Origin of the sequence: Amycolatopsis sp. (assembly GCF_035276945.1) — a bacterium.
GTDB lineage: Bacteria > Actinomycetota > Actinomycetes > Mycobacteriales > Pseudonocardiaceae > Amycolatopsis_E.
In genome coordinates this window covers 114,547-171,117 of the sequence record NZ_DATELF010000185.1, presented here as the reverse complement: position 1 = coordinate 171,117, position 56,571 = coordinate 114,547, and the positions used below count along the sequence as shown (strand labels likewise).

Here is a 56,571-nt window from a genome sequence, read left to right as displayed (position 1 = left end):
CCGCGTCCTTGAGGTTACTCGTCATCGGGTACCTTCACTCGGTCGGTTTCAGCGGCGGGACGGAGCTGGACGGTCCAGCGGCTTGGCCCGCTTTTCCACGAAATCTCGCAGACGCTTCTCGGACTCCGCCGACAGGGCGTTCCGTCCCACCAGCGTCTCGACGTAGAGGGCGTCGTCGTAGGACATGTCGTTCACGCGGGCGAGCCCTTGGGTGATCGCCCAATTGGACTCGGGCGTGTTGCCGGCGACCGTCTTCGCGATCCGGCGTGCCGTCTCGAGCGCTGTGCCCGTGTCGACCCGGTACTGAACCAGGTTCTGGGCGAGCGCCTCGTCGGCGTCGAGGACCCGGCCGGTGAGCATCATGTCGGTCATCCGCGCGTTGCCCAGCAGGCGCTGAATGCGGACCGAGCCGCCGGCACCGACGAAGATCCCACGCTGCGCCTCGGGCAGCGCGAAGTACGCGGTGTCGTCGGCCACCCGGATGTGCGCCGCAGCAGCCACCTCCAGCCCGGCGCCGACGACCGCGCCGGTCAGCGCGGCGATCACCGGGATGCGACCGCGGGCGATCTTGTCGAAGGCGACATGCGGGGCGTGCGGGCCCACCCGTGTCCGCTCGATGTCCCCCTCCAGGAGGCGGCGGGCCGTTTCCGCGAGGTCCAGCCCGGCCGAGAAGTCGGCACCGGCACCGAAGATCACCGCCGCCTTCGCGTCGTCACCTCCCTTCTCCACGAGCCGGCCGAGCTCGGCGAACATCCGGTCATGCAAAGCGTTGCGCTTCTCTGGGCGGTTGATCCCGATCAACGCGACGTCGCCGTCGAGTTCGTACGTGAACTGGTTCTCCACCACCGGGGACTCATCTCCTTAACACCAAGGGCTCCGCCCGCACAGACCGCGGGTACACATGTACTCCGGTTCAGTGCCAGCGAACCACAGGAGAGAAAGAGCATCCATGCCGTAATGTCGCCAGAAACGATGAAATCGTCCACCCGGACCGGGAGGGCAGGTGCCACCGCAGGAATCCGTGCACGACCGGGCGGCCGAGAACGTCGACGTCCTCGCGTCACTGCTGGACGTGTATCGCCTGACGACCGTCGTCGCGGGGCGGATCGACCTCGCCCCGCCATGGCGAGTGGACTGTGAGCCGACCACTTTGCTCGTGGTCCTCGTCCAGGCCACCGGCGAAACCTATCTGGTCCCCGCACTGGGCGCCGAACCCATCGTGACGCGGCCAGGGGATGTCGTCATCCGCCCGCACGGGGCCGGCGGGTACCTGCACGACGGCTCCGACCCGCCGAACACGGCCTGGACGCTCACCCTCCCGCCCACCGGCACGGCGACGCCACAACCGCTGCGACTGACCCAAGGCCACCCCGGCAGTTCCTTCGTGTGCTGTCTGATGCAGATGAGCGACGCGCCGCGCGTGCCGCTGTGGGACAGCCTGCCGACGGTGATCCATGTCGCCGGGGACGGCGCGGGCAGGACCGGACCGCTGCGGCACGTCGCCGACACGATGATCGAGGAGAGCGCCTCGCCCGGCCCCGCGAGCACCCGGCTGATGAGCCGCCTCGCGGAGATCCTGCTGATCCTCGCCCTTCGCTTGGAGACCCGCGACAGCAGCGGGCGGCCCGGCTTGCGAGCCCTGGCCGACCCGCTGATCGCCCCCGCCATCACGCTGATCCATGCCGACCCAGGGCATTCCTGGTCGGTCGGCTCGCTCGCATCGGCCTGCGGCCTGTCGCGCTCGGCCTTCGCCGCCCGGTTCGCCGAGGCGGTCGGCGAGGCCCCGCACTCCTACCTGGTCCGATGGCGGATGGCGACCGCCGCGAAACTGCTCGCCACGACGGACATGACGGTCGCCCGGGTGGCGGCGGCCGTCGGGTACATCAGCGAGGCCGCCTTCCGGCGCGCCTTCGCCGGCCATCTCGGCACCACCCCGCGCGAGTACCACAAGCGCCACCGGTGATGGGCTCGCCGGCACTTTCGGGGTCGTACGGCTGTTCGCCACCGAGCCGGTCAGCCACACCATCGCGGAGGATTCATCCGGCGGCGAGACCGGTACCGTGCCCCTTGTCGCCGACGAGCATGGTGAGCGCCGCCTCCTGGGTCTCGCGCCTGTGGTGCGCGAGGATCCGCAGGCACAGGGCACGGTCCTGCGCGGCGAGTGCGTCGATGAGCTGATCGTGTTCTTCGGTCGCGATCGCGGTGTCCGTGGTGGCCACATGCAGCAGGCGGTAGGGCTCGCCCATGGTCCAGAACTTCTCCGCCTCGGCGAGATACACCGCCATCGGTGACAGCCGGAAGATCGCCCGGTGCAGTTCCCGGTTGAGCCGGTTGACCGCCGCGATGTCCCGCTGGTCCGCGGCCTTGGCGATCTCACGGTTGATGGCCCGCAGTCGCGCCACCTCATCGCTGGAGGGCCAGCGGACGGTGCGGATCAGTTCCGTCTCGAGGAACTCGAGCAGGTTGTGGATCTGCTCGAGCTCTTCGGTACTCAGCCTCGTGACGAAGTAGCCCTGGTGTGGCCGATGCGTCAACAGACCTTCCGTGGTGAGCACCCGGAGCGCTTCCCGCAACGGCACCCGGCTGATCCCCAGCACCCGCGCCATTTCCTCCTGGCGGATCTGCTGTCCGGGCAGGAGGTCGCGATTGATGATCATGTCCCGCAACCGGTTGATCACGCCGGCGACGCTTCGGGTCTGGGCGATGGGCGCTGACGCGGCCGGAATCTTCCCCGGCATGAGCAGCCCCCGTTCACTATGCGCTACCGCTCGCACTATATCAACGCAGGTTTCGCAGCCGGCTGACGAGCACTCATGGCCGTTCTCGCCGTCCTCGTTTCCCTCGGTCTTCGACATCGGTCACGGCAGTCCGTAGATGGCCAAGGTGGTTTCGCCCCCACGCAGGCGCCGGATGTATTCCGTCTCGGTTCGTTCCCGCTCGGCGGACCGGCTCCGGATGTCGTCGGCGCTCGCCGTGGGAACGCACACGACCCCGTCGGCGTCGGCGACGATGAGATCGCCGAGACCGACGGTGACGTCGCCCAGCCGCACGGGTTCGCCGAGTTCGCCGTCGCCGCCCGGGTCCTTGGCGGTCCCGCGGACGCACAGGCGCTCGGCGAAGACGGGCCAGCCGAGTTCGATGAGCCGCCGGGAGTCACGGACGCCGCCGTCGATCACGAGACCCGCGAGACCGCGGGCGATCGCGGCCTCGGCCAGGACCTCACCCCAGTAGCCGTATTCGAAGCCGCCGCCGGTGTCGACGACCAGCACCTCACCGCGTTCGGCCGCGTACACCGCGCGGTGCAGCCAGAGATTGTCCCCCGGTGGCACTCGGACGGGAAACGCCGGTGCCTCCAGGCGCATGTCCGGTGACAGGGGTTTGATCGCCGAGGGCAGGGCACCGATGCGACCGGCCGCCTCGTGCACGGTGGCCGAACTCAGCCGGATACCGGTCTCACCGGCCGCCGTCATGACGTCCTCCCCGTGAGGTGCTGCAGGTCGTGATAACCAACGGCACGGCGGGCTTCGCGCAGCGGCGTCCCGGCCTCGACAGCCCGGCGGATGGTGTCCTCAGCGCGCTCGATCTCCTCCGCCGCCGCCAGCACCTCCCCGGCGCGGGAGACGGGGATCGCCACCAGCCCGTCGCCGTCGCCGAGCAGCAGGTCACCCGGCTCGACCCGGACACCGCCGATCGACACCGCCACCTGGGTGGCCTCGACGCGGACCCGGTCCTTTCCGGTGCGCATCCAGTTGCCCCGGGAGAAGATCGGGTAGCCGAGCGTGAGGCTGCGGTCGACGTCACGGCAGACCCCGTCGATGACCGTCCCCGCGACGCCGCGGCCATGGGCAGTCGTCGTGAGCAGGTCGCCCCACACGGTGGCATCGAGACGGCCCTGGTTGTCCAGCACGACGACATCGCCAGGGCCGAGGTCGTCGATGTAGTCACCGACCGTGCCACGGTCCTGCCCGACCGGCCCGTAGCGCACCGTCCAGGCGCGCCCGGCCAGCCGGAACGCCCGGTCGAGGGGTGCGATGCCGAGTGCCTGCCCCGGGATGCCGAGGCGATCCAGCGCGTCGGAGACCGCGGAGGTCGACAACGCGGCCAGCCGGGTCCCCGGTGTCTGCTCAGCGGTCACCATCGGTCAGCTCCTCGTAGCTCTTGCCCATCACCGCGGAGACCGGGGTCCCCGCCTCGATCGCGGCGGCCATGGCCGACTCCGTGGCCGCGATGTGCTCCGCGGTGGCCAGCACGTCCTCCGCACGTCCCGCGGGAACGACGACCACGCCGCCGGCGTCACCGAGGACGAGGTCGCCGGGGGCGACGGGTATTCCGCCGACCTCGACCGGCTCGCCCCAGGCCAGTTCGACCGCCCGTCCCCGGGCCGTGACAGGAGTGCCGGCGCTGGCGAACAGCGGCAGCCCGGCCTCGCTCGCCTCGGTCAGGTCCCGGGCCGCCCCATCGACCACCACGCCCTCGACTCCACGGGCCGCCGCGGCGCGCGACAGCAGACCGCCCCAGCCCGCGCAGTCGGTCCGGCCCTGGTGGGCGACCACGATGACCTCGTCCGGTCCGGAGGCGTCGACGGCGGCGGTACCCAGATGCCGCCGGGGCGACGCGGTGGGACGAGCGGGCGGCGGGCCCAGCAGGACGGTGACGGCGCGGCCCGCCAGCGGCCGCCGGGCGGCCAGCGGCCGGAGCCCGCCGACAACGCCGGTGAGGCCGTGCCGGTCCATGGCGTCGGACACCGCGCAGGTGTCCAGCGCCCGCAGCCGTTTCACCAGGTCGTTCATCAGCGGCCGGCCACGTTCTTCAGCGCCGGGAACACCAGGCGCGCGTTGTCCTCGAACACCGCCCTGCGCTCGGTGTCCGACAGGAATCCGAAGCCCGCGATGACGGGCTTGAGGTCGTCGAAGTCGCGGCCGGTGTCCGGGTTGGGGGCGCTGCCGCTACCCGGTTTCTCGGTCCCGAACAGCACGCGGTCCGCGCCGACCGTGCGCAGCAGCAACTCCAGCGACGGCGGGTGGTGCAGCACCGAGTCGAACCAGAACCGCCGCAACGAGGTCTCGAACCGCTCCGATTCCGCGCCGCCGCCCAGCGCGGGGTGCAGGACCTCGGCCTGCCAGCGCCCGATCTGGTAGGGCACGGAGCCGCCACCGTGGGAGATCAGCACCCGCAGGGACGGGAAGTCGGTGAACACCGGGCCGCGCAACATGGCCAGGATCGCGATGGATTCCTCGGTGACGAAATGCTCGCTGTAGGTTTCGCGCCCGCTGTAGCAGCCTGCGGAGTGGACGTGCATGGGGAGGTCGCGTTCGACCAGCTTCTCGTACAGCGGGTACCAGTACCGGTCGCCGAGTGGCGGGGTACCACCACGGCCCTCGTGCAGATCCGGATTGACCAGAACGCCGACGAAACCGAGGTCCACGATGCGGTCCAGTTCGGCGAAGGCCACATCGACCGGCTGGTCGGGCACCAGCGGCAGCGCGCCGACTCCGGCGAACCGGTCCGGGTGCAGGGCGACGGTCCGGGCGATGGTGTCGTTGTTCGCGCGGATCCACGGCTCCACCAGCCGGGCGGGGCTCATCGAGCTACCGAGGTGGAACGGGCGTGGCGACAGGAGCTGCAGGTCGGTTCCGACCGAATCCATGATGGCCACGTTGCCCGCGGCGGCCTGAGCCAGCGCGTCGTCCGGGATCTTGGGCTTGCCCACGTGATAGCCGCCGTCGGCGATCAGGCTCGCCCGGTACGCGTACAGCCCGTCGGGGGCGACGAGGTGGGCATGTGCGTCGATGATCATGAGTGGTCAGCCTTCTCCGAGCAGGGCGAGGATCTCGAGTTGGATCTGCAGCGGCTCGGCCAGGTCGATCCGCAGCGTGTGCCGGGCGGGCCTGGCGGCCGCGTCGGGAAACATCTCGGTCCAGTACTTGTCGATCACCGGGCGGATCGCCTTGTCGCGCACGAAGACCGTGCACTTGACCACGTCCTCGGGCCGGCCGCCCGCCACCTCGAGGACTTTGCGGGCGTTCGCGAACACCAGCTCCACCTGCTCCTCGCTACTCTCCGGCACAGTTCCCGTCGCGGGGTCGAGCGGGGAGATCCCGCTGGAGGCCAGCAGGTTGCCCACCACGCACGCCTGCGGGATCGGCAGGCCGCCGTGATGCAGGCCGGGCACCTCGATCGAACGTCGGGTCACGATGTCCTCCTCTTCCTAACGCCAGCTCAGAAAGCCCATGCCGCACCCGGTTCCGGCGGCCGATCGCACGATGGGCACGTACTCGGACCAGTCCACCGGCCTGCCCTCCATCGCACCGGCGACGGTGATCCAGTTCCGAATCTCCGAGGAACCGCTGTTGAGCAGGGCTTCCGGGATGTCGCAGAGCGCCTCGCTGTCCTTGCTCGCGATCGCGTCGAGCACCTGCCGGTCCAGTTCCTCGTTCACCACGAAGTGGCTCAGGCCGCCGGAGGCGAGCACGGCGACGCGCGCCTCGACCGGCGACGCCGCGGCCGCCGCACGCAGCGCACGCCCGAGTTGGAAGCAGCGCCGGGGACTCGGCTGGTTGGGCGGGTAGTAGGTGTTGAGCATGAACGGAATGACCGGGACGGGTTCCGGTTGCAGGAACTGGTGAATCGGAAAGCCATAGGCGTGCCCGAATCCGGTTCCCGGCGGCGCGTCGGCCATCCAGCCGACGTCGATGCCCTCGCGCATCAGGCCCCGGACCAGGTCCTCGGCCAGCGCCGCGTGTCCGGCGAAGGTGAACTCGGCGTCCATCAGGTAGCTGTGGGCCGCTTCCTTCAGAAATTCCGAGTCGTGATCGTCGAGCAGTCCGGTCGTCATCGACGCGGCCGCGGAGATGGCCATGGCCGGCTGGTTGGTCTCGGTGAACAGCTCCCGCTGGTCGTCCCCGACGATCAGGACGACGTCCGGGGCGACGCGCCGGAAGTCCTCGCGCAACCGGGCCAGCGCCGCCTCGCAACGCCGCCAGTTCTCCTCCCAGGCGCCGGGTGTGCGGGCCTGCGCGAACCGGTCCCCCGCCGCGGCCGCGAGGTCGTCGAAGCTGCGGATCACCCCCGAGTGGTCGTAGAGTTCGGGGTTGGCGCGATCTTGGCCGGCGCGCTCGGCCCACAGGTTCGGTGGCGCGGCCAGCAGCGGACTATGTGAGGTGGCCGCACCGAAAACGATCTCTGCCATGGAAATTCCTCCGGATAGGTGTCATTCGACGACGGTGAACAAGCGTGGATCACGCGCCGCGGTCACCCGCAGTGCCTCGCCGGCGTCGGTGATCCCGGTCAGGTCGCCACGGAACCCCGGCGGGGCCTGCACGGGATGCAGCAGGCGACGCAGGACGGCGGCCAGTTCGGCGGACGGATCGGCGGGAGCGGTCGCGACACGCCACGCGACGTGGCGGTCGGGGCGCACGAGCAGAGCCCCGTCGGGGCCGGTGCCGCGCACGGACGTCCACTCCCCCGACGGATCGACCAGGGTGTCACCGACCTCGACCACGGTGAGCCGGACCCCGGTGACGGCCTCGGCCGCGCGCCGCCACACTGCCGAATGCGCCGCGTCGACGAAGAGCGTCATGCCAACCGGCGCAACGAGGTCCGATGTGGACACTCGTTCGCCGGCTCGGTCCAGCCAGACGTGCGGAACGTGATGTCCCGGCCGCGCCGTCGGATGGAACTCGATGGCCGAGTCGTGTCCCGGTGGTGGCGGCGTGCCGTCGGGGATGACGGCACCGGCCTCGTAGGCGAACCCGGCCTCGATGTTGAGCTGGCTGTAGTCCTCGGCGTTGTGCGCCACCGCGACCGCCGAGGCGGCCTGGCGCCGCGCACCCTCGGGGGTGTCTCCCGCCCAGACCGCGATCTGCGCCCAGCCGTCCTCTTCCGACTGTCCCTTCGCGAGGCCCAGTGCGGTGGCCACCGGTGCGTGCCGCCCCGCGTTGCGCAGCGAGTGCTCCACGTTCCGGGCCGCGATCGGCATCCGTTCGCTTTCGTAGCTGTCCAGAAGCGTCTCGGCGGCCTCACCGTCCAGGACCGCCGCGATCTTCCACGCCAGGTTCGTCACGTCCCCGATCGCCGTGTTCAAACCCAGGCCACCGGTGGGGGGATGCCGGTGCGCGGCGTCACCGACGAAGAACACGGGGCCGACCCGGAAGCGGTCGGCGACCACACCCTCGAACTGCCAGTGGCTGATCGCACGCACGTCCATGTCGAGGTCGGGCAGGCCGAGGATCTCGCGCGCCTGCCGGACGACGGCGTCGCTGTCGTCGGCGGCCGGGTCACCGATGCGGTAGGCCAGGCCCAGTGACCACTCCGGCGACCGCGCACCCCATTGGCCGGGGCCGAGTGCCAGCAGCGCCCCGGCGAAGGTGCCCTGCCCGGCGGGTGAGACGAAGTAGGTCAGCAACGCCTCGGGGTCGGCATGCTCGGAGAGGTCGGCCGCGAAGTACACGCTGACGATGTCCAGCAGGGCCCGCGGGCCGGAGACCCCGACCCCGAGCAGCCCCGCGCACGTCCGGCCGCCGTCGGCGGCGATCACGAACCGGGCGTGGACCCGGTACGAGCGGCCGCTCTCGCGGTCGAAGATCGTCGCCGTCGCGCCGGTGTTCTTCCCACCCCCCTGCCCTTCGGGCCCGGCACCCGGCTCATCGAACTCCAGGTCGACGAGCTCATGCCGCGCCCGGACCCGCCCCGGCCAGGCCCGCGCGGCGTGCTCGGCGAGGATCGTGTCGAGCCGCAACTGGGGCAGGTTCGCGAACCTGCGCGGGCTCGCGGCCGCGTAGCGTGCCGCGTCCGCTCCGCCTCCCCACGCGTCGACCTCGCCGATCTTCCGCCCGTGCAAGGGGGTCGGCCCGGCGAGCGAGGTGTACCAGGCGCACTTGTGCCACCGGTCCTCGGGCGGCGACTCCCGGTAGACCTGCTCTGCCACTCCCACGTCGTGGAAGGTCTCCATCGTGCGGACGTTGAGCAGGTGCGCCCGGGGGAAGTGGGCCGTGAACGCGCGCCGCTCCACCTGCAGGCCCTCGATCCCGCGCCGGGCCAGTTCCAGTACGGCCGTGAGCCCGGCCGGGCCTCCACCGACGATCAGGACCGGGACGTCGAGATCGGCGCTGTCCTGCGCCGCGGGTCGGTTCATTGTGCTTCCTCCGGTGACAGAGCTGTCTGCAGCGGGATTGGTAGCCAATATGCCCCTCCAAGCGGATTCGCGCAAGGGCCCCTTGTCGCTCCTTGCCGAGAAAAAACGCAACTGGCCACCGATAGACCTGGCAGCGGAACTGGAACAACCCTTGACAACAGGCAGATTGGTTACCAATCATGTCTTCCAGGCCCTGTGACCTTAGTTACCAAAATCTCGGGCGGCCCGGCCCCCTTGACCGTGGTCCGTCCCTCAGGAGAGGGGTTTGCTATGGCTGAGATGGCTGAGATGGCTGAGATAGCAATGTCGCCATCCGAGCGGAACTCCCGCCGCCGCGTCGCGCTGTCGAGTTGTCTCGGCACGACCATCGAGTACTACGACTTCCTGCTCTACGGCACGGTCGCCGCCCTGGTCTTCAACAAGGTCTTCTTCACCAACCTCAGCCCCCTGGTCGGCACGATCGTCGCGCTCGCCACCCTGGCCGCCGGCTACGTGGCGCGACTGGCGGGCGCGATCGTGTTCGGCCACTTCGGGGATCGTCTCGGGCGCAAGTCCGTCATGCTCACCACGATGATCGTCATGGGGCTCTCCAGCGGTCTCATCGGCGTGCTTCCGGGCTACGCACAGATCGGTGCGGCCGCCCCACTCCTGTTGCTGCTTCTCCGCCTGCTGCAGGGACTCGCTGTCGGGGGCGAGTTCGGCGGGGCGGTGCTCATGACCGCCGAGCACGCCGGCCCCAGGCGCCGCGGCCTGTCCACCAGCGCGGCGACCCTCGGTGCGCCCATCGGTGCGCTGCTGGCTACCGTTACCGTCACGGGGGTCACCCTGCTGCCCGCCGACCAGCTCATCTCATGGGGATGGCGCGTGCCCTTCCTGGCGAGCTTCGCGCTCCTGGCAGTCGGGGTGTATTTCCGGACCCGGGTCCTGGAAAGCCCCGTCTTCCTCGCCGACCGCGGGGCGCAGGCCGGCCCGCGCCCCGCGCCGGTGCTGGAGCTTTTCCGCCGTAACCCTGGCCGGATGCTCCAGGCCGTGGTCGTCCAGATCGGCCCGTACTGCGGTCAGGGCGTCTTCGGCATCTTCGTGATCTCCTACACGACGAGCATCGGATACCCGCGTTCGGCCGCGCTGCTGGCCACGAGCGCCGGCCTGGTCGGGGCGATCGTCATGACCCCCCTCTACGCCCTGATCTCCGACCGCATCGGGCGGAAGCCGGTCCTGATCTTCGCGGGGGCAAGCCTGGCCGTCACCGCCTACCCCCTCTTTCTCGCGATCAACTCCCGGTCGACCGCTCTGCTCGTCGTCGCCGTGGTCGGCTACCTGACCTTCATCCTGACCGCCGCGACATCCGTGGGGCCGGTGCTGCTGAGCGAACTGTTCCCGACCGGAATCCGATACACCTCCGTGTCCGCGAGCTATCAGCTCGCCCAGACCGTCGGCTCCGGATTCGGCCCCCTGATCGGCGCTTCGCTGCTGGCCGCCGCCGGCGGCGGCACACACTCCTGGGCGATCGCGGCGTTCCTCGTCGTCGTGGGCCTCATCAGCGCGGCCACGTCGTGGTTGCTGCCGGAGACCCGCGCGGAGTCCCTGACGACGGCGACCCGCCAGGCCGGATCCGTCGCGGTCGTCAAAGCTCCTACGGAACGCGGTGTCTGACCGTAGGGTACGAACTGCCGGCAGACACCCGTGTTTCAGAGCGCGTGCCGCACACCCGGGAAAGCCCTGCCCCGGTCCGCCACCACCCCCACAAGGGAAATCACACGTGGCAGAAAGGATTTTCAGATGACCAGCGAGGCCGTCGCCCGTGCCCGCCAGCACTCGGTGGGTGATCTGTTGCGCCGCACCGCACTACGGCACCCGGACAAGCTCGCCGTCATCGCCGGGGAGCGGCGCGTCACCTACGCGGAGTTCGACGCGAGCGTGAACCGCTGTGCGAATGCGCTGGCCGACCGCGGCCTGGGCAAGGGTGACCGGCTGGCGTTGCTGTCACACAACTGCTGGGCCTACGCGGTACTGACCTTCGCCACGGCCCGGCTGGGCGTCGTACTGGTGCCGATCAACTTCATGCTCGGCGCGGATGAGATCGCCTACATCCTCAGCCACTCCGGCGCGAGGGGTCTGGTCACCGAAGACACCCTCGCCCCGGCCGCCGAAAAAGCCATCGCCTCCGCCGGGCTGTCCGGCGGGGTGCGCGGCTGGATCGGCGCGTCGCCCACCGGTGACTGGGAGGACGTCGACACCTGGATCGACAGCGGGGACCCGTCGGCGCCGGACGTGCCGATCGCCGACGACGACCCGCTGCGACTGATGTACACCTCCGGCACCGAATCCCGGCCGAAAGGGGTGATGCTCTCCAGCCGCTCGCTCATCAGCCAGTACGTCTCGTGCGTGATCGATGGCGGGATGAGCGTCGACGACGTCGAGGTCCACGCCCTGCCGATGTACCACTGCGCCCAGCTGGACTGCTTCTTCTCGGTCGACGTCTACCTGGGCGCCACGAGCATCATCTCCTCCGGCCCGGACCCCGCCGCGCTGCTGGCGACGATCGAGCGCGAGAAGGTCACGAAACTGTTCTGCCCGCCGACAGTGTGGATTTCGCTGCTGCGGCACCCTGACTTCGACCGCACGGACCTGTCGAGCCTGCGCAAGGGCTACTACGGAGCCTCGCCGATGCCGGTGGAAGTGCTCCGGGAGCTGCAACAGCGCCTGCCCGGTGTGCGCTTGTGGAACTTCTACGGCCAGACCGAGATGGCGCCGGTCGCCACGATCCTGCACCCCGACGAGCAACTGGCGCACGCCGGCTCCGCGGGACGCCAGGCGATCAACGTCGAGACGCGGGTCGTCGATGACGACGACAACGAGCTGCCCCCGGGCGAGGTGGGCGAGATCGTGCACCGCAGCCCGCACGCGACCCTGGGCTACTACGAAGACGAGGACAGGACCGCCGCCGCGTTTCGGAACGGGTGGTTCCACTCCGGCGACCTCGGCGTGTTCGACGACGACGGTTACCTCGCCGTCGTCGACCGCAAGAAGGACATGATCAAAACCGGCGGCGAGAACGTCGCGTCCCGGGAAGTCGAGGAAGCGCTGTTCCAGCTCGACGGTGTCGCCGAGGCCGCCGTGTTCGGCATCAGCCACCCCCGGTGGATCGAGGCCGTCACGGCGGTCATCGTGCCCAAACCGGGTGCCGCGCTCACCGTCGAGCAGGTGCACGCCCACGCACGCGACGTGCTCGCCGGCTACAAGCGGCCCAAGTACGTGGTTTTCGCCGACCACCTGCCGAAGAACCCCAGCGGGAAGATCCTCAAGAAGGAACTCCGCCGCGTCCACGCGAACCTCGCCGAGGAGTCCTCGTGACCACCGGTGCCCGGACGGTCAGCGGCGTGCCGGAACTGGACGTGGATCCCTACGACCACGACGTTCTGCGCGAGCCACACGAGTTCCACGAGCAGCTCCGCCAGGCGGGACCATTGGTGTGGCTGCCCCGGTACGAGGTATACGCCTGCGGCCGGTACGACCAGGTACACGCGGGCCTGCGGCAGTGGCAGGAGCTGATCTCCAGTGCCGGAGTCGGGCTCCCGGACCTGCGCGACGGCAAGTACTGGCGCACACCGAGTTTGCTGATCGAGACCGATCCGCCCGCCCACACGCCGCGCCGCAAGGTGGTCAACAAAGTCCTCTCGGCGCGAGCTTTGCGGAACCTGCGGGAGGACTTCACCGCGGCCGCGGACCGGATGATCGACGGACTCCTCGAGCGCGGGACCTTCGACGCGGTGGCCGAGCTGGCCGAGGCGTTCCCGCTGACCGTGTTCCCGGCCGCGGTCGGACTTGGTGAGCAGGTCCGGCCGCACCTGCTCACCTATGGCGACCTCGTCTTCAATGGCGACGGACCCGAGAACGACCTGTTCACGACCGCGATGGCGAAAGCGCCCGAGGCCATCGCGGAACAGACCCGGCGGGAGAGGCTGCGGCCTGGTGGGCTCGGTGCGCGGATCTGGGAGGCCGTCGATCGCGGCGAACCGCCCGAAGACGACGCGCCCCTGCTCGTCCGCTCGTTGCTCACGGCGGGTGTCGACACCACCGTCGCGTCGATCGCGGCGGCGATTTACTGCCTGGCCACGAATCCCGATCAGTGGCGACTGCTCAGAAAGGATCCGGCGCGAGCACGCGTCGCGTTCGAGGAGGCGATCCGGTTCGAGTCACCGGTCCAGACCTTCTACCGCACCGCGGTCCGCGGCGCCGACATCGCCGGTGTGCGCGTGCCGGCTGAGGCAAAAGTGTTGCTGCACCTGGCCTCGGCGAACCGGGATCATCGCCGGTTCGAGCGGCCGCACCGCTACGACCTCACCCGCCGGGTCCTTGGCCATGTCGGTTTCGGTATGGGCATTCACCACTGTGTGGGGCAGCACCTCGCGCGGATGGAGGGCGAGGTGCTGCTGTCGGCACTGGCCGCCAAGGTCGCGACACTCGAACTCGCCGGCACGCCGACCCGGCGGCTGAACAACACGCTCCGGTCGTGGGGACGGCTCCCGGTAAGCCTCACGCCGGCCTGAAATGCCGCGCCTCACGTTGTCGGCCGGCCGCGATCCAGCAGCCGGCCGGCGACGTCCAGCAGGGCGTTGAGTACGCAGCCGAAAAGCCCGATGACGAGCAACAGGCCCCACACGGATGCGGCGTCGTAGCTCTGCTGACGTTCGGAGATCAGCTGGCCGACGCCGTGGCCCGAGCCGAGAATGTCCGCGAGGAGGGTCACCACGAGGGACACCGAAACCGCGATCCGCGTTCCGGTGAAGATCGCCGGAACCAGCGAAGGCAGGGTCACCTTCCGGATCCGCTCGGCGCGGGTGAGCCCGACGCTGCGCGCCATGTCCTGCCGCACGGGCGGGAGGCCGCGCATTCCCGCTGCCGTGCTCAGGAGGATCGGCCAGACGATGGCGATCACCACGATGGCGACACCCGCCACCATCGACGTGCCGAGGATGACGGCGACAACCGGGACGAGAGCCGGCGGGGGTACGGCCCGGATGAACTCCAGCGTCGGGGTCAGTGCCCGGCGGCCGGGCACCGAGCCTCCCACGACAATGCCCAGGACGATGCCGAGCAGCAGGGCGAGGAGCAGGGACGAGGCGAACGTCGCGATCGTGACCCCGATAGCGGGCAACAGCACGGCCTGCTCGTGCATCGAGCGGAGCGCGGCGAGCCACTTGCTCGGTGGGGGGAAGGACAGCGACGTGTTGCTCGCGGTCACCTGCCAAACCCCGAGCAGTACCAGCAGAGGCAGCAACCCCACGACACCGGGTAGTGGTCTGCGCCTTCGTACCCCGAGACGGGATCCCGTGCCGGGGCGAGCCGTGTCGAGCGCCATCACAGACCACCTCGTGAGGTCTTCTGGCCACCGGGAACGAACCGGTCGACCACGGCGACCAGGAGAGCGTTCGCCAGCAGGCTCACCACACCGATGACGATCACGTAGGCCCACATCTGCGCCGGCTGCAACGCCGACTGCGCCTGGACCAGGCTCCAGCCGAGACCCTGCGGGTTGACGAGCATCTCCGCGACGATCGCGATAACGAGCGCCGTGGTCAGTGCCAGCCGGGCGCCTACGAGCACCGAGGGCACGGTGGCCGGGATGACGATCTTGGCGACCTCTTCGCCCCGGCCCAGGCGCAGTGTGCGGGCGACCTCGCGCAACTGCCGGTGGATGGCACGGACCCCACCGGAGACGCTGACCACGATCGGCCACGCGGCCGAGTACGTCGCGACGATGATCTCGGTCTGCGGGGACGGCCCCCAGATCAGCAGCGCGACCGGCATCAGTGCGACGACCGGGACGGTGCGCAGCACGTCCAGCGAAGCGAGGCCGAAGGTTCTGACCGGCGTCAGCAGGCCGACCGCCAAGCCGAGCACCATGCCGATCACCATCGCCGCCACGAAGGCGACCAGCGCGACGAGCAGCGTGTGGGCGAGGTTCTCCGCCAAACCGTCGAGCTCACCGAACGCGAGCACGACGGCCCAGGGAGACGGCAGGTAGGTCAGCCGGATGACCTGCGTCGACACGAGCAGCTGCCACACCAGCACCAGCGCGACGGCGACCGAGATGCCGAGCGGGTTGAGGACCCGGAACTTCGCGCGCATCACGGTGCCCCGCCCGCGCCCAGTGCGACGCCGAGCCGGCGCCGGATCTCCAGATATTCCGGCAGTTCACGGGTGGTCAGCTGACCGCGCGGCCGGGGCAGGGCACACACGACCTCGTCGACGATCGTGCCGGGCGTACCGGAAATGACGAACACCCGGTCGCTGAGGTAAGCGGCTTCTTCGATGTCGTGCGTGATGAACACGATCGTCGCTTGCGTCCTGCTGTGCACCCGCAGCACCTCGTCCTGCAGGTTCGCCCTGGTGAGCGCGTCGAGCGCGCCGAAAGGCTCGTCCATCAGCAGCACGCGCGGCCGCATGGCCAGAGCGCGAGCGATCTGGACGCGTTGCTGCATGCCTCCGGACAGCCGCCATGGATGCTCGCGCGCGTAGTCGGACAGCCCCACGAGGGCGAGGGCCTCAGCAATCCGTTCCCGGCGCTCCGCCGCGGGTACCGTGCGCTCGAGCGGAAGGCCGACGTTGCGCTCCACGGTCCGCCAGGGCAGCAGGGCGTTGGCGTAGTCCTGGAAAACCGTGACCGCCCGCCCGTCGGGGCCGTCGATCGGCCGTCCTTGCAGTTGGGCGGTTCCACTCGAGATCCCGACGAGTCCGCCCAGCACACGCAGGAGGGTGGTCTTACCGGTCCCGGATTTGCCGACGATGCCGACGATCTCGCCTGGGGTGACATCGAAGGTGATGTCGGTGAGGATCCGTCGGTCACCGTCGGTGGCCGGCAGCACCACGGACGCACCGGCCAGCCGGTAGGTGGGTCCGGAGCCGGTCGCGGGCGAGTCGATCGTGCCCTGCCGGCCGGCGGCCGAATCGCTCACGACGCACTCCCCGGCCAGATCAACGTGCTCGGATCGGGAATGGACCCGCTCACCTGCCCACTCACCTGCGCCACCTTGATGTAGGGTTCGATCTTGGACGGGTCGAGCGCGCTGTTGAACGCCGGCAACGGCGCCGCCTCGACGACCGCTTGTGGGAGCTTGAGCCAGCTCTCCAGCGTGGTCCGGGCATCGGCGGGGTTGTCCTGGATGTATCGGATGGCCTGGTTCATCGCGGCCCGGAAACCACTGACGGTTTTCGGATTGGCCTGGGCATATTGCTTGCTCGATGAGTAGAAGGCATTCAGCGAACCTTCACCCATCGTCTCGAAAGGCAGGTCCATGACGATCCGGTATCCCTTGGGCAAGGACGAGCTCCAGAACGGCGCGGTCGACAGAGCCGCGTCTATGTTGCCCGCGCTCAACTGATCCTCCATCGTCGCGAACGGAGTAGAAACGAACGTCACGTCGTTCTTCGCGATGCCGGCCTGCTGTAGCGCGTACACCATGATCCCGTACGTCGTGCCGGCCAGGGAGACCACACCGATCCGCTTGCCCTTCAGGTCGGCGATCGTCCTGATCGAGTCCTGTTTGGTCAGCAGAACGTTGTTGGGCGACTTCGCCGAGTTGACCTGCATACCGGTGACGGCGGTGATGTCGATGCCCTTGCTGGCGGCCGACAGGAAATCTATCGGCGTGCTGAGTATGAAGTCGTACTGCTTGCCGAGCCCGGGCGCGAAGCTGGCCGTGCTGGTGTTCGGCAGGATCTGTGCGTTCACGCCGTTGCTCTGGAAGAAACCCTTTGCCCTGGCGATCTCGATGGGCAGTGATCCGAAGCCCGGAACCACGGAGATGCGGACCGGCTGGTCACCGCTTTGGGCCTGGCCACCGCCTCCGGTTCCGCATGCCGCCAGAGCGAAGCCGAGGCAGGCTGCCACGAGCGCGAGGCCGAGCGACCACATCGTCGATCGAGGTCTATTCATCGAAAAGCTCCAGACTTCGGGTGGCCGTACCAGCCGGCCGCCGCGCAAGGTCAACTGCTGTCTTCAACGGCTGAAACCAGCTAAGGCTAAGGCCCGGGGCCGGACCGGCACGCTGTCACCCGCACCGGATTCTTCGTCGCGGAATCCCGCCAGTCACTCACACGAAACAGCTGCCGCCGTTGACCATCAACGTCTGCCCGGCGACGACGGAACAGTCCGCCGATGTCGTGAACAAGACGGCGTCGCCGATGTCCGGCGGAACCGTCGCCTGCTGGATCGCCCTGCCGCCGGCCGTCGCTTCAACGGCCCCATCACCGGCCAGGCGGGCGGGCGCGATCGCCGCGAGGTCGCCGGCCGTTGGCGCGGACGGCCACTCGCGGTGCGGCGTTGCCCGCGGCTCACTCCAGTTTGAACAGCCGGCGCGCGTTGTCTCGTCCGATCTTGACCTGTTCGGCCGGGGTCAGGCCCAACTGGTCGAACCACACCGCGGCGTGATCCATGTTCTCGAACGGCCAGTCGGTCGAAAACAGCATTTTTTCGACGCCGACCTCGGCGATCGCGTTTCGCAGGGCAGGCGTGTGAAAATTTCCGGAGGTGGTGAGATAGAAGTTCGACCGGAAGTACTCGCGAATGGACCTGCGCCCGTTGTGCCGCGGGGGCTGCCCGGTCCAGCTGTTCCGGTTGTCGACGCGCCACATGTTGAACGTCAGGCCCTCACCCAGGTGCCCGAGTATTATGGCGAGGTTCGGGTGCTCGTCGAAGAGCCCGGACCCCATGAGGCGAAGCGCATGTACGGCCGTCTCCTGAGCGAACGCCCAGGTCGGTCCCAGCAGCCACTCGTGCCCGGCATAGATCCGCGCATCCGCCGGCAAGGGATTGCGAGGATGCAGGTAGACGGGAACGTCAAGCCTCGCCACCTCCGCCCAGAAGCCACGGTATCGCGGAGCGTCGTAATACTGTGGCCCCTCGTGGTCCTCGGCTTCGCTGAAACCGTTCACCAGTGCGCCGACCATGCCCAGCTCGGTGACGGCACGACGTAGCTCGGCAGCCGCGCTGTCCGGGTCCTGCAGGGGCAAGGCCGCGAACGCGCGGAGGCGGCTCCCACTTCGAGCGACCTGCGCGGCGAGCTCATCGTTCGCCCGGCGCGCCAATTCCTCGGCCTGACGCCGCTGAGGCACCGCTTGGACAGCAGGAGCATTGAGCGACACGATCGAGAGTTCGATGCCGTTTTCGTCCATTTCCTTGATACGGCTGTCATGCACGTCGAGTAACCGGCTACGAAGCTCCTCCCAGCATCCGGGCGGGACGAAACGACGCGAGTCCTCGACGGTGTCGCTGGTCGCGAAGTGTTCTTCAAGGGCTACCTTGTCCTGCATCGGCGCATCTCCCGTAACAGTTCTCCACGCGGATCGTCGGCGTCGTGACCGAGCGGAAACGCATGGTCACCGCCCTGGCACGGGTGCCCGGCACATCTCGTGCCGTGGTGATTCACCTTCCCGGGTAATGTGGCGGAACGGGAGCGCTGGTGCCGCAGATTCCGCAGGGCGGACTCCGGTCGCAGGGGTAATATGCGGTATGCGCGACGATGCGTCTTCTCCTCCGATCAGCTCGGTCGACAATGCTTTGCGGTTGCTGCTCCTGCTGAGTGCCCGCGGTCAGCTGCGTATCGTGGATGCCGCGGAGAGCCTGGGCGTAGCGCGCTCCACCGCTCACCGCTTGATGACGGCGCTATTACAGCGCGGCTTCGCGACGCAGGACGCGCGAAAGATCTACCGACCTGGGCCTGCCCTCGTGCAGCTGAAGAGTCCTGGCATCAGCTCACCTGACGTACGCGCGGCCACGCGCGCACACCTGGAAGCGCTCAGACGTAAAGTCGGCGAGACCTGCCACCTGGCCGTCCTCGAGGGCAACGGCGTCAGGTTCGTGGACTGCGTGGAGAGTCCCGAGGTCCAGAGAGTCGGCTCCCGCCTGGGGATGCTGTTGGCCGCCCACACCACCGCGATCGGAAAAGCCCTGCTCGCGGAGCTTTCAGCCGCGGAGTTCCTGGCGCTGTACCCGCGAGGGCTCCCCACGACCCGGGGCAGCGAGATCGCCTGCCGCGCCCGCCTGCAACGAGAGCTCACTACGATCAGACGGCGCGGCTACGCGGTCAACTTGCGAGAGGCCGACCCCGGAATCAAGGCCGTGGGCGCGTGCCTGCGAAGTGCCGACGGAACGGCCGTGGCCGGCATTGCCGTGACCTGCCCGGCGCACCGTTGTCCTGACGGCCGAATCCCCGAGCTCGCCGACGCAGTGCTCAGAGCCGTCGAAGCGGCCAGCGCGAACCTGGCGGAGTGGGCCTACAAGTAGGTGGCCGCGCCTGAAAACCTGGTTCGGTAACGGCCGTTGACACGCTTGTCCCCAGCCGCAAGATCCGCAAGATCCGCAAAAGACAAGGAGAATTCGGTGTCCGGAGCGGGCAACTCGCGCTTGGGTGAGTTACCCGTCGGGGCACGCGTGTCGCCCTGCTCACGCACTCGGATTTGCCGCCCGGGACACAATTCGAGGCCGCGAAGACGAGTTATCGGAACAACCCTCGCCGACACGGCACTCGGGGTCTACAACCCGAGGGCGCGGCGGTCGTAGTAGTCGCTGTGAGAAGTGATCTTCCCGTCGGGCCCGATGGTACCGACAGCGACGGTGGGAGCGACCAGCTCCTTGCCCTCGGACTTGATCGTGGTCTCGTACTCGATGGTAAAGCGCTTTCCGTCCGTGTACCACACAATCGGCTTGACCGTAAGGTCGAGAACCTCGCTGATAGCGTGCTTGAACGCGTGTCCGACCGCATCGTGGCCCTTGAACGTGTGCCCGCTGGGCGTATCGGTGTATTCGATGTCCTCGGCCATCATCGCCAGCACCGCCTGCAGCTTCGAATCTGCGTCGGCCCCCCGCAGCTTCGTGTGCTCCGCCCACGCCGAGACGTACGCATCCAATGAGTCTGCCATCTCGTTTCCTTTCCTGCCATGCGGTAGAACTACTTTCACGACACGGTGATCGTCAGTTGTCTGGCATCCGAAGACGAAGCCGGATCCGCAGAACCGGACGCCGCCTCAGAGGCCGATCACCCGTTCCGCGTTGCGATGGGCGACCCGTTCGAGATCAGAGCGTGCGAGTGGCGCGTTGTCCAGGAATTCCACGGCTTGTGCTGTCGACTCGTACGGGTAGTCGATCGCGAACATGACATTGTCGATACCGACCGCGTCGATGGCGGCGACGAGCGCCGAATGCGAGCAGACACCGCTCGTGGTGATCATGATGTTGTCCCGCAGGTACTGCGACGGCAGTTTGTCCGGCGGATCCTCCAGATCCATGTTGGCATGGCGGCTGTCCAGCCGAGACGTCTGAAACGGCAGGAACTCCCCCATGTGACCGAGAATCACCGTCACGTGGGGGAAGCGGTCGAAGACTCGTCCGTAGATGAGACGTAGTGCGTGCGCGGCCACCGTCGCTGCCCAGCCGAAACTGCTCCCCGCCAGGAAAGGGTATCCGGACAGGACCTTCCACGAGTCGGCGGGAATCGCGTTGGGGTGGATATACAGGGGCACCCGCAGGGCCTGCAATCGCTCCCACACGACATCGAAGGTCCGGTCATCGAGGTATCGCCCGAGCGTGTGGTCGTTGACCAGGGCGCCTCGGAGACCGAGCTCCGTGACCGCGTACTCCAGCTCGGCGGCCGCAGCAGCTGGATCCTGCAACGGAAGCGCGGCCAAACCGGCGAAACGACCGGGATACTTGCCGACAATCTCCGCCAGGAACACGTTGACGCGGCGGGCATCCTCGACGGCGCGCGTCGTGTCCAGCTGTGCCTGCAGACCCGGCGAGGTCAGCGACAACACCTGGACGTCAACGCCGTACTCGTCCATCTCGGGCAGGCGGTACTTTTCGAAGTCCGCCAGCCTCGACTGCGCCTGCTCGGCCCAATCCCCCTTACGCCGGGACAGGTGACTGAAGGGGTGGCTGTCCGGCGCCAACCCAGGCATCCAGAACGCTTCTTCCAGTGCGATGCGACGCATGTGTTCCTTCCTTCGGTTCAGCCGCGAGCCGGCTTACGGTAAGGCTTCGGATTCAGGCTGGCCCTGGCGCCTCTTGCGGCCAGCAACCGGGCATGGACCGACCCGGCCCGGGACTGCCGCCGGCGCCGCTCACGATGACGACGCGTCCATTTCGAACCGCAGCTCGTTCATCGATGCTCCAGAAGTACGGCCAGCGTATCCGCGGCCGGATCGTCAAGCAGGGCATAGGCATCCGGGGCATGGTCGAACGGAACCCGGTGCGTGACGAGCAGCGTGCTCACGTCGAGTCGGGCAAGGTGGGCAAAGGACACCCGGCGCATCCGCGCACGGTCCCACCTCGGCGCCAGATGCGCCGGCAGCGCCGGACCGGTGCTGACGACCTTCTGGCGGCGCAGGTGGAACTCAGGTGAGAGGGAAAGCGACACCGGCCGGGTGCCGTACCACGACGCGACGGTCACCGTTGCCTCCACACCGGTCAGCCGCAACGCCTGTTGCAGCGCGGGCGGAGCACCGCTGGCCTCGATGAACAGATCCGCGCCGCGACCGGCGGACAGTTCTTCGACGGCCGACGCGGCCTCGTCCGGGTGGACGACCGCGTCCGCGCCAATCCACTCGGATTTCCGGCGGCGGGTGGCGGACGGCTCGACGAGCACCAGGTTCCCGGCGGTGAGCCGGGCCAGGTAGCCCGCGAAGGTGCCGATGACCCCCAGGCCGGACACCACCACGCAATCACCGACGAGCGGCGGTGTGGTGATGCAGGCGTTCAGCGCGACGCCGAAGAGGCCCGCGAACGCGGCCCGCTCGGGGTCGAGTTCCGGGGGGATCTTCCAGACCAGCTCCGCGCTGATCGTGAACCGCGTCTGGTGCGGATGGAAACAGAAAACCCGGTCGCCGACCTCGAAGCGGGCGCCCGGGCCCACCGCCTCGACCTCGCCCACCTCCTGGTAGCCGAACTTGACGGGAAACGGCAACCGCCCTTCGGCGGTGGGAAACATCGAGAGATCGGGGAGGTCGCCCTCACCGCGGTAGAGATTCATTTCGCTGCCGACGCTGATCAAAGCACACAGGCCACGCACCTGGATCTCGCCCTCGGCCGGCGGTCGCACCGCGGAGGGGCGCAGCTCGACCGAACGGGGTGCGTTGAACCAAACGGCGGTGGCGGTCATCGCCGTACCTCTGCCATTGCCGACCTCTCTTCCGTCAGGACCAGCCGGTGCCCCGGGTAGACGATAGGTGAACGCGAACTTCCGACCTGCCCTGTGCCAACCAACGGAACACGATCAGCGGTGCCCGACCGCGTTCAGCGGTTCGGCCGTCATGGCACGAGAAATCGCCCGGGCGACCGCGACCACCGCGGGGGTGACCGTCGTCGGATCGTGCTGCGCCGAGCGGGAGACCCGGCAGACCACCGACAGCGCCCCGACAGCGGTATGCCCCCGGCCGAAGATCGGGCAGGCGACCGACATGACCGGCTCCGGAATATGCCGGAACACCACGGCCACCCCCCTGCGGCGCACGGTTGCCAGGCGTGCGCGCATGCTCTGGGCGGACACCCCCGTTTCCGCCGGCGCGTCCACCAGATCACCGGTGAGCACTTCGTCCTGAAGCTCAATCGGCGCGTAGGCCAGCAGCGCCAGGCCGACGCCCGTGCAGGGCAGCGGCATCCTCCCACCGACCCGGTACTTGCGCCGCACCGCGGTATCGGCGGACAGCCGCTCCACCAGAATCGCCTCCCGGCCTTCCCGCACCGCCAGCAGTGCGTCGTGCCCGGTGGCGTGGTGCAGGTCCACCAGGTGGGGCAGGGCGATCGCCCGCAGGCCATGCCCACGCGGGGCCAGGGACGCGACCTCGAGCAGGCGAAGCCCGATCACGTACTCGCCGTCCTCGGTGCGTTCCAGCGCGCCCCACTCGGTCAGCTTCCGCGCCAGGCGCAGAGTACTGGTCTTCGGCAAGCCGGTCCGAACGCTCAACGAGGTCAACGACAGGGAACGATCCGACGATGCGAAGGCCCCGAGGATCCGGAAAGCCCGATCCACGACGGGGTCACCGCGCCGCCGCTCGCGAACCACTGTTGGATCTGCCTTCACGTCGCACTCCCTGGTCGGCGTTCGATCGAGGAAAAATCAACACCTGACGCGAGAGTTCGCTCACAGAGCCGAATGGACAAGGTCGTCGAACCTCCTTATCCGCGCGAGGCCTGCCTGCTCCCCGTCGCGGGTCGGGCTCAGCCAGCCGTGCTCGAGGTCGACGAGCCCGGTGTAGCCGGACCTGGTGGCTTCGGCGAGGACATCCACGATCGCGAGCTCCCCCGCGCCCGGCTCGACCCGGCCAGGCAGGTCCGCGATCTGGATCAGCGCGATGTGGTCCCACGCCGCGCGCAGGGCCCCTACCAGATCGCCGTCCATCATCGCGACGTGCGCCGTGTCGTAGATGATGCCCAGATTGGGATGATCCGCCGCCGTGATGAGCCTGACGGCTTCCGCGGTCGTCCGCATCATCATGTTCGGCAACCGCACCATCGGCTCGACCGCCAGCGTCAGGTCGTAGTCGGCGACGACGCGACCCAGGTCTCGCAGATTCGCCGCCACGTCATCACGTTGGCGCTGGTCGTCCGGCCGATCGGGATCGACGGCGATCAACGCGGCCAGCACCCCGGATCCGAGCGAGGCCGCGAGCTCGGCCGCCTGCAGAACATGTGCTTCGAGCCGCTTTCTCCCACCGATGCTCCGATCGGTCCAAATCGGTCCGGTGAATTCGGCGAAGGGCACGCACACAACGCCGCCGGCTGAAAGCCCGGTCTCCGCCAGGACGTCCCGGACCAGCCGGATCTCCGCCGGCGGCCGGCCCAACGCCCAGGGATAAAAGACCCCCGCCATACCGATTTCGGCGGCGTACCGGATGTGCGCCGCAGGGTCGGTCGTGCCCAGAGTTTCCCGGAACTGCGGCCGGAACTCCGGCGGCGCGTAGCCGAGATGGGTGGTGTAGCGCAATGTCCACGGCACGGCTGGTCTCCTACGATCGGCTTTCGTGCGGCGGGGGCGTCTGCGCGTTCTTGCTCAGCGGCCGCTGCGCGAATGACTGGTCGGCCGACATCTGCGGCCTCCATTCCTTGTCCGCTAGCCGAAGAACTCGACCAGCCGTTCCCCGACCATGACCGCGGTCGCGTTCGGGCCGCGTGACGGGATCTGGGGAAAGATCGAGGTGTCGGCGACACGCAGGCCTTCGACCCCGTAAACCTTGCCGTACTGGTCCACCACCGCACCCTGGTCCGGATCCGGTCCCATCCGGCAGGTACAGGACGGGTGGCCGACTGTGAAGATATGGCCGCGCGCCCACACGTCGATTGTCCTGTCGGTCGCAAGGTCCTCTTTGGACATGTTGACCATGCGCCCGCCGATGTCGCGCATCGCATCGCTGTGGTAGATCTCGGCGGTGACCCTGATGGCTTCGCGGAAGCGGCGGCGATCGCTTTCCTCCGCCATGAGATTCCAGTCCAGCTCCGGCGGTTGAGTGGGATCACCGGAACCAAGCCGGACGGTGCCCCGGCTGTCTTCCTGCTGCAGTCCGATGACCGTGAACGGACGCCGCAGCGCCTTGGCCTGCTCGATTACGAACTTCGTCGAGGTCCTGCGCAACGCACTGATGGCCTGCACCGGATTCCGGGCCATCGACGTCACCCGCATCATGTCGCCCGATGTCACGACGAACGGCAGGATCTCCAGATCGTCGCTGTAGTCCGAGCCCTCCGCGGTCCAGTTGAGCGCGCTGGTCAGCACTCCCCTGCCGGGCTCGAGCGCGCACTTTCCCGAGAAGTCCCACTGCACGCTCAGCTCCGGATGGTCCATGAGATTCTGTCCGACCCCTGGCAGGTTTTCGAGCACCTGAATGTCATGCTCGCGCAGGTGTTCCGCCGGACCGATACCGGAGAGCATCAACAACTGTGGAGATCGGAGTGCGCCCGCGGAAAACACGACCTCGTTTGCCCGGAAGATCCTACGCTCGCCGGCGACATCGGTTTCGACGCCGACGCACCGCTTTCCCTCGAACACCGCCCGGCGGGCATAGGCGTTGCCGACTACCCGCAGGTTGGCCCGGCCGAGGGCGGGCAGCAGGTAGGTGATGGCCGTACCCTGCCGATGTCCGTGCCAGATGTTCATCGGCACGGGTCCAACGCCACCGGGGCCGCCCGAGTTCTTGTCGGCCTCTTCACTGAAACCGAGCTGCTGGCAGGCGGCGGTGAACGCTCCGGTGAACTCCGGGGCCCGGTCTTCCGGTTCGCGTCGCACGTTGATCGGGCCGTCGCCGCCGTGCAGTTCGTTCCGGATATCGTGGTCGGTCTCACTGCGTTTGAAGTAGGGAAGTACCTTTTCGTAGGACCACTGGTCATTGCCCATTTTGCCCCAGGCGTCGAAGTTCGCACGGGTGCCCCGGACGAAGTAGGCGCCATTGATCGAGCTGGAGCCACCCATTCCCTTGCCACGTGGAATCGGCCTGGTGGCCCCGGGGAGCAGCGTCCCGGTAAGACTCCACGAATTAGGGTTCCCCGGCATCGCAGCGGACATGTTCGACGGGTCCAGCACAGAATCGGGAAATTGATCCAGCCGGTCGTAGACATTCCCGGCTTCGATGAGCAAGACTGATCGTGACGGTTCTTCGCTCAGCCGAGCCGCGAGCACCGAACCGGTAGCACCTGAGCCGACGATCACCACATCGTATTCGTCCACTGCGGTCTCCCGTCTCAAAAGGGGTGACGGGCCGACAGTAGACCCTGCTTTGACTAGCAGTCAAGGTCTGGCGGAGCACCTCACGCACGGTGTTGGCGCGCTTGGCCTCTTGCTCGATCCGCGTCACTCGACCGCTCGGACGTTCGTCCGCCTTGCCGGACGTCCGCGGCAGTCCGACGGCCCGGCTGTGGCGGCAACCTGGCCGAGTACCTCCAGTTCGACGTCGACATCGTAGCGATGGCCGTTGGCGGTACGCACCGCGCTGACAAGCGCCTGTACACACAGCTCGGTCGCGTAGTCGATGTCCAGATCATCGTACGCGGCCCAGTCCAGGGTCATATTGTCCAAGTGACCCATCCAGCCGTGCAGCGCGATCCGCAGCGGCGCGGGCGGATGAACCGGGCAACCCAGACTGATCTGGAGCTCGGCCAAAGCCTTTTCGCGGGCGCTCACCACGATCTCGAACACGTCCGGGTCCGCGTGCCCGGTACGCAGGAGCGTCGCGAAACGCTCGGGATGCCGCCGCACGTACTCGAAATGCCTCCGCACGAAGCCATACACCCGCGCGGCCGGGGTCCGCTCGTCCTCGCGCGGCTTCTCGCTCGCGATCAGTTCTCGCCAGGCCTGCTGGACGGCCGCGGCGAACAGGCCGCGCTTGCCCCCGAAATAGTAGGAGATCAGGCCATGCGCCACGCCTGCCCGCTCGCAGACCTCGTCGACCGAAATTTCCTCGTACGGCCTGGTGGAAAACAGCGCCAACGCCGAATTGATAATCTGCTGCCGCCGCCCAGAATCGCGACGCCCACGACTTTCCCCCGACTTGGTCACACCCCGCCTACCAGCCGGACCGATACGCTTCCGCCCCATTTCGGTCGTCAATTCGTCCTTCATTCGCCACAGTTCCGCGATCGCGGCTGTACTTCCGCGGCGGTCCGGGTGGGCGTCATTCGTCGATCACGCTGGCGCCGAAATGCCCAGAAGCGGCATGATCCGCTCTTCGATGCTGAGGACCACCTCGCGGGTGAGCCGAGGCGGAATCCAGAAGGTGACGTTTTTCAGGCCTGCGCTTTCCAATGCCCGCAACTGCGTGGCGATCTCCTCGGCCGTTCCCGTCAATGATACCGACCTGACGATCTCCTCGGTGAGGACCGCGGCCTCGCCGTCAAGCAAGTGAGACAGATGCCCCGCGTGGACCTCCTGGTAAAGACGGTCACGTGGCACGTCGAAGCGCGCGAGCACCTCCTTCTCATAGATCTCGATCCGGTCGCGCACGGCCGGCGGCAGGTACTCCGCCATGGCGGGATTACAGGCATAGTAATGGAACGGGGTCATCCCCACCGGTCCGACGTGCTCGAGGACGCGCGGGGAAAAAGCCGACTCGCCCGGTTCCAGGACGCAGACAAACGCCGTGTACATGGTGTAGGCATCGTCCAAGTCTCGGCCATTTTCGGCCGCGGCCCTGCGCAGTGCCGCAAGTCCGTCCGTGAAGACCGATGAGGCGTTGTCCATTGGGCTCCCGCCCTGCAACGCCGTGATCAAGCCGTCGGCGACCTCGCCCGCGCCACGCAGTGCCTGCGGGCCGTCGGCCGCCAAATAGACAGGTACCGGATTCTCGGGGTCGACGCGGAGTTTTTCACCGTACTTGAGGCGAACGTGCCGCTCATGGTCACCGACGCGGTGAACGATCTCCCGGCCCGCGAGCAGATCCCGGACCTGACGCACGTAATCGCAAACCTTCGACACCGCGATCGGGCGCTGGAACCCGAGCGGCTGCCGCGCGGTGAATCCGGTGCCCACCCCGAAGAACACCCGCCCCGGCGCGAGGTGATTTACCGTCGCGATCGCGGAAGCGGATGCCACCGGGCTGCGCAATCCCGGTATACTGAGCAGAGTTCCGAGCCTCATCGTTGACGTGGCTTTGGCCGCCAGCGCCATGCATACGAACGGATCTCCCGACAATATCGGGCTGTCCACGAATCCCGCAGTACTGAAGCCGTGCTGCTCCGCGAACGCGGCGTCGTCCCAGCAACCCGGATAGTTCATCAATCCAAGTCCGAATTCCATCGACGCTCCCTCCGTTGGGTTCTGCCGGGGTCGCGAGCCTATCCAGCGCCCAGGCCTGCCCACCGCCGTGTTCCGCTGGATGAACCCGCCCGGCACGGCAGCCGGAGCGCCTCGGCTTCCCCGCGGGCCTCAGGCCGCCGTCCCCGTGCACACGGCACGGATGCCCGTCCTGGCACGCGCTTGTTCCACTAGGCGAAACCGGGAGCGCCTTGCTCCGGAAACCCACTAGCGTGTGGCCGACCCCTGGGCTGACCGGATGCCCCGAGCACGGAGGCGATCATGCCGACCCGCAACAACACCTACTCCCTTCATGAGTTCGGCAAGGCTGTCAGAAATCTGCGTGCCCATGACGTGTCGCCGACTTTGGGTCCGGATCTGGCCGTCTTCCCCCCGAACCCGGTCCCCCAGGCGCGCGCCTTCGCAGAGCATTCCACACACGGCGTTGCCGCCAACGTCTGGGAGATTCACGAGCACTCGGGGTCGCACGTCGACGCGCCGTTCCACTACGTTCCCAGCGGGTTGACGATCGATGCCCTGCCGCACGACGTGCTGTTCTTCCTGCCGTTCAAGAAGTTCGACCTGGCGCCCTACGACCCGCAGCCGGGCGAGCCGGTCGGTCGCGATCAACTCATGGAGGCCGCCGAACGCGGCGGCTTCTCGCTCGAGGATGGCGACGTGGCGGTACTCGACTTCGGGTGGGATCGGTACCTCCCGGGTGGCACGGACGCGCGGGAGCCCGGGTGGTGGGGTAGCAACGAGCCTGGCCTGTCCGAAGACGCGTGTGACTACCTTGCGGCGGCGGGCATCTCCGCGGTCGCGTGCGACACCTCGGCATGCGATCTCTCCCGGCGCGACGGGGAGTTCTTTGCCAGCCCCGGTCATACCCACTATTTCCTGCCGAACGGGATCCTCATCGTCGAAGGGCTACGGGGCTTGGCGGAGGTCCCGGCAACAGGCCTGTTCGTGGCGCTGCCTCTGAAGCTTGCCAAGGGCACCGCGTCGCCGCTCCGCGTGTTGCTCCTTACCGAGTAGTCCGACTTTTCCGGTATCACCGGCCCGCGGTCGCTCGGTATCGACGCACGGCGTCATTGCGACAGTGCGTTTGCTCAGCCGGTCACCTCCCCATCAAGCGTGCGCTCAGCTGCTGCTCTTCCCGGTGGCCCGCGATCTCGGCGTCCGCATAGTCCCGGCCACGCCGTGTCCTCGGCGCGGTCTCGTCGAGTTTGCCCTGGTCCGGAAAGCCGCACACATCCGTGCTGCTCACGTGCAGCAAGCGCGCCCCAGCGGCCGTCGGCACCGCCACCGAAGTCGACGAAGCGGAGGCGGCGTCCGCTTTACACACCGGGGCGGTATCGCCGCGTCGACGCGAAGAACCGAATGGTTCTGCCCGGGCTCGTCAACGGCCACTGGCACGATCTCGGGACAGGCGGAAACCCGTGGACGTCGACGGATCTGGCGCCGTCCGCCCGCGGCCTCGCCCGGTACGACTCGGAGGTTCGTCTCCTCGTCATCCGCGCGGAATGAAATCGGTCCATCGCGCGAGGCCCACACATGAAGTGTGGGCTCGCGACAATTTCGCACGCGGCACCGGAAATCGCTGCGGAACAGGGAAGATCCGTCAGCACGCCCACGCCGTGGACAGCACTGTTCTCCTACGTCGGCAGCGGCCGACGTAGGCTAAACAACTGATCGAATTCGGCAGACCCTAGCGGTCGCCGGCACTCCCGATTTTGGAGGGGTGGGCGGCCAGCGGAGTGACCTTGATCGTCATGTACGGGAACAGCGGCAGCCGCGACAGGATCTCGTGCAGTTCGTCGTTCGACCCCACGTCGAAGATCGAGACGTTGGCGTACTCACCCACGATGCGCCAGATCTGCGGCCATTTTCCCGCGCGCTGCAACTGCTGGCTGTACGCCTTTTCCCGTGCCACGATGTCGGCCCGCACCTCCGGATCGATATCCGGCGGCAGGTGTACATCCATCCGCACATGGAACAACACGGCGAACTCTCCTAGGTTGTGTTCAAAGCGGCGGAGCCCCTTGGCGCGAATCAGGCCGGGTCGAGAACGAAGTCGTAGGCAACGGTCTCCCCGGTCTCCCCGCCGCCGTCCGCCGGCTTCAGGTCGAGAATCAGCTCCGGCTTGACCGCCGAGGCGATGTCGTCGTCGTTGTACTCGTCGCCCGGGAAGTACAGCTGCGCGGTGAGCTTTTCGTGCCCAGGCGCCGACACCTTCACGTGCAGGTGCGCCGGCCGCCACGCGTGCCAGCCCGCCGCGGCGATCAGCTTGCCGCAGGCACCGTCCGTGGGGATCTGGTACGGCGCGGGCCGCACGGTGTGGATCTCGAACCGGCCCTGCTCGTCCGTGGTGAAGGTGGCACGCAGGTTCCACTCCGGGATGCCGGGCGCGAACTGCGAGTACAGCCCGTCGGCGTCGGCGTGCCACAGCTCGATCTTCGCACCGGCCAGCACGCCGCCGTCGGTCGAGGTCACCTTTCCGGTCCAGACCAGTGGCGTACCCGGCTCGTCCTCCCGCACCGGCACCGACCCGCGCGCACCCTGCTCCGGGGCGCCCGGCACGTAGTACGGGCCTTCGATGGTGCCCTTGTTGCCCTGACGATGCTCGGTGGCGACCTCCTCGACAACGTGCTCGACCCACACGTCGAGGAACAGCGGCCATTCGCCGTCCTCGCCGACGCTGATGAGCCACGACTTGAGTGCGTTGTACTCGTCGTAGGTGACCCTGTGCTTGCGGATGGTGGCGTGCACGGCCTCGAGCACCTCGCGGGCCAGCAGCGACACCCGCTCCTTCGGCGTGTTCGCCGCGCCGGAGGACTTGTCGGTCTTGAATCGCTCGGTCGCGCTGGCGCCGGAGCACGCGGCGGTCGCGACCGGCGCGTTGTGGGTGGCGGTCATGGGATCCTCCTTGATTCCTTGTCGGTTCTCGTCCGTTCAGCTGTCCTGGCGATAGCGCGCCAGCTTGCCGGGGTCCACCTCGACGCCCAGCCCGGCACCGGGGCGGACGGTGAGCTCGCCGTCGCGGATCTCCAGTGGTTCGGTGAGCAAGTCGTCGCTCATGTCGAGGAAGTTCGACAACTCGCCGGCCCGGTGCGACGTGAGCCGGTACGACGATCCGAAGGCGACGGTGCAGATCGTGCCGAGCTGGCCGTCGATCTGGTTGCCCATCACGACTTCCAGCCCCAGTCCCTCGGCGAGATGGTGCACGCGCTGGGAGTGGGTGAACCCCGTGCGCGCCACCTTGATGCTGATCGCGGTGGCCGACCCGCCCAGCACCTCCCGCGTGACGTCCGCGGGCGTCACGGCGGACTCGTCGGCGATGAACGGCACGCCGAGCTGGGACACCAGCCAGCGGCGGCCCAGCACGTCGTCGGCCGGGCACAGCTCCTCGGCGAAGAGCAACCCCAGGTCCGACATCTGCTTCATCGCCGCCGCCGACTCCGCCGCGGTCCAGCCGCGGTTGCCGTCGACATACAGCTCCACCTCCTCGCCCAGCTCCTCGCGCAGCGCCCGCACCACCGCGACGTCGAGATTGGCCGGCCGGCGGCCGACCTTGACCTTGAACGTGGTGATGCCGTGCCGCTCTCGCATGCGCTGCGCCTCGGCGACCATCGCGGCGGGCTCGTCGAAGCCCAGCATGTGCGACACGCGCATCCGGTCGGTGTACCCGCCGAGCAGCTCCGTCACCCGCAGATCGAGGCTGCGGCCCAGCGCGTCCCACACGGCCATGTCGATCGCGGACTTCGCGGTCGGGTTGCCCACCGTGCGGGCCAGGCGGGCGACCATCGCCTCCCGCTCCAGCAAGGTCAGGCCGACCACCTGCGGCGCGAAGATCTGCTCGATCACCGCCACGATGCCCGCCTGTGTCTCGCCGTAGGTGAACGGCCGCGGTGGCGCCTCCGCGATCCCGACGACGCCGTCGTCGGTATGCACCCGCACCAGCACGTGCTCGGCGACGTGGACCTCGCCCGAGGCGAACCTGAGCGGCTTGCGGTACGGGATGGCGTAGGGGATCGCCTCCACGCGCGTGATCTTCATCGGCTGACCTCGGTGGGTGGTTGCGGTGCGAGCGCGGTCTCGAGGACGTCGAGAACCGACCGGACGAGAGGGGATTCGTTGTCGCTCTTCCAGGCGAGCGCGAGCTCGACGCTTCCGGCATCGGCGATGTCCCGGAACACCACGCCGGCCAGTGGCAGCGCCCGCGCGGACTCCGGGACCACGGCGAGCCCGAGCCCGCCGGCGACCAGCGCCAGCAGCACCGCGGTGCCCGCCGCCTCGTGCTCACGGTGCGGGCTGAAGCCCGCGGCCCGGCAGCTGCGCGCCACGGCATCGTTGACCACGGAATCCTTGCTGGCGTAGAAGATGAAGTCCGCCGCGCGCAGATCCACCATGGACACCACCGGCTCGACCGCGAGGCGGTGATCGGCCGGCACCGCGAGGATCAACGGCTCGACCGCCAGCGTGCGCAGTTCGATACCCTCGCCGCGCACCGGCGGCCGCAGCACTCCGAGGTCGAGGCTGCCCGACCGCAGGCCGTCACACTGGTCCGGGGTGAGCAGGTCCGCATGCACCTCCAGGGCCACGCCAGGCAGCTCGCGCTTGATGGTGCGGGCGATGTGGGGCAGCTGTGAGTACGCCGCGGTGCCGGTGAAGGCGATCCGGACCAGGCCGAGCCGTCCGGCCGCGATGCGCCGTGCCCCGCGCACGCTGTCCTCCACCGCACCCAGCACGCGCCGCGCCTCGTCGAGGAAGAACTCGCCGACGAGGGTGAGCGCGACCTGGCGCGTGGTGCGGGCGAACAGCGGGGCGCCGAGCTCGGCCTCCAGCTGGCGGATGGCCTGGGACAGCGCGGGCTGCGCCATGTGCAACCGCTCGGCGGCGCGGCCGAAGTGGCAGGTGTCAGCGACGGCGACGAAGTAACGCAGGTGACGCAGTTCCACCGCCGGACCTCCCTTCCAGGCCACCTCGACGTGCCGGGCCGTTCGATTGATTCACGGTAAGTACCGATATTGAGTCAGCACAAGAACTCGTTTCCGTTCGATTGATTGATGACACGTATCAATTACACCCTGGGTCAGGACTAGGCATTTGCCTCGGGTGACCGCCGCGGCGCTTTGTCAGGGTCTGGGGAACACGCCGATCTGTGCCGATCGAGCCGATCAATGCCGATCAGTCCCTTTGATGGCCGGAGGACTCAATGACCGAGACCCTGGATCACCTGTCCGCGGTCCTCGCGGACGCGCTCGTCGAGGACCGCGACGCCGGTGTCTACCGCGCGAACCGCCGGATCTTCACCGAAGAGGAGATCTTCGAGCTCGAAATGCGCTACATCTTCGAGGGCAATTGGATCTACCTCGCCCACGAATCACAGCTTCCCAACCCCGGGGACTACTTCACGACCTACATCGGCCGGCAGCCGGTGGTCATCACGCGCGACCGTGACGGCGAGTTGCACTGCCTGATCAACGCGTGCGCCCACCGCGGCGCGATGGTCTGCCGCCGCAAGACCGACAACCGGCCGACCCTGACCTGCCCGTTCCACGGCTGGACGTTCCGCAACGACGGCAAGCTGCTCAAGGTCAAGGACCCCGACGGCGCCGGCTACCCGGCGTCGTTCAACACCGACGGCTCGCACGACATGACCAGGGTGGCGCGCTTCGACAGCTACCGCGGCTTCCTCTTCGGCAGCCTCAATCCGGACGTGCCTGCCCTCACCGAGCACCTCGGCGACACCACGAAGATCATCGACATGCTGGTGGACCAGTCGCCGGAGGGCCTGGAGGTGCTGCGTGGCGCCTCGACCTACACCTACGACGGTAACTGGAAGGTGCAGGCCGAGAACGGCGCCGACGGCTACCACGTCACCGCCACGCACTGGAACTACGCGGCCACCACCGCCCGCCGCGGCACGGGCGCGTCCAAGAACGAGACCAAGACCCTCGACGCGGGCAGCTGGGGCAAGTCGGGTGGCGGGTACTGGTCGTTCCCGCGCGGCCACCTGTGCCTGTGGACCTGGGCGGGCAACCCGCAGGACCGTCCGCTGTGGAACCGGCTGGATGAGCTCAAGCGCGACTTCGGCGACGCCAAGGGCGAGTTCATGGTCAAGGGCTCGCGCAACCTGTGCCTGTACCCGAACGTGTACCTGATGGACCAGTTCTCGACGCAGATCCGGCACTTCCGCCCGATCGCGCCGGACAAGACCGAGGTGACCATCTACTGCATCGCGCCGAAGGGCGAGAGCGCGGAAGCGCGGGCGTGGCGGATCCGGCAGTACGAGGACTTCTTCAACGCCTCCGGCATGGCCACCCCCGACGACCTGGAGGAGTTCCGCTCCTGCCAGCTCACCTTCCGCGCGGAGGCGGCGCCGTGGAACGACATGAGCCGCGGCGCGGAGCACTGGTTGCCGGGCCCGGACCCGGTGGCCGAGTCGCTGGGCCTGCGGGGCGTGGTGTCGGCCGGGGTGAAGAACGAGGACGAAGGACTCTTCCCGGTGCAGCACGGCTACTGGCTGCAGACGATGCGCGCCGGGCTGGCGGCCGAGCGCGCGGAAACCGAGCACAAGACCGCCCCGCACGCCTGAGGAGTCCCGCGATGACCGTTCCCGCCGAAAAGACCATCACGCAGCAGGACATCGAGCAGTTCCTCTACCGTGAGGCTCGCTACCTCGACGACCGCGAGTTCGAGAAGTGGCTCGACTGCTACGCCGACGACGTCGTCTACTGGATGCCCTCGTGGGGTGACGACGATCTGCTGACCGAGAACCCGCAGACGGACATCTCGCTGATCTACTACCCCAACAAGGGCGGGTTGGAGGACCGGGTCTTCCGCATTCGCACGGAGCGCTCGAGCGCGACGTCGATCCCGGAGCCCCGTACCAGTCACAACATCAGCAACGTCGAGGTGATCGAGCGGCGCGGCGAACTGGTGGACGTCCGGTTCAACTGGCACACCATGTATTTCCGGTACAAGACGGTGGACCCGTACTACGGCACGTCGTTCTACACGATCGACTTTTCGGGCGAGTCCCCGCTGATCCGCCGCAAGACCGTGGTGCTCAAGAACGACTACATCCACCACGTCGTCGACGTCTACCACTTCTGAAGGCCCGCCATGAGCTACCAGGTTGCTCTGTCCTTTGAGGACGGTGTCACGCGGTTCATCACGTGCGCGCCGGACCAGACGGTGGCCGACGCGTCCTACCGGCATCGCATCAACATTCCGCTGGACTGCCGCGACGGCGCGTGCGGCACGTGCAAGGCGTTCTGCGAGTCCGGTGAGTACGACGGCGGCACCTACATCGACGACGCACTCTCGGCCGCCGAGGCCGGCGAGGGGTACGTGCTGCCATGCAGCATGAAGCCGAAGTCGGATCTGGTGCTGCGCATCGCGAGCACGTCGGCGGTCGCCAAGACCCAGACCGCCGCCTACACCGGCACGCTCACCGGGCTGGAGCGCCTGTCGCCGACGACGGTCTCGCTGACGGTGGAGACGCCGGGCCGGGACAAGCTGGCGTTCCTGCCCGGGCAGTACGTCAACATCGCGGTGCCCGGCACCGCCGAGACGCGCTCGTACTCGTTCAGCAACGCCCCCGACGACAAGAGCCTCACGTTTCTGGTGAAACTGACGCCCGGCGGCGTGATGTCGGACTACCTGACGGGGCGCGCGGCGGTGGGCGACGAAATCACGTTCACCGGCCCGAACGGGAGCTTCTTCCTGCGTGAGACCGAACGGCCGGTGCTGCTGCTGGCCGGGGGCACCGGGCTGGCGCCGATCCTGTCGATCCTGCGCACGATGCGGGCGCAGCGGTCGAAGCGCCCGGTGCACCTGATCTACGGCGTGAGCACCGACGACGACCTTGTCGAGTTGGACACCCTCGCCGAGCTCGCGACCCAGGTCGACGGGATGACCTGGGACTACTGCGTCACCGACCCGGGCAGCCCCGCCGCCAACAAGGGCTATGTGATGAGCCTGATCCGTGACGAGCACGTCCACGGCGGTGAGGTCGCGGTGTACCTGTGCGGGCCGCCGCCGATGGTGGAGGCCGCGCGCCGGCACTTCGCCGAGCGGGGCATCGAGCCGACCGGGTTCTACTACGAGAAGTTCGCGATCTCCGGAGCCGCCGCCAAGAACCCGGTCCCCGCCGAACCCGAACCCGAGCCGGTGGCGGTGCCGGTGGCCCGCGCCGTACCCGCCGTTGCCGAGAGCCCCACCGTGGAGGGCCGCGCCATACCCGCCGTTGCCGCGAGCCCCACCGTGGAGGGCCGCGCGATCGCGGGCCAGCAGGTGCTGCCGCCCGCCGAGCTGCGCCCGCTCGGTGCCGGTTCCGCGCACTCCGCCGGTGAGGAGGCCGCGACGGCGCGGACCATCGCCGGGCAGGCGATCTGGCCGGCGGGCGGAAGCACACCAGGCAGGACAGGCAGGACAGGCCCTGACGCGGGCGGGGAACTGCGCCCCGTCCCGGATGCGCGCGCCATCACCGGACAGAAGATGCTGCCCGCGGCCGGCCTCGCGCCGCTGAACGCCGCGCGGCAACCGAAATTCGTCAGTCCCGGCCGGTTCGAGGGCAAGATCGTCGTGGTCACCGGCGCCGCGCAGGGCATCGGCGAGTGCGTCGCACGCCGGATCAGCGCGGAGGGTGGCACGCTCGTGCTCGCCGACCGCTCCACCCTGGTCACCGGGGTCGCGGACGAGCTCGGGAACGGGGCGCTGGCGGTAATCGCGGATCTCGAGACGTGGGACGGTGCCCAGCAGGTCGCCGCCCGGGCGCTGGCCCGCCACGGGCGGATCGACGTGCTGGTCAACAACGTCGGCGGGGCCATCTGGTTCAAGCCGTTCACGGAGTTCACCGAAGAACAGATCCAGGCGGAGATCAGGCGCTCGCTCATGACGACGCTGTGGAGCTGCCGGGCCGTGCTGCCGTCGATGTTCGAGCGCCGGCGGGGCGTGATCGTCAACGTCTCGTCCGCGGCCACGCGCGGCATCAACCGCATCCCGTATTCGGCGGCCAAGGGCGGGATCAACGCGATCACGGCGTCGCTCGCGTTCGAGTACGCCGACGCGGGCATCCGGGTGGTCGCGACCGCGCCGGGCGGGACCGAAGCGCCGCCGCGCCGCATCTCCCGCGGCGGATCGGCACTGGAGACAGCGCGCGAAAAGGCGTGGTACCAGGCGCACATCGACCAGACCGTGCGGTCGTCGCTGATGAAGCGGTACGGCACGCTCGATGAGCAGGCCGCCGCGATCGCCTTCCTGGCCTCCGACGAAGCCTCCTACATCACCGGAACCGTCCTTCCCGTGGCAGGCGGCGACCTCGGCTGAAGGGTTACCGTGACCAGGTGACCGGGCCGACGCTGACCGCGCGCGAAGACAAGCTCGCGACTCTGGAACGCGTCTGCCGTGGCTTCGTGGTGGTCAGCGGGCCGGCCGGGGTGGGCAGGACCGCGCTGGCCGAGGAACTGGCAAACCGGCACGAGGGGCTGGTGCTGGGAGCGATCGGCGCGCCGTGGGAGACGCGGCGAGCCTACGGCGTGCTCGACCAGATCCTGCCGGGGGTGGCCGCCGATCCCGCCGCCGTGGCGCGGCACATCGAGGGCAGCGGGACGGCCGCTCTGGCCATTGTGGACGACGCGCACTGGGCGGACCTGGAGTCGGTGTGGGTACTGGCATCCACGGTCCGGCACCACCCCGGTGCACCACTGCTCGTGGTCGCGACCGCGGTGACCGGCGCACCCGGCGTGCCGGCCGAGACGGTCGAGACCGTAGAGACACTGCACCGGCTCGCCACCGCCAGGATCACGCTGGCGCCGTTCACCGCGCCGGAGGTGGGTGAGCTGGCGGCGGCGTACGGGATACCGCTCCACCCTTCCATGGCGGAACGGCTCTGGCGACACACCGGCGGGATCGCGCGGCACATCGTGCACCTGCTCACCGAGGTGCCGCCCGCGACGTGGTCGCGGTTCGATCCCGACCTGCCCGCCCCGGCGGCGGTCACGGCCCGGGTGCGGGACGCGCTCGCCCGCTGCTCACCGAAAGCGCGCCGCCTCGCCGAGGCGGCCGCGGTGCTGGGGCCGGGCACCGCGGTACGGGACGTCGCGCTGCTCGCCGAGGCCGGTGAGGGGCTGCTGTCGCTACTCGACGAGGCGGTCACCGCGCGACTTGTCGAGCTCGGCCCGCACGGGCTCACCGAGATCGGGCCCGCGGATCCGATGGTGCGGGCCGCCGTACTCGCCGAAATGGGCCCGGCCGCGGCCGCGGCCACACACCGCCGGGCCGCGGAGCTGATCGACGATCCGGTCCGCCGGGTGCGCCTGCTCGTCGCCGCCTCGCCGGTCCCGGACCCCGCGGTCGCGGACCACCTCGACGCGCTGGCCACCGAACGCGCGGCCGAGGGTGCATGGGCGGTGGCGGCGTCACTGCTCACCGACGCGAGCCGGCTGACCGAGGACAGGCTGCTCCGGGAAAGCCGCCTGACCCGCGCGGTGGACGCGCTGATCGGCGCCGGGGACGCGTTCGCCGCCGCGGCGCTGGTGCCCGAGGTGGAGAGCCTGCGGGAGACGCCCCTGCGCAACGCCGTGCTCGGCTACCTCGCCGTCGTGCGCGGTCGCACGACGGAAGCGGAAACCCGGCTCGGCCGCGCGTGGAACCTCGTCAACACCGATCGCGAACCCGACGTCGCCGCCCTCATCGCGCAACGGTACGTGCTGCACGCGCTGTCCCGCTGCCGCGCCGACGAACTCGTGTCGTGGGCCGACCGCGCGATCTCGCTGGCCGGCACCGACGCCCCGGCGGCCATCGAGGCGGCCGCGATCCGCGGGCTCGGCCTGGCGACCGCGGGCCGGACGGACGAGGCGATGTCCGCCTACGCGGAGTTGTCCGGACGTGTCCACCACGGAGCTCAGGTGCAGCGCGTGATGATGGGGCGCGGCTGGCTGAACCTGATCGTCGACGCGGTCGACGACGCCCGCGCCGATCTCGGCGGCTCCGTGCCCACCACGTTCCACGGCGGGTCCACGCGGATTTCGCTGTGGGCCAGCGCGTGGCTCGCGCGGGCACAGTTCCTCACCGGCGAATGGGACGACGCGCTGCGCACCGTGCGGGAAGCGACCGCGCTGCTCGACCGCACCGGCATCGTTCTCGCCGGACCGCTGCTGCAGTGGACCGCGGTCGCCATTCACTCGCTGCGCGGAGCATGGGACCTGGCCGGGGAGGCGCTACGCCGCGCGGCCGCCGGTCCGCAGTACTACGAGATCATGCGCGTGCCGTCCTTTCTCGCGCATGCGCACGTGGCCGAAGCGCGGGCCGATTCCGCGGGCGTGCTGCGCGCGCTCCGGCCGCTCACCCAGCCGTGGGCGGTGGGCGGCGTGTGCGATCCAGGGCAGTGGCCGTGGGCCGACATGTACGCACACGCGCTGGTGCTGTCCGGCCGGTACACGGAAGCTTCGGCGTTTCTGGAGGTTCATGAACGTTTGGCGATCGAACGGGGCCGGACCGCCGGGCGGGCCCGGCTGGCCGCGGCCCGTGGGCGCCTGCTCGGCACCCAGGGCGACCTCGACGGCGCCCGAGCCGCGTTCGAGGAATCCCTTGCCCTGCTGGAGGATTTGCCACTGCGCTACGACCAGGCGCGGGTGAACTTCGCGTTCGGCCAGGTCCTGCGCCGCGCCGGAAAACGCCGTGAGGCCGACGCCGTGCTCACCACCGCGCGCGAGGTCTTCACCGTGCTGGGCGCCACCACCTACGTCGCGCGCTGCGACCGTGAGCTCAAGGCCGGCGGGGTACACGTCCCGCGTGACCGCGGCCTGGGTGGGCTGACGCCGCAGGAGGAGGCGGTGTCGGCGCTCGTGGCCCGCGGCCTGTCGAACCGCGAGGTCGCCGCGGAACTGTTCGTCTCCACGAAAACGGTGCAGTACCACTTGACCCGCGTCTACACCAAACTCGGAATCCGCTCGCGTGCCGAACTCGCCGCGCTGCGGGCGGCCCTTGATGACGGTTGAGCGCCCGCTACTGGCACCGTCCCCGGGTTCGACTGTCCCGAGTTGTGGCTACAGCTGTTCCTGGGTGAAGAATTTGAGTAGTGCCTGGATGGTTTCGTCGGGTGCTTCTTCGGTGATGAAGTGTCCGGCGGGTAGTGCCGTGCCGCGGACGTCGATGGCTTTGTCGCGCCAGAGCGCTTCGGGGTCGTAGTGGTTGCCGACGAATCCGTGCTCGCCCCAGAGCGCGAGGAGTGGGCAGGTGATTTTCTGGTGGGTGTCGGCGCTGTCGTGTTCCAGGTCGATGGTGGCCGCGGCGCGGGATCGGTCGGGATGCGGTCGACACCGCCGTCCGCCCACGCGGGGGGGACGACCGCCCGGTCGCTCCCCCGCGTGGGCTTTCCGGCACCTCACCACGGCCATTCCCGAGGACGAGGTCCCCGTTGACCACTATCCGATGGCCCGGTCGTATACCTTCCTGCCCTGGAAATAAGTGAACTCGACCTGTGTCTGATGGATCTGGCTCGGCTCGATGTCGAACAGGTTCTGGTTCACCAGAATGAAGTCGGCGGACAGCCCGGGCCGGATGGCGCCGGTCGTGTCGCCCAGACCGGCAGCCTTCGCCGGGTTTCGCGTGAACGCCGCGATGGCCTCGACCAGCGACAGCCGCTGCGACGGGTTCAGTTCCCCGGAAACCGACGGATCCGGGTTGGCCCGGGTGACGAGCGTTTCCAGGCCGAGCCACGGATTGGGCAGGGGCACCACCGGCCAGTCCGACCCCGCGGCCAGCAAGGCGCCGCTGTCCACGAGTTCCCGGCAGGGGAAGCTGCGGTCGAGCGTCTCCTTGGGCACCTGGTTGGCGCAGCTGTCCTGGATGACGCTCGGGAACCAGATGTACGGCGAGGCGTCCGCCACCACACCGAGGCGGGCGAACCGGGGAACGTCCGCGGGATCGACGTACACGACATGGGCGATCTGGAAGATCGGACCGTCGCCGTGGGCGGCGCGAACGGCTTCGATCGCGTCGAGCGCGAGCCGCACCGACCCGTCGCCGGCGCAGTGCAGCTTGGCGCCGAGTCCGAGCTCATAGCAGCGCTCCAGAGCCTGCACCACGTCGCCCGGCGACCAGTAGGCCTCGCCCTTGAATTCCGGATCTTCGTGCTCGCCATGGCAGATGTAGGGCGAGAGCATGGCCGAGGTCCGGGTCATGGGGACGCCGTCGACGAACAGCTTCACGAAATCGGGGCGCACATGGGCACGGCGGTAGGATCCGCCAACGGCATAGAGTTCCTCGCCGGTCGCGCCGTCCTCGAAGAACGGCCTGGCCGGCATGGAGCCCACGACCCAGGCGGAAAGCTCGCCGTTGTCGTCGAGCGCCGCCAGCGCCCGCAGGCTGTGTTCCAGGGTGCCGGCGTCCTGTGCCGCGGTGATGCCGAAGGAGTTCACCATGCGCAAGGCGGTCTTGAACGCGACCCTCAGCCGTTCCTCGGGGTTGTCGATGGAGGCGAGCACGGCGTCTTCGACCACTTTGGACGCCATTTCCTGCAGAACGCCCGTGGGGTTCCCGTCGGCGTCCCGCACGTAGGTGCCGCCGTCCGGGTCGGGTGTGTCCGGTCCGACCCCGATGATCTCCAGTGCCCGGGTGCTGACCCACCGGTTGTGCATGGAATCGTCGCGCAGGAGCACCGGGAGGCCGCCGCCGGCCTCGTCGAGGGCCGCCAGGAACCCGCCCTTGACGACCTCGTCCATGACGGTGCTGCCGATGTTCCCGCCGACGATCCATTCGCCCGGTCCGGTGTCCGCGGCCTTGTCCCGGACCGTCGCCAGGACCTCGTCGAGCGTGGCGGTGGGCGGCAACGTCAGCTCCCAGGCCGCCTGGTTGCCTCCATATCCGAGGTGGGTGTGGACATCGCAAAGTCCCGGCAGGACCATGCGGCCGCCGGCATCGACGACCTCGGTGTCCGATGTGGATAGTGCCTGAACCTCGTCCGTACTCCCGACGGCGATGATCGAGCCGTCGGCGACGGCGAACGCCTCGGCCCACTCGCGGTCGGGGTCGCAGGTGTACACCGCCGCGTTCGTGACGATCAGATCCGCGTTTTCGCTCATACTGGCATCTCCGGGGTGAAGGGAATTGTCGGTCAGGGTGACACTGTCGACGCGATGAACTGCGCCGCGAGGTCGACGACCAGCGGTCGAAGGTGTTCGAAGATGAAGGTCGCCGTCTCGTCGCCTCGCCGGTCGGCCGCCCAGCCGAGGTAGGTCAGCCCGCGAGCGAGCAGCAGGGGCCGCCAGATCACGAGGTCGTCCGGGGTCAGCGGCCGGACGCTCTGATAACCGGCCATGAGCGCGGAGACGACGTCGTCGATGCGTGGATGGGGAAGGTAGAAGAAGGCCGCGGTGGCGAGGTCGAAGAGGTAGTAGCCGTCGCCGCTGTCGTCGAAGTCGATGACGCTCAGCCGACCGCCATCGTCGGCGAGCACGTTTTCCGGGGTGAAGTCGGCATGAATCGGCCCGTACCGGTCGGGCGCCGTGCCGTAGGCCTCGAGTTCCGCGCGGAGCAGCGAGATCGCCCGGTCGACGGTCTCGTGGCCGGGCGTGCCGTCGTGGAACGCCCGCCGCGGATCGCCCCAGATCGCACCTTCGCCGACCAGCCCGTCCGCATCCCACGACGGCCTTGCGTGCGGCCGGTCCCGCTTCAGCGTGGCGGCCGTGGTGTGGAGGCCGGCGATGAGGACACCGAGTGCGTGAAAGGTGACGGGATCGACCGCGGCCTCGCCCAGGAAGGCCTCCCCGACATCGCCGAGCGGAACGGCATCGGGAATCCACTCCAGCATGTCGACCTGGTGCACGTCCGCGTCGTCGTCGGCGACCAGGCAGAAAAGCTCACCTTCCGTGGTGGGGCGGATCCGCGGGACCGCGACACCGGCCGCGTCCAGCGCACTGACCAGCGCGAGCTCCTCCAGGATCTCCGCATCGCTGCGGTAGCCGTGCCGGTGCAGCCGCACGGCATAGGAACCGGCTTCCTCGTCGAGCCTGAACACGTAGTTCTCACGGTATTTCACAAACGTGAGAGCGGGGTCACCGGCCACGCCGTAGCGGCCCAGTGCGCGGGCCACAACCCGCTTCGCGACGTCGGTATCGGTGATCATGTGTCCTCATGTTCTCTTCGTGCGCGGAACGACATCTCGCTCGATCAGGGCTGCGGCTCGGTCACGAGGCGGTCGGTCACGGTGCGATACCGGTCCGCACGCTGAGAGATTCGTCCGGGGGGTGAGCGATTCACGGCGTGGCGACGATCGCCGTTGTCCTGCCTTCCGTCAGGTCGGTCGGCCGGCTGACGCCACTGGTCATCGCGCCGCAGGCGATCGCGCCTTGAACCGCCTGCGGCACGGGGGGCCTTGGTGATGACTGAGGACGTTAAGTTGGGGACCCGGAAGGAGTCAATACTCCAGGGTAAAATTTTTAACGATCAGTACATTTACCCGGTGTTGACGCCGGTTGCGACCGTTCTGGGTACAGAATGGAAACACTCCCGGGCCGGCGCCGACGAGCACCGGCTCCGCCGGGCGTGTCCTCCACGACACTTCCGGGGAGGACACGTCGGCGGTCTTACGGCCCGCGGAGCCCGCTGACGAGGGCGTGCATGGCATTGAGGATGTCCGCCGGCTTGGCCCGCTCGCGGGCCACCTCCGACAGGGCCGAGCGGATCGCCCCCACCAGGAGCTCGCCGATCGCTCCCGGCTCGGCCGACGCCTTCACGACGCCGGCCTTCTGCGCGGCGGCGAGGTCCGTGGAGATGAGGTCGGCGCACAAGTGCGAGGCGTGGCCACGCACCGGCGTGAGCGCCTCGTCCAAAACCGGGTCGTCGATGGAGTAGAACCGGCCGATCAACGGACGCTGCGCGATCTCCAGCACGGCCTCGGTCACGGCCACCACGTGGGAGGGGAAGTCCCCCTCGCGGGCGTAGGCGGCCGTGACCTTTTCGATCACCTCGTCGTTGATCTCCTCGTACAACTCCCGAAACAGTTCTTCCCGGCCCTGCGGGAAGTAGGAGTAGAGCGTCACCTTGGACGCGCCGGCGCGGGCGGCGATGTTCTCCACGGTGGCCGATCCGTACCCGGACTCGGCGAAGACCGCCAAGGCCGCGTCGAGCAACTCCCGGCGCGTCCTCAGCCGGTTCCGCTCGCGCAGCGACGGCCGCGCGGGGGCTCCGTCCGATTTCGCCTTGGCAGCCACGGAAGCACTCCTTGTCGTCGGCGGTCCGCCGGTCCGAAATGACCACGATACCGGGTGGCGCCCACCAGGCCGGTCAGAGCACCACGGTAACGACCTTCTCCTCGGTATTGGCCAGGATGCCACTCCAGCCCAGTTCCCGGCCGATGCCGCTGGTCTTCATCCCGCCCCAGGGCAGAGCCGGGTCGATGGCCGCCCAGCCGTTGATCCACACGGCGCCGGCGCGCACCCTGCGCGCGAGCGTGTGCGCGAGGCTCACGTCGCGGGTCCAGATCGTGGCCGCGAGGCCGTACTCGGTGTCGTTGGCGATCCGCACGGCTTCCTCGACGTCGTCGAAGGCCATCACCGCGCCGACCGGGCCGAAGATCTCCTCACGGGCGATGGTGGAGTCGTTGCGGACGTCCGCGAAGATCGTGGGCCGGACGAAGAAGCCGTCCCCGCGCGGGCGGACGCCGCCGGCGACGAGCCGCGCCCCTTCGGCCTTGCCGCGCTCGATGTAGCCGAGGACACGCTCCATGTGTGCCTGGCTGACCAGTGCCCCCATCGTCGTATCCGGAGCGAGCGGGTCGCCCAGCACCTGGTCGTTCGCAACTTTGGCCAGCCCGTCGAGGACACGCCGGTAGAGCGACCGGTGGACCAGGATCCGCGTCCCCGCGGCACACACCTCGCCCTGGTTGAAGAACAGTCCCATGGCGATCCCCTGGATCGCGGCGTTTACGTCCGCGTCCTCGAGAACGATCTGCGGGCTCTTGCCACCGAGCTCCAGCGTGACCCGCTTGAAGGAGTCGGCAGCGACCTTCTGGATCTCCCGGCCGACTTCCGGGGACCCGGTGAAGCTCACCTTGTCGACCCCCCGGTGGCGGACCAGGGCGGCGCCCGCCACGCCACCGAAACCGGGGACGACGTTCACCACACCGGGCGGGAAGCCCGCCTCCTCGACGAGCCCCGCGAGATGAAGGATCGACAGCGGAGCATCTTCGGCCGGCTTGACCACGACGGTGTTGCCCGCCGCCAGGGCCGGCGCCAGCTTCCATCCGGCGATCATCAACGGGGTGTTCCAGGGAATGATCGCGGCGATCACCCCGATCGGCTCGCGCACGGTGTAGGAGTGCGTCGGACGCCCCTGAAAACCGGCGGTCGGCACAGTGGCGCCCTGGATCTTGTCGGCCCACCCGGCGAAGTGGCGGAAGGTCGCGACGGCGTTGGGCACGTCGAGCACCAACGGCTGACCGACCGGCTTGCCGACGTCGATGGCCTCCAGGCGAGCCAGCTCGTCGGCGTCCCGTTCGATCAGGTCCGCGAGGCGGTTCAGCAGCGCGGCCCGGCCGGCACCGGGAACCTCGGCCCACGCCCCGTCGAGCGCGCGCCGCGCCGCCCGAACCGCTTCGTCCACATCGGACTCGTCACCGGCCGCGATCCGGGCCACGACCTTTCCGGTCGCGGGGTTCAGGTCCTCGAACGTGGTGGCACCGGTACGCCATGTCCCGTCGATGAACAGTCCGGTCCGGAACGATTCCTTCCTCATGCTCGACCGCACATCGTCGGTGGTCGCTTCTGCTCGGTGTAGCGGATGCTCGTGCGATCCGGCGGCCTCCAGCTCGTCGAGGCTCGCCGCGAGCCGCTCGACGAGGAGATCGAAGTGCTCCCGCTCGAAAACCATCGGCGGGCGGATCTTGAGCACGTTGTCGTGCGGGCCGATCCTGCTGATCAGCACACCTCGGCGGCGCATGTCCTCGACGACCCACTTCGCTTCCGCGGCGCCGGGCCTGCCGTGCAGGTCGACGAACTCCAGGCCGAAAAAGAGCCCGGTGCCCCGGACGGTCTTGACGTGGGGCCGATGCCCGACGAGCTTCTCCAGGAGCTCCCGCGCGTGGCCGCCGACCTCCAGCGCGTTGCGCTGCAGTTCGCGGTCGGCCATTTCGCGCAGCACCGCCTTCCCGGCGGCGGCCGAGACGGGATTACCGGCGAAGGTGTTGAAGTAGAGGTTGACCGCACCGAACTCGTCGAGCAGCTCGGTGGTGGTCACCACGCCGCCCACCGGGTGACCGTTGCCGAGCGGCTTGCCCAGGGTCACCAGGTCGGGCGCGATGTCGAACAGCTCGTGGCCCCAGAAGGCCGAGCCGGGCCTGCCCAGGCCGGACTGCACCTCGTCGGCGATGACCAGACCACCGGCCGCACGGACCATCTCCGCCACCGCCTCGACGTAGCCCGGCGGCGTGCGGAGGAGCCCTTCGGTGGAGAAGAGCGGGTCGAACAGGAAGGCCGCCACGCCATGACCCGCCGTCTTCAGCGCCGCCAGTGCGGCCGCGACCTCGTCGACGGCTTCGGCCAGCACAACCTCCGGCGGCCGGGGGTCGCTGTCGAGGTCCGGGACCCGCAGGGCCCGGACGTGGGACCCGAACCGCTCCTTGACCGGCAGACCGGTGGTGAGCTCGGCCAGCTGAGCGGTATTGCCGTGGTAGCTGAAGTCCGTGACGACGATGCCCACGTTGCCCGTGTGCTGACGCGCGATGCGCAGGGCCAGTTCGTTCGACTCGGACCCGCTGTTGGTGAACAGCACCTTGTCCAGGTGCGGGTCGAAGGTCGCCAGGAGCGCCTCGGCGTACTCCACGACCGGCTCGTGCAGGTACCGCGTGTGCACGTTGAGCCGTGCGGCCTGCTCGGCGATCGCCTGGACGACGACCGGGTTGCAGTGCCCCACATGCGGCACGTTGTTGTAGGCGTCCAGGTAGTCGGCACCGTCCGCACCCCGCAGCCACACGCCCTGCCCGGACACCACGTGCAAGGGCTCGTCGTAGAACGTGGGCGAGTGCGGCCCAAGCGTGGCCCTCCGGCGGGCCATCAGCGCACGGGCCGCCCATCTACTCGCGGTAGCCATGAAGTCTCCTGTCGGCCGTTTCGGGTCCACAACCATCCCCAGCCACGCCAAGGTTTCCGCCGAAGGCACGGGTAGTGAACCGTAACTTGACTATCCGAATACAGTCAATACTCTACGGCATAAATATGAACGCATCGTACAATCTTGTGCGGTCGCGGCCCCGTGACCTTGACCACGACAGTCAGCGCCTGGCCCGCCGCAACTGCCGTCCGAAGTCGTCGGCCCGCGGCGAGGCGTGCCGGCTGAGCACCGGCGCCGCGACACGGCTCAGGCCGAGCCGGCTCTCTTCGTCGTCGAACGCGACGCCAGCGTGCACCGGGCACTGCACGGCGCCGGGCGTGCCCGCCGAGCTGCACGTCTTCGAAGCCGCCGGCCACCGCATGGTCCTCGGGCAAACCCCTGAAGACCATGAGCACGCCCGGGAGATCCGCCGCTTCGTCGACGAGCGATGGGCTACCGCGAGCCGATCCCGAACGGCGAATTTCTTGACCAATCATTCTAGTTCGGATAGAGTTCAACCGTGGGCAGGACCAAGGAGTTCGATCCGGACACCGTACTACGGGCCGCGCTGGACTTGTTCTGGCACAAGGGCTACGAGGCCACGTCCATCCAGGATCTAGTGGACCATCTGGGCATCGGCCGGGCGAGCATCTACGCGACCTTCGGCAACAAGCACGAGCTGTATCTCAAAGCGTTACAGCGCTACCGGGAAAGCGACACGGTGGTTTCCCGACTGTCGCAGCCAGGCTCGGCCATCGCGGCGATCAGGGCACTCCTGCACGAGCGCGTCGAGGAGATCCTGGCCGATTCGGACCGCAAGGGCTGCTTCGCGATAAACACCGCCGCGGAGTGCCTGCCCGGCGACGACCAGCTGACCCGCCAGGTCGAAGCCGCCTGGAACACCGTGGAAACCGCGTTCATCGGCGCCCTGTACCGCGCGCAGGCGCAGGGCGAACTGGCCGCGGACAGGGACCCGAGAGCGCTGGGCGGGTTCCTGATCACCGTCCTGGAGGGTCTCTATGCGCTAGCCAAGGTTCCCGATTCGCAACGACTCAGGGACGCGACGCGCGTCGCGCTGTCGATCCTGGACTGAATCACCCCGGTCACAGCCGGGGTTCTTGTTTGGCCATTTTTTGGAACGAAAAGTCTAGAAAAGAGGAACAGATGACCTCCGTACCAACCGATGCCGAGCTCGCGCGATCACTGGACGGCGACTTCGAAAGCCGGCACGCCGAGGTGAACGGCGTCGACCTGCACTACGTGATCGGCGGCCAGGGGGACCCACTGGTGTTGCTCCCTGGCTGGCCGCAGACCTGGTGGGCGTACCACAAGGTCATGCCGTCACTCGCGCAGCAGTTCCAGGTGATCGCCGTCGACCTGCGTGGGATGGGATCTTCCGGCAAACCGGAATCCGGCTACGAAAAGAAGACGATGGCCGATGACATTCTCGCGCTGGCGCGTTTCCTCGGGCATGAACGGGTGAACATCGCCGGGCACGACATCGGCTCCCTCGTCGCCTACAGCTTCGCCGCCAACCATCCCGAAGCCGCGCGCCGGGTCGTGCTGCTCGACGTGATCCACCCCGAGGAGGGCTGGTATCAGTTCACCGTGCTGCCCCGGCCCGAACAGCCGGCCCCGATGTGGTGGTTCGCGTTCAACCAACTCGTCGGGCTGCCGGAACAGTTGCTGGCCGGGCGTGCGCGTTACCTGATCGACGCGATGCTCGACTCCTCGATGATCGATCCCGCTCACATCACCGACTTCGACCGCGAGATCTACGCGCACGCGTACAACACACCCGAGGCGATCCGGGCTTCGAACGGCTGGTACCGAGCCCTGAGCAACGACATCGAAGACGAAAAGGCATACGGCCCGCTCACGCCACCCATCCTCACGCTCACCGGCGTACTGACCCACGAGTGGATCCGCAACGTCTTGCCCCACAAAGCACCCGACGCCGAACTCGTCAAGATCCCGGGCGCCGGACACCACCTCGCCGAAGAAAGCCCAGAAATCGTCGTCCGGCACCTCACCAAGTTCTTCGCCGAGTAAAGGAACTTCGATGAAGAAGTTTTTCCCGCTCTCAGCGGTGGTGATCGCGACGGCAGCCGTTCTCGTCTCCGCACCATCCGCGTCCGCGGTGACCCAGCACCCGCTCGTCACCGACCTCAAGACCGCGGTCACCTTCGGCTTCGCGGCCGGTGAGTCGGCCGAGAGCATCACCGTCAACCCCGACGGTTCGGCAACCGTCTCACTGATCGGTTCGGTGCCTCCCGGCTCCTCCAACGTGCAACCGAAGTTGGAGCGCATCAGCCCATCCGGGCACCGCACGGTGCTCGTCACCGGACAACCGGGCGAGGCGATCCTCGGCAACACCCGCGGCCGGGACGGCACCATCTACTACAACGTCATGTCCACCGACCCATCCCGATTCGGGGTGTGGGCGCTCCCGTCCGGCGGCACTCCCCACCGCATCGGCGCCCTGCCCCCCGACGGGTTCCCGAACGGCCTGACCATCGACTCGTCCGGGCACACCCTGTATGCCGCCGACAGCGAGAAGAGCACCATCTGGGCCATTCCGGCATCGGGCGGAACGGCCATCGCCTGGCTGACGGACCCTGCCCTCGCGCCATTGCCGTCCTCGTCGTTTCCGCTCGGCGCGAACGGGGTGCGTTTCCACAACAGCGCGGTGTGGGTGTCGAACACCGACCAGGGCACGCTGTCGCGAGTGCCCGTCACCTACAGCGGCAAGGCAGGCCGGATCGAGCTGGTCTCCAGCAGTGTCACCGGCATCGACGACTTCAACTTCCTCAGCGCCCGCGCCGACGTGGTCTTCGCGGCACTGAACGGCCAGAACGAAGTCGCCGTCGTCCACCGGGACGGGACTACGAACACCGTGCTGACCGAAGCGGACGGTCTCGACTCCCCCACCTCGACAGCCGTGTGCGGAGACCGGCTCTTTGTCACCAACGCCGGATTCGCCGCGCCCAACGAGACGAAGCTGCTGCAGGCGAAGATCAACCTTTCCAGCCTGTTCGGCAAAGCGGTGTTCTGAGCCGACCTGACCGTTGCCGGCCGGGCTCACCATGGCCCGGCCGGCAAGCTGCCGTCGCTCCCCGCAGGTATCAGAAGGAACCGCGGGCTCGCCGGGATCGGCCACGTCACCGGCTCAGACGGCGAAGCCGGGTTCGACGTCGGTGTTCTTCAACGGCAAACCCAGCATCTGGCGCGCATCAGCGGGAGTGGCCGGCTCGAACCCCATGTCGCGGGCGATGCGCACCAGGCGCTCGCGCAATTGCAGGTTCGTCCCGACCTCGCCCTTCTTGTAGCCAACTTCCTGCCGGATTTCCCGGCCGCGTCCGGGCTTCCGCGGTCTGCCACACCGGCACACCTCCTCGATCATCGACCACGTGGTCGACGGCGAGGCGCTGGGCTGGGGCCCGAAGGACGTTTTCGCGATCCCTGGCTGGGCGGCCCACCCGCCACCTCAACACCTGGCGGTCCAATGAGGCGCTACTGATGTCGTACACCAATGAGCCTGCCCTCAAGGCACTCGGCATGTTTTGCGAAGAAGCCACAGAGATCTAGATCAGCGCCGCGGCCGCGGCTGTCGAAGACAGGAGCCGGGGAGCCGAAACATTGCCCGGCAGCACCCCGAAGTCACCTTCGGATTCCGGTCGGTGGAGGGTGATCTTGCCCAGGTCCCAGGTGTGCGGCGTTGTTCTGCTGTATGTCGTTTCCGCTGTTGGTGGCGGGGTGGGAGGCGTAGGCTGCGGTGGTTCGATTGTTCCGGGAGCCGCGATGAAGACGGACAGTCCGCCCCGGAGGGTGCCGGTGGGGCGGTGCGAGGAGGCGGCAGCAGTGACGAGCCCACCTGCGAGGCAGGGTGGGGGCAGGCTTCCTGCGGACGTCACGAGCTTCGTGGGGCGGCGGCGGGAGCTGGCTGAGGTCAAGCGGCTGCTGTCGGACTTCCGGTTGGTGACGTTGACGGGTGTGGGTGGGGTCGGCAAGACGCGTCTGGCACGGCGGGTGGCCGCGGAGGTGCGACGGGCGTTCCCGGACGGGGTGTGGTTCGTCGATCTGACCACGGTGGGTGATCCGGATCTGCTGAGTCAGGAGATGGAGGATCCTGAGCTGCTGGCTTACCTGGTGGCGTCCGAGGTGGGGTTGCGCCAGCAGGCGAGAAGCGCTCCGCTGCAAGCCCTGGCGGAGCATCTGGCGACGCGCCATCAGCTGCTGGTGCTGGACAACTGCGAGCAAGTGATCCCGACGTCCGGGGTGATAGCCTCGATGCTGCTGATCGCGTGCCCGCGGCTGCGGATTCTGGCCACCAGCCGCGAGCCGTTGAACGTCTCGGGTGAGTCGGCGTTCACGGTGCCGCCGCTGCCCACGCCGAATGCCGGGCGGAGGCCGACGCCGGCTGGGTTGCTACAGTGCGAATCGGCCGCGCTGTTCGTGGCGCGGGCCACCGCCGCCGACCCGGGTTTCCGGCTGACCGAGGACAACGCGCGCGCGGTGGCCGGTATCTGTCAGCGCCTCGACGGTGTCCCGCTCGCGATCGAACTGGCGGCCGCCGGGCTCCGGGCGCTGAGCCCGCAGCAGATCCTGAACCGGCTCGCCGACCGGTTCGCCCTGCTCACCCGGGGCAACCGCGCCGCACCGAACCGGCAGCAGACCCTGCGGGCCTGCGTGGACTGGTCGTTCGAGTCCTGCACCAAGCAGGAGCGCCTGCTGTGGAGCCGGCTGGCCGTGTTCACCGGTGGCTGCGAACTCGACGCCATCGAGGGCGTCTGCACCGACGAGCACCTACCCGAAGCCGATTTGCTGGACGTGATCACCGGGCTGATCGACAAGTCGGTCCTCAGCCGGGAAAGGGACGACGAGGTCACCCGCTACAACATGCTGGAAACCATCCGGGCATACGGCTTGCAGCGGCTCGCCGAGTCCGGGTGCCTCGAGGCGGTGCGCCGCCGCCACCTCGCCTGGTACCAGCAACTGGTGGCGCACGTGCAGGTGGAGTGGGTCAGCGACCCACGGGGATACTGGATTGATCGCCTCCGGCGAGCTCAGTCCAACCTGCGCGGGGCGATGGACTTCTGTCTCGGCGAGGCCGACGAACCGGAGGAGGCCCTGCGGCTGGTGACGGCCCTGCCGTGGCTGGAGTGGTGGTGGGGGCAAGGTGGGTTCGGTGAGGGCCGGCGGTGGCTGGAGCGCGCCCTGTCCAGGACCCAGGCGCCGAGCGTGCTGCGCGCCCGCGCGCTCCTGCTCAGCGCCGACCTCTCTCTCGCTCAGGGTGACACCGGCACCGCGATGCCGTTACTGGAGGAGGGAGAGCGGCTCGCGCGGCAGTTCGAGGACTGTACGGCGATGGCCTGTGCCGACGGCATTCGAGGGGCGTCCTTGTTATTGGGCGGGGATCCGCGGGGCGCGATCGAAGCGCTGACACGGGCCCGGGACACCCTGGTGACCGCGCCTCAGCCGGATGTCGACCTGCTGCTGATAACGCTGGCCTCGCTCCTGGTAGCGGCCGCACAGATCGGGGACGCCGAACTCGCCGATACCTGCCGCGCGGACCTGCTGGCGATCACCCGCGGTGGACCCGCGCTCCAGCAGACGATGTGGTCACTCGGCCTGACCGCCTGGACCCAGGGCGACCACGACGAAGCCAGCCGGTGCGCGGAGGCCTTCCTGCGATTCACCAGAAACCACGGGGTCAGCGATCAGTTCGGCGCCGCATCGGCACTGGAGGTGCTGGCCTGGGTCGCCGGCAGCCGGCGACGGTACCGCACGGCCGCGACACTGCTGGGTGCGGCCGAAACCCTGCTCGCCGACGCCGACACGTCCGTGGCCGCCCTCCCGTACCTGATCGGCTACCACCATGTCTGCGAACAGCAGGCTCGGGACGCCCTCGGACGGGCCGCCTTCGAGGAGCACAGCCAAAAAGGACGAACAGCGTCCTACGAGGACGTCATCACCTACGCCCTCGGCGAGCACCCCGCCGCCTCGCCGATCACCACGGAAGACCCGCGGACAACACTCACCCGCCGCGAACGCGAGGTGACCGAACTCGTCGCCCACGGACGCAGCAACAAGGAGATCGCCGAAGCCCTCGTCATCTCCCAGCGCACAGCCGAAACCCACGTCCAGAACATCCTCACCAAACTGGGCTTCACCTCTCGCACCCAGGTGGCCGCCTGGTTCGCCGCCCAGCACACCGAGGAGCACTGAACTTCGCCGGACCGTGGACCCCAGACCGTGGACCCATGTCGCGCCCCCGCGCGTTCGGTTGGATCAGGGCAGGATGACCGAGGTTTCTGAGCCCGAATTCGCGCCCACCGCCGACGTCGGCAATGCGATCGCGACAGCGGGTGGCCGAGCAACCGAACCGCTGCTGGTCTACGCCGACCACGGACTGGTTTACGAGCGCGGAAGGCTGAGTCCGGCCTGCGCTCAACCAACGGCTCTCGTGCGGTGCACCGCCCTGCGGTTCGACGTGCTTCACAGGACCGCCACCACCCGGATGCAGGCCTCGACCGCTGTTTCTCTGGTCGCGCGATCGACGCTATGACGGACACACGGGACACGCTGGGCGTCGTCATTGGACAGATCGACATCGCCAGGACATACACGCTCACCTCGACAACGGTTCACGCCTTCACTTTCGAGATCGAGCAGGTCGATTCGGCGGTCAAGCTGACCGTGCTCCACGACGGCTTCGAGGGCGAACGCCATGCTCCAGGGCGTTCGCGACGGCCGGCCGAAGATCCTGACCAAACCGAAGACCATGCTGGAAAAACAGGGCGGCGACGACGCCCGGGCATCCGCCGCCACCGCCAGAATTCCGACGGCATTCCACCCCGGCCACCGGGTGGAATGCCTGGGTGGCGCTGAGGGTAGTGGGGTGCTTGTGCGTCAGCGCCTCGTGCTTCGGTGAGTCACGGGCGTGCCGCCAAAGCGGCGATGACGCAGGAACGGCTCGCCGAGAAGTCCGGAGTCAGCGAGCGGACCATCCCCGGGCTGGAGACCCGCACGGACGAGAACTTCCGGCTCGATACCGTTCGGCTGCACGCGGACGGTCCGAACCTCACGCCGGACGAACGCCGCGAACTGATTCACCCAGCGCGTCATCGGTCTGTCCACTTCGGAATCCCACGACAGCCTGCGCATCCTGCAGGCGTACGTCACCCGGCCGGAAACTGCGCGCCGGCGGGTCGGCGGTCGCATGCTCTGACCATTCGGTCAGCGTACGTCGTCATCGGATTCCCCCTTCGGACGATTTCCAACCAGGCTCGCGCAAGGCCGCGAAGCAGCGGGCGCGCGCCGCCCCTCATCTCCTCTATGGACAGACGAAGCCGGTCCCCAAGGATCGACCCACCTGGGCGCGGAGGCCACAGGGTCCATATGCCGAACGCATCCCGCTTCACCGGCGGCGGCTGGCTCGCCGCGATCTCGACACGCAGTGTCTACAATGGAGGTTCAGGTGTCACCGCGCGCAGGCCGCGCAGCGCGAGATCGAGCAGGCGGTCCGCCTGTGACGAGGAGACCTGCTCTCGCGTCCAGGCGGCCGCGTTCGTCACGGCCAGGACATCCTCGGCAGTGACCTTGGCGCCGATCGTCCCGCGTGCGTTGTCGACCAGCCGTTCGGTGATGCGTGCCATCCGCGCGCACTCGGCGTGCAACTCCGAAGCCTCATCGCCAAGAGCGTTCACGAGGAATGTGGCCAGCCCGCGGTAGGCGGCGGCGTGCGCGGCCACGGCGCGCATCCACGTCGCCAGCGCATCGATCGCCGACCACTCCCCCGGCAGCGAGTCTCCCAGCTCGAACAGCGAGTCGTGGCGGGCGCGAAGCAGTGCGGCGGCCAGCGCCTGGCGGCTGGGGAAGTGCGCGTACAACGTGCCGATCGACACCCCGGCCTCCCGGGCGATCCGCTCGAGCGAGGCCTCGACGCCGTGCTCGCGAAAACCCTCATCCGCCGCCGTGAGCAGCCGCTCCCGGTTGCGGCGGGCGTCGGCACGCATCCGGCGAGCACCCGTACCAGCCATCACTGCCACCCCTTGCTAACTCGAGGACCCCTCGATATCTTAACGCGAGACACCCTCGATTTCCGTATCTGGAGGAGTTCGTGATTCTGGTAACCGGGGCCACTGGTTCGATCGGGCGCGATCTGGTGCGGCGGCTGACCGCGGACGGCGTGCTGTTCAAGGCTCTCGTCCGCCGGGCCGAGCAGGGACGAGAGCTTGGCTGCCCCTTCGTCGTCGGAGACTTCGACGAGCCCGGTTCGCTCGCAACCGCGTTCGACGGGATCGACCGGCTGTTCCTCAACAGTTCCGGGGCGCTGCCGGTCCGGGGCGAGCAGCCGATGGTCCGGCACCAGCGCGCACTCATCGAGGCGGCCCAGCGCGCGGGGCTAACGAAGATCGTGAAGATATCGGTCTGGCGGGCACGGGAGGGCGGCAAACTCGCCGAAGGCGCGCACTGGCACATCGAGGAGTTGCTGAAAAAGTCCGGGATCGACTGGTCGGTGCTCCAGCCCAGCGGCTTCATGCAGAACTTCGTCAGCGGAACCGGATCGTTCACCGAGGACGGCAACCTCATCGGGGCCTACGGCGACGCCCGCGTGTCCTACGTCGACTGCCACGATATCGCCGCCTGCGCCGCGGTGCTGCTGACCGACCCGGGCAACACCGGTCGCAGCTACGTCGTCACCGGCCCCGAGGCGCTGAACCACACCGAAATCGCCGCCAAACTCACCGCCGCATTCGGCCGGCCGGTGCGCTACGTCGACCTGCCGCCCGAACAGTTCGCCGCCAAGCTGACCGCGCGGGGCGTGCCCGCGGATTTCGCCACGGACGTCGCCGCGCTGTACGCCGAGGTGGCCGCCGGCGCGCTGGAGGAGACGACCACCGCCGTCGAAGACCTGACCGGGCGCAGGCCCCGCACGTTCGACGAGTTCCTCGCCGAGCACTCCTCGCGCGTGTCCACGTCCTGAGACGGGTCGTGCTCGCGGGCGCGGTGCCTCCAGACTCTCGGGGAACATCACGGCTTTTGGGGAGGACGGTCTCATGCCCGCGACCGACCTGCCGGTGGACAACGGCGTCAACGTGGAGGCTCTGCTCGGCGCCCGCGACGCCCTTGCCGGCACTCCGGAAATCGCGAAGTTCACCTGGCGCGCGGTGAACTCCTGGGTCAAGGGCACCCACAGCCGGTCGAGCGTGGAGACCTTCTACGGCTTGGGAGGCGAGCAGCGGCACAAGACGACTTTCGAGTTCGACGCCGACCATCCCGAAGTGTTCGCCGCCGAGGGCAACGGTGCGACCCGGTGGAGTTCGTGCTCGTCGCTCTGGGCAGTTGCCTCACGGCCGCCGTGGCGGCGGTGGTGAGGCAGCGGCAGATCCAGCTGCGTTCAGTGCGGGCCACCATCGAGGCGGACTTCGACCTGCACGGCATTCTCGGCGCCGACCCGGATGTGTGGAACGGCTTCAGCGACGTGCGGGTCACCTACGCCATCGACGCCGACGCGGCCCCGAGGAGATCTGAGGAGATCTGAGGAGATCAAGGCCCTGG

At 68.5% G+C, this 56,571-nt stretch carries 56 protein-coding genes (1 of these 56 only partly in view); 19 read left to right on the top strand and 37 right to left on the bottom strand.

The genetic code is table 11. The features are described 5' to 3' along the window. Together VJT49_RS34955 and VJT49_RS34950 are read right to left on the bottom strand one after the other, a co-directional pair. Positions 1 to 25, bottom strand: the start of a protein-coding gene (locus VJT49_RS34955) for an acetate--CoA ligase family protein (RefSeq protein WP_324169280.1). Its footprint begins 2,138 nt before the window's first position; only the first 25 of its 2,163 coding nucleotides appear in the window; the start codon lies at positions 23 to 25; its stop codon lies off the left edge, out of view. A gap of 23 nt (positions 26 to 48) precedes the next feature. Beyond that, positions 49 to 846 carry a crotonase/enoyl-CoA hydratase family protein gene (locus tag VJT49_RS34950; protein ID WP_324169279.1) on the bottom strand — a complete coding sequence of 266 codons (798 nt, stop codon included), beginning with the start codon at positions 844 to 846 and terminating at the stop codon, positions 49 to 51. A gap of 157 nt (positions 847 to 1,003) precedes the next feature. Here VJT49_RS34950 and VJT49_RS34945 point away from each other — a divergent pair, with 157 nt between their 5' ends. Next, a complete protein-coding gene (locus VJT49_RS34945; protein WP_324169278.1) occupies positions 1,004 to 1,963 on the top strand; it encodes an AraC family transcriptional regulator in 960 nt (319 codons plus the stop codon). A 73-nt stretch (positions 1,964 to 2,036) separates the two neighbouring features. Here VJT49_RS34945 and VJT49_RS34940 read toward each other — a convergent pair whose 3' ends face one another. The 8 genes from VJT49_RS34940 to VJT49_RS34905 form a co-directional block, all read right to left on the bottom strand. Then, on the bottom strand, positions 2,037 to 2,738 hold the full coding sequence (locus tag VJT49_RS34940) for a GntR family transcriptional regulator (protein WP_324169277.1): 702 nt from the start codon (positions 2,736 to 2,738) through the stop codon (positions 2,037 to 2,039). 120 nt (positions 2,739 to 2,858) lie between these two features. After that, the gene (locus VJT49_RS34935; RefSeq protein ID WP_324169276.1) at positions 2,859 to 3,470 is read right to left on the bottom strand and encodes an RraA family protein; all 612 of its coding nucleotides are present in this window, start codon (positions 3,468 to 3,470) and stop codon (positions 2,859 to 2,861) included. Beyond that, entirely contained in the window at positions 3,467 to 4,138 is a 672-nt protein-coding gene (locus VJT49_RS34930; RefSeq protein ID WP_324169275.1) for an RraA family protein, read from the bottom strand. The genes VJT49_RS34935 and VJT49_RS34930 overlap by 4 nt, the downstream gene beginning before the upstream one ends. Next, positions 4,125 to 4,790: a 4-carboxy-4-hydroxy-2-oxoadipate aldolase/oxaloacetate decarboxylase gene (locus tag VJT49_RS34925; RefSeq protein ID WP_324169274.1), complete on the bottom strand. Its 666-nt coding sequence runs from the start codon at positions 4,788 to 4,790 to the stop codon at positions 4,125 to 4,127. The genes VJT49_RS34930 and VJT49_RS34925 overlap by 14 nt, the downstream gene beginning before the upstream one ends. Continuing rightward, a complete protein-coding gene (locus VJT49_RS34920; RefSeq protein ID WP_324169273.1) occupies positions 4,790 to 5,797 on the bottom strand; it encodes an amidohydrolase family protein in 1,008 nt (335 codons plus the stop codon). The genes VJT49_RS34925 and VJT49_RS34920 overlap by 1 nt, the downstream gene beginning before the upstream one ends. A gap of 6 nt (positions 5,798 to 5,803) precedes the next feature. After that, the gene (locus VJT49_RS34915; protein WP_324169272.1) at positions 5,804 to 6,193 is read right to left on the bottom strand and encodes a RidA family protein; all 390 of its coding nucleotides are present in this window, start codon (positions 6,191 to 6,193) and stop codon (positions 5,804 to 5,806) included. Positions 6,194 to 6,208: 15 nt separating this feature from the next. Further along, complete coding sequence (locus VJT49_RS34910) at positions 6,209 to 7,189, bottom strand: hypothetical protein (RefSeq protein WP_324169271.1); 981 nt, start codon at positions 7,187 to 7,189, stop codon at positions 6,209 to 6,211. A gap of 21 nt (positions 7,190 to 7,210) precedes the next feature. Next, entirely contained in the window at positions 7,211 to 9,133 is a 1,923-nt protein-coding gene (locus VJT49_RS34905; RefSeq protein ID WP_324169270.1) for an FAD-dependent monooxygenase, read from the bottom strand. Positions 9,134 to 9,421: 288 nt separating this feature from the next. On the opposite strand from VJT49_RS34905, the gene VJT49_RS34900 reads away from it, so the two are divergent. The 3 genes from VJT49_RS34900 (at position 9,422) to VJT49_RS34890 (ending at position 13,683) form a co-directional block, all read left to right on the top strand. After that, positions 9,422 to 10,786, top strand: coding sequence for an MFS transporter (locus VJT49_RS34900; RefSeq protein ID WP_324169269.1), 1,365 nt, complete (start codon positions 9,422 to 9,424; stop codon positions 10,784 to 10,786). A gap of 126 nt (positions 10,787 to 10,912) precedes the next feature. Next, on the top strand, positions 10,913 to 12,487 hold the full coding sequence (locus VJT49_RS34895; RefSeq protein ID WP_324169268.1) for an acyl-CoA synthetase: 1,575 nt from the start codon (positions 10,913 to 10,915) through the stop codon (positions 12,485 to 12,487). Next, positions 12,484 to 13,683: a cytochrome P450 gene (locus tag VJT49_RS34890; RefSeq protein WP_324169267.1), complete on the top strand. Its 1,200-nt coding sequence runs from the start codon at positions 12,484 to 12,486 to the stop codon at positions 13,681 to 13,683. Before VJT49_RS34895 ends, VJT49_RS34890 begins: the two co-directional genes overlap by 4 nt. Positions 13,684 to 13,694: 11 nt before the next feature. Here VJT49_RS34890 and VJT49_RS34885 read toward each other — a convergent pair whose 3' ends face one another. From VJT49_RS34885 to VJT49_RS34865, 5 genes are all read right to left on the bottom strand, one after another. Beyond that, the gene (locus VJT49_RS34885; protein ID WP_324169266.1) at positions 13,695 to 14,420 is read right to left on the bottom strand and encodes an ABC transporter permease; all 726 of its coding nucleotides are present in this window, start codon (positions 14,418 to 14,420) and stop codon (positions 13,695 to 13,697) included. Positions 14,421 to 14,494: 74 nt separating this feature from the next. After that, positions 14,495 to 15,265, bottom strand: a complete 771-nt coding sequence (locus tag VJT49_RS34880; RefSeq protein ID WP_324169265.1) for an ABC transporter permease — start codon at positions 15,263 to 15,265, stop codon at positions 14,495 to 14,497. After that, positions 15,265 to 16,092, bottom strand: a complete 828-nt coding sequence (locus VJT49_RS34875) for an ABC transporter ATP-binding protein (protein WP_324169264.1) — start codon at positions 16,090 to 16,092, stop codon at positions 15,265 to 15,267. The genes VJT49_RS34880 and VJT49_RS34875 overlap by 1 nt, the downstream gene beginning before the upstream one ends. Beyond that, complete coding sequence (locus VJT49_RS34870; protein ID WP_324169263.1) at positions 16,089 to 17,126, bottom strand: ABC transporter substrate-binding protein; 1,038 nt, start codon at positions 17,124 to 17,126, stop codon at positions 16,089 to 16,091. The genes VJT49_RS34875 and VJT49_RS34870 overlap by 4 nt, the downstream gene beginning before the upstream one ends. Before the next feature lie 344 nt (positions 17,127 to 17,470). Next, positions 17,471 to 18,448, bottom strand: coding sequence for an amidohydrolase family protein (locus VJT49_RS34865; protein WP_324169262.1), 978 nt, complete (start codon positions 18,446 to 18,448; stop codon positions 17,471 to 17,473). Between the two features lie 199 nt (positions 18,449 to 18,647). On the opposite strand from VJT49_RS34865, the gene VJT49_RS34860 reads away from it, so the two are divergent. Next, complete coding sequence (locus tag VJT49_RS34860; protein WP_324169261.1) at positions 18,648 to 19,421, top strand: IclR family transcriptional regulator; 774 nt, start codon at positions 18,648 to 18,650, stop codon at positions 19,419 to 19,421. A gap of 248 nt (positions 19,422 to 19,669) precedes the next feature. Here the strand turns inward: VJT49_RS34860 and VJT49_RS34855 are convergent, their stop codons facing one another. From VJT49_RS34855 to VJT49_RS34820, 8 genes are all read right to left on the bottom strand, one after another. Continuing rightward, positions 19,670 to 20,056, bottom strand: a complete 387-nt coding sequence (locus tag VJT49_RS34855) for a nuclear transport factor 2 family protein (RefSeq protein WP_324169260.1) — start codon at positions 20,054 to 20,056, stop codon at positions 19,670 to 19,672. Positions 20,057 to 20,161: 105 nt separating this feature from the next. Then, on the bottom strand, positions 20,162 to 21,124 hold the full coding sequence (locus VJT49_RS34850) for an amidohydrolase family protein (protein ID WP_324169259.1): 963 nt from the start codon (positions 21,122 to 21,124) through the stop codon (positions 20,162 to 20,164). Between the two features lie 167 nt (positions 21,125 to 21,291). Continuing rightward, positions 21,292 to 22,290 (bottom strand): zinc-binding alcohol dehydrogenase, encoded by a 999-nt coding sequence (locus VJT49_RS34845; RefSeq protein WP_324169258.1) that lies wholly within the window; start codon positions 22,288 to 22,290, stop codon positions 21,292 to 21,294. A gap of 114 nt (positions 22,291 to 22,404) precedes the next feature. Next, positions 22,405 to 23,160 (bottom strand): IclR family transcriptional regulator, encoded by a 756-nt coding sequence (locus VJT49_RS34840; protein WP_324169285.1) that lies wholly within the window; start codon positions 23,158 to 23,160, stop codon positions 22,405 to 22,407. A gap of 111 nt (positions 23,161 to 23,271) precedes the next feature. Further along, complete coding sequence (locus VJT49_RS34835; protein WP_324169257.1) at positions 23,272 to 24,126, bottom strand: sugar phosphate isomerase/epimerase family protein; 855 nt, start codon at positions 24,124 to 24,126, stop codon at positions 23,272 to 23,274. A gap of 114 nt (positions 24,127 to 24,240) precedes the next feature. Continuing rightward, the gene (mftG, locus tag VJT49_RS34830; RefSeq protein ID WP_324169256.1) at positions 24,241 to 25,848 is read right to left on the bottom strand and encodes a mycofactocin system GMC family oxidoreductase MftG; all 1,608 of its coding nucleotides are present in this window, start codon (positions 25,846 to 25,848) and stop codon (positions 24,241 to 24,243) included. A 123-nt stretch (positions 25,849 to 25,971) separates the two neighbouring features. Beyond that, positions 25,972 to 26,715 carry a TetR/AcrR family transcriptional regulator gene (locus VJT49_RS34825; RefSeq protein WP_324169284.1) on the bottom strand — a complete coding sequence of 248 codons (744 nt, stop codon included), beginning with the start codon at positions 26,713 to 26,715 and terminating at the stop codon, positions 25,972 to 25,974. Positions 26,716 to 26,802: 87 nt separating this feature from the next. Then, on the bottom strand, positions 26,803 to 27,912 hold the full coding sequence (locus tag VJT49_RS34820; protein ID WP_324169255.1) for an LLM class flavin-dependent oxidoreductase: 1,110 nt from the start codon (positions 27,910 to 27,912) through the stop codon (positions 26,803 to 26,805). A gap of 279 nt (positions 27,913 to 28,191) precedes the next feature. Between VJT49_RS34820 and VJT49_RS34815 the strand changes: the two genes are divergently transcribed. Continuing rightward, entirely contained in the window at positions 28,192 to 28,944 is a 753-nt protein-coding gene (locus VJT49_RS34815; protein WP_324169254.1) for a cyclase family protein, read from the top strand. Positions 28,945 to 29,026: 82 nt separating this feature from the next. Here VJT49_RS34815 and VJT49_RS34810 read toward each other — a convergent pair whose 3' ends face one another. Further along, complete coding sequence (locus VJT49_RS34810; RefSeq protein WP_324169253.1) at positions 29,027 to 29,176, bottom strand: hypothetical protein; 150 nt, start codon at positions 29,174 to 29,176, stop codon at positions 29,027 to 29,029. 113 nt (positions 29,177 to 29,289) lie between these two features. On the opposite strand from VJT49_RS34810, the gene VJT49_RS34805 reads away from it, so the two are divergent. Further along, complete coding sequence (locus VJT49_RS34805; RefSeq protein WP_324169252.1) at positions 29,290 to 29,436, top strand: hypothetical protein; 147 nt, start codon at positions 29,290 to 29,292, stop codon at positions 29,434 to 29,436. Positions 29,437 to 29,617: 181 nt separating this feature from the next. On the opposite strand, the gene catC is transcribed toward VJT49_RS34805, so the two are convergent. From catC to VJT49_RS34785, 4 genes are read right to left on the bottom strand one after another with little or no spacing between them, the layout of a single operon-like run. Continuing rightward, complete coding sequence (gene catC, locus VJT49_RS34800; protein ID WP_324169251.1) at positions 29,618 to 29,911, bottom strand: muconolactone Delta-isomerase; 294 nt, start codon at positions 29,909 to 29,911, stop codon at positions 29,618 to 29,620. A gap of 50 nt (positions 29,912 to 29,961) precedes the next feature. After that, positions 29,962 to 30,825, bottom strand: coding sequence for a catechol 1,2-dioxygenase (catA, locus tag VJT49_RS34795; protein ID WP_324169250.1), 864 nt, complete (start codon positions 30,823 to 30,825; stop codon positions 29,962 to 29,964). Positions 30,826 to 30,861: 36 nt separating this feature from the next. Further along, a complete protein-coding gene (locus tag VJT49_RS34790; protein WP_324169249.1) occupies positions 30,862 to 31,965 on the bottom strand; it encodes a mandelate racemase/muconate lactonizing enzyme family protein in 1,104 nt (367 codons plus the stop codon). After that, positions 31,962 to 32,867: a LysR substrate-binding domain-containing protein gene (locus VJT49_RS34785; protein ID WP_324169248.1), complete on the bottom strand. Its 906-nt coding sequence runs from the start codon at positions 32,865 to 32,867 to the stop codon at positions 31,962 to 31,964. Before VJT49_RS34785 ends, VJT49_RS34790 begins: the two co-directional genes overlap by 4 nt. A gap of 257 nt (positions 32,868 to 33,124) precedes the next feature. On the opposite strand from VJT49_RS34785, the gene benA reads away from it, so the two are divergent. Genes benA through VJT49_RS34765 form a run of 4 tightly spaced genes read left to right on the top strand, consistent with a single transcriptional unit; the run spans position 33,125 to position 39,917 of the window. After that, positions 33,125 to 34,507 carry a benzoate 1,2-dioxygenase large subunit gene (benA, locus tag VJT49_RS34780; RefSeq protein ID WP_324169247.1) on the top strand — a complete coding sequence of 461 codons (1,383 nt, stop codon included), beginning with the start codon at positions 33,125 to 33,127 and terminating at the stop codon, positions 34,505 to 34,507. Between the two features lie 11 nt (positions 34,508 to 34,518). Continuing rightward, entirely contained in the window at positions 34,519 to 35,028 is a 510-nt protein-coding gene (gene benB / locus VJT49_RS34775) for a benzoate 1,2-dioxygenase small subunit (RefSeq protein WP_324169246.1), read from the top strand. Between the two features lie 9 nt (positions 35,029 to 35,037). Next, positions 35,038 to 37,245, top strand: a complete 2,208-nt coding sequence (benC, locus tag VJT49_RS34770) for a benzoate 1,2-dioxygenase electron transfer component BenC (protein WP_324169245.1) — start codon at positions 35,038 to 35,040, stop codon at positions 37,243 to 37,245. A 17-nt stretch (positions 37,246 to 37,262) separates the two neighbouring features. Beyond that, complete coding sequence (locus VJT49_RS34765; protein WP_414636148.1) at positions 37,263 to 39,917, top strand: helix-turn-helix transcriptional regulator; 2,655 nt, start codon at positions 37,263 to 37,265, stop codon at positions 39,915 to 39,917. A gap of 48 nt (positions 39,918 to 39,965) precedes the next feature. Here VJT49_RS34765 and VJT49_RS34760 read toward each other — a convergent pair whose 3' ends face one another. The 6 genes from VJT49_RS34760 to VJT49_RS34735 form a co-directional block, all read right to left on the bottom strand. Continuing rightward, positions 39,966 to 40,253: an alpha/beta hydrolase gene (locus VJT49_RS34760; RefSeq protein ID WP_324169244.1), complete on the bottom strand. Its 288-nt coding sequence runs from the start codon at positions 40,251 to 40,253 to the stop codon at positions 39,966 to 39,968. A 90-nt stretch (positions 40,254 to 40,343) separates the two neighbouring features. Next, positions 40,344 to 42,002 (bottom strand): amidohydrolase, encoded by a 1,659-nt coding sequence (locus tag VJT49_RS34755; RefSeq protein ID WP_324169243.1) that lies wholly within the window; start codon positions 42,000 to 42,002, stop codon positions 40,344 to 40,346. 32 nt (positions 42,003 to 42,034) lie between these two features. Continuing rightward, positions 42,035 to 43,045, bottom strand: a complete 1,011-nt coding sequence (locus VJT49_RS34750) for a phosphotransferase enzyme family protein (RefSeq protein WP_324169242.1) — start codon at positions 43,043 to 43,045, stop codon at positions 42,035 to 42,037. A gap of 460 nt (positions 43,046 to 43,505) precedes the next feature. Continuing rightward, on the bottom strand, positions 43,506 to 44,132 hold the full coding sequence (locus tag VJT49_RS34745; protein WP_324169241.1) for a TetR/AcrR family transcriptional regulator: 627 nt from the start codon (positions 44,130 to 44,132) through the stop codon (positions 43,506 to 43,508). Between the two features lie 73 nt (positions 44,133 to 44,205). Then, positions 44,206 to 47,007, bottom strand: coding sequence for a phenylacetaldehyde dehydrogenase StyD (styD, locus tag VJT49_RS34740; protein ID WP_324169240.1), 2,802 nt, complete (start codon positions 47,005 to 47,007; stop codon positions 44,206 to 44,208). A 181-nt stretch (positions 47,008 to 47,188) separates the two neighbouring features. Next, positions 47,189 to 47,389: a hypothetical protein gene (locus VJT49_RS34735; protein WP_324169239.1), complete on the bottom strand. Its 201-nt coding sequence runs from the start codon at positions 47,387 to 47,389 to the stop codon at positions 47,189 to 47,191. A 138-nt stretch (positions 47,390 to 47,527) separates the two neighbouring features. On the opposite strand from VJT49_RS34735, the gene VJT49_RS34730 reads away from it, so the two are divergent. The 3 genes from VJT49_RS34730 to VJT49_RS34720 all read left to right on the top strand — a co-directional run bounded on the left by VJT49_RS34730 (position 47,528) and on the right by VJT49_RS34720 (position 50,062). Continuing rightward, positions 47,528 to 48,100, top strand: coding sequence for a TetR/AcrR family transcriptional regulator (locus tag VJT49_RS34730; RefSeq protein ID WP_324169238.1), 573 nt, complete (start codon positions 47,528 to 47,530; stop codon positions 48,098 to 48,100). Between the two features lie 71 nt (positions 48,101 to 48,171). Next, positions 48,172 to 49,059, top strand: a complete 888-nt coding sequence (locus tag VJT49_RS34725; RefSeq protein ID WP_324169237.1) for an alpha/beta hydrolase — start codon at positions 48,172 to 48,174, stop codon at positions 49,057 to 49,059. Positions 49,060 to 49,069: 10 nt separating this feature from the next. Beyond that, positions 49,070 to 50,062 (top strand): hypothetical protein, encoded by a 993-nt coding sequence (locus VJT49_RS34720; RefSeq protein WP_324169236.1) that lies wholly within the window; start codon positions 49,070 to 49,072, stop codon positions 50,060 to 50,062. A gap of 114 nt (positions 50,063 to 50,176) precedes the next feature. On the opposite strand, the gene VJT49_RS34715 is transcribed toward VJT49_RS34720, so the two are convergent. Further along, the gene (locus VJT49_RS34715) at positions 50,177 to 50,410 is read right to left on the bottom strand and encodes a 3-keto-5-aminohexanoate cleavage protein (protein WP_324169235.1); all 234 of its coding nucleotides are present in this window, start codon (positions 50,408 to 50,410) and stop codon (positions 50,177 to 50,179) included. A gap of 458 nt (positions 50,411 to 50,868) precedes the next feature. Between VJT49_RS34715 and VJT49_RS34710 the strand changes: the two genes are divergently transcribed. Then, on the top strand, positions 50,869 to 53,235 hold the full coding sequence (locus VJT49_RS34710; protein WP_324169234.1) for an ATP-binding protein: 2,367 nt from the start codon (positions 50,869 to 50,871) through the stop codon (positions 53,233 to 53,235). A 270-nt stretch (positions 53,236 to 53,505) separates the two neighbouring features. On the opposite strand, the gene VJT49_RS34705 is transcribed toward VJT49_RS34710, so the two are convergent. Continuing rightward, entirely contained in the window at positions 53,506 to 53,739 is a 234-nt protein-coding gene (locus VJT49_RS34705; RefSeq protein ID WP_324169233.1) for a hypothetical protein, read from the bottom strand. On the opposite strand from VJT49_RS34705, the gene VJT49_RS34700 reads away from it, so the two are divergent. After that, entirely contained in the window at positions 53,738 to 53,941 is a 204-nt protein-coding gene (locus VJT49_RS34700) for a hypothetical protein (protein ID WP_324169232.1), read from the top strand. The genes VJT49_RS34705 and VJT49_RS34700 overlap by 2 nt on opposite strands. Before the next feature lie 529 nt (positions 53,942 to 54,470). Here the strand turns inward: VJT49_RS34700 and VJT49_RS34695 are convergent. Further along, positions 54,471 to 55,049: a helix-turn-helix domain-containing protein gene (locus VJT49_RS34695; protein WP_324169231.1), complete on the bottom strand. Its 579-nt coding sequence runs from the start codon at positions 55,047 to 55,049 to the stop codon at positions 54,471 to 54,473. Between the two features lie 80 nt (positions 55,050 to 55,129). On the opposite strand from VJT49_RS34695, the gene VJT49_RS34690 reads away from it, so the two are divergent. The 3 genes from VJT49_RS34690 to VJT49_RS34680 all read left to right on the top strand — a co-directional run bounded on the left by VJT49_RS34690 (position 55,130) and on the right by VJT49_RS34680 (position 56,554). Continuing rightward, a complete protein-coding gene (locus VJT49_RS34690) occupies positions 55,130 to 55,996 on the top strand; it encodes an SDR family oxidoreductase (protein ID WP_324169230.1) in 867 nt (288 codons plus the stop codon). 73 nt (positions 55,997 to 56,069) lie between these two features. Continuing rightward, the gene (locus VJT49_RS34685) at positions 56,070 to 56,387 is read left to right on the top strand and encodes a hypothetical protein (RefSeq protein ID WP_324169229.1); all 318 of its coding nucleotides are present in this window, start codon (positions 56,070 to 56,072) and stop codon (positions 56,385 to 56,387) included. Further along, a complete protein-coding gene (locus tag VJT49_RS34680; protein WP_324169227.1) occupies positions 56,327 to 56,554 on the top strand; it encodes an OsmC family protein in 228 nt (75 codons plus the stop codon). The genes VJT49_RS34685 and VJT49_RS34680 overlap by 61 nt, the downstream gene beginning before the upstream one ends. Positions 56,555 to 56,571 lie beyond the last annotated feature (17 nt).

Bases quoted from the DNA above. Each gene is read 5' to 3' on its own strand.
- VJT49_RS34940 (WP_324169277.1), bottom strand. From the start codon at position 2,738: ATGCCGGGGAAGATTCCGGCCGCGTCAGCGCCCATCGCCCAGACCCGA.
- VJT49_RS34935 (WP_324169276.1), bottom strand. From the start codon at position 3,470: ATGACGGCGGCCGGTGAGACCGGTATCCGGCTGAGTTCGGCCACCGTG.
- VJT49_RS34930 (WP_324169275.1), bottom strand. From the start codon at position 4,138: ATGGTGACCGCTGAGCAGACACCGGGGACCCGGCTGGCCGCGTTGTCG.
- VJT49_RS34925 (WP_324169274.1), bottom strand. From the start codon at position 4,790: ATGAACGACCTGGTGAAACGGCTGCGGGCGCTGGACACCTGCGCGGTG.
- VJT49_RS34920 (WP_324169273.1), bottom strand. From the start codon at position 5,797: ATGATCATCGACGCACATGCCCACCTCGTCGCCCCCGACGGGCTGTAC.
- VJT49_RS34910 (WP_324169271.1), bottom strand. From the start codon at position 7,189: ATGGCAGAGATCGTTTTCGGTGCGGCCACCTCACATAGTCCGCTGCTG.
- VJT49_RS34905 (WP_324169270.1), bottom strand. From the start codon at position 9,133: ATGAACCGACCCGCGGCGCAGGACAGCGCCGATCTCGACGTCCCGGTC.
- VJT49_RS34900 (WP_324169269.1), top strand. From the start codon at position 9,422: ATGGCTGAGATAGCAATGTCGCCATCCGAGCGGAACTCCCGCCGCCGC.
- VJT49_RS34895 (WP_324169268.1), top strand. From the start codon at position 10,913: ATGACCAGCGAGGCCGTCGCCCGTGCCCGCCAGCACTCGGTGGGTGAT.
- VJT49_RS34880 (WP_324169265.1), bottom strand. From the start codon at position 15,265: ATGCGCGCGAAGTTCCGGGTCCTCAACCCGCTCGGCATCTCGGTCGCC.
- VJT49_RS34865 (WP_324169262.1), bottom strand. From the start codon at position 18,448: ATGCAGGACAAGGTAGCCCTTGAAGAACACTTCGCGACCAGCGACACC.
- VJT49_RS34860 (WP_324169261.1), top strand. From the start codon at position 18,648: ATGCGCGACGATGCGTCTTCTCCTCCGATCAGCTCGGTCGACAATGCT.
- VJT49_RS34855 (WP_324169260.1), bottom strand. From the start codon at position 20,056: ATGGCAGACTCATTGGATGCGTACGTCTCGGCGTGGGCGGAGCACACG.
- VJT49_RS34850 (WP_324169259.1), bottom strand. From the start codon at position 21,124: ATGCGTCGCATCGCACTGGAAGAAGCGTTCTGGATGCCTGGGTTGGCG.
- VJT49_RS34845 (WP_324169258.1), bottom strand. From the start codon at position 22,290: ATGACCGCCACCGCCGTTTGGTTCAACGCACCCCGTTCGGTCGAGCTG.
- VJT49_RS34825 (WP_324169284.1), bottom strand. From the start codon at position 26,715: ATGGGGCGGAAGCGTATCGGTCCGGCTGGTAGGCGGGGTGTGACCAAG.
- VJT49_RS34820 (WP_324169255.1), bottom strand. From the start codon at position 27,912: ATGGAATTCGGACTTGGATTGATGAACTATCCGGGTTGCTGGGACGAC.
- VJT49_RS34815 (WP_324169254.1), top strand. From the start codon at position 28,192: ATGCCGACCCGCAACAACACCTACTCCCTTCATGAGTTCGGCAAGGCT.
- VJT49_RS34805 (WP_324169252.1), top strand. From the start codon at position 29,290: ATGGTTCTGCCCGGGCTCGTCAACGGCCACTGGCACGATCTCGGGACA.
- catA (WP_324169250.1), bottom strand. From the start codon at position 30,825: ATGACCGCCACCCACAACGCGCCGGTCGCGACCGCCGCGTGCTCCGGC.
- VJT49_RS34790 (WP_324169249.1), bottom strand. From the start codon at position 31,965: ATGAAGATCACGCGCGTGGAGGCGATCCCCTACGCCATCCCGTACCGC.
- benA (WP_324169247.1), top strand. From the start codon at position 33,125: ATGACCGAGACCCTGGATCACCTGTCCGCGGTCCTCGCGGACGCGCTC.
- benB (WP_324169246.1), top strand. From the start codon at position 34,519: ATGACCGTTCCCGCCGAAAAGACCATCACGCAGCAGGACATCGAGCAG.
- benC (WP_324169245.1), top strand. From the start codon at position 35,038: ATGAGCTACCAGGTTGCTCTGTCCTTTGAGGACGGTGTCACGCGGTTC.
- VJT49_RS34755 (WP_324169243.1), bottom strand. From the start codon at position 42,002: ATGAGCGAAAACGCGGATCTGATCGTCACGAACGCGGCGGTGTACACC.
- VJT49_RS34750 (WP_324169242.1), bottom strand. From the start codon at position 43,045: ATGATCACCGATACCGACGTCGCGAAGCGGGTTGTGGCCCGCGCACTG.
- styD (WP_324169240.1), bottom strand. From the start codon at position 47,007: ATGGCTACCGCGAGTAGATGGGCGGCCCGTGCGCTGATGGCCCGCCGG.
- VJT49_RS34735 (WP_324169239.1), bottom strand. From the start codon at position 47,389: ATGCGGTGGCCGGCGGCTTCGAAGACGTGCAGCTCGGCGGGCACGCCC.
- VJT49_RS34725 (WP_324169237.1), top strand. From the start codon at position 48,172: ATGACCTCCGTACCAACCGATGCCGAGCTCGCGCGATCACTGGACGGC.
- VJT49_RS34720 (WP_324169236.1), top strand. From the start codon at position 49,070: ATGAAGAAGTTTTTCCCGCTCTCAGCGGTGGTGATCGCGACGGCAGCC.
- VJT49_RS34715 (WP_324169235.1), bottom strand. From the start codon at position 50,410: ATGATCGAGGAGGTGTGCCGGTGTGGCAGACCGCGGAAGCCCGGACGC.
- VJT49_RS34700 (WP_324169232.1), top strand. From the start codon at position 53,738: ATGCTCCAGGGCGTTCGCGACGGCCGGCCGAAGATCCTGACCAAACCG.
- VJT49_RS34705 (WP_324169233.1), bottom strand. From the start codon at position 53,739: ATGGCGTTCGCCCTCGAAGCCGTCGTGGAGCACGGTCAGCTTGACCGC.
- VJT49_RS34695 (WP_324169231.1), bottom strand. From the start codon at position 55,049: ATGGCTGGTACGGGTGCTCGCCGGATGCGTGCCGACGCCCGCCGCAAC.
- VJT49_RS34685 (WP_324169229.1), top strand. From the start codon at position 56,070: ATGCCCGCGACCGACCTGCCGGTGGACAACGGCGTCAACGTGGAGGCT.